Source organism: Actinomadura sp. HBU206391, assembly GCF_014323665.1.
In the GTDB taxonomy this organism is placed as follows: Bacteria; Actinomycetota; Actinomycetes; order Streptosporangiales; family Streptosporangiaceae; genus Actinomadura_C.
Genome location: NZ_JABVEB010000033.1, coordinates 1 through 51,240, shown reverse-complemented (window position 1 = coordinate 51,240; position 51,240 = coordinate 1). Strand labels below are relative to the sequence as shown.

Annotated in this window: 58 protein-coding genes, 1 pseudogene and 1 riboswitch; of the genes and pseudogenes, 29 read left to right on the top strand and 30 right to left on the bottom strand. The window is 68.5% G+C overall.

The features are described from left to right. Positions 1–2 precede the first annotated feature (2 nt). Genes HKK72_RS14070 through HKK72_RS14060 form a run of 3 tightly spaced genes read right to left on the bottom strand, consistent with a single transcriptional unit; the run spans position 3 to position 1,708 of the window. On the bottom strand, positions 3–710 hold the full coding sequence (locus tag HKK72_RS14070) for a (2Fe-2S)-binding protein (RefSeq protein WP_187234785.1): 708 nt from the start codon (positions 708–710) through the stop codon (positions 3–5). Positions 711–727: 17 nt separating this feature from the next. Beyond that, complete coding sequence (locus HKK72_RS14065) at positions 728–1,468, bottom strand: CbtA family protein (RefSeq protein WP_187234784.1); 741 nt, start codon at positions 1,466–1,468, stop codon at positions 728–730. 18 nt (positions 1,469–1,486) lie between these two features. Further along, positions 1,487–1,708, bottom strand: coding sequence for a CbtB domain-containing protein (locus tag HKK72_RS14060; protein ID WP_187234783.1), 222 nt, complete (start codon positions 1,706–1,708; stop codon positions 1,487–1,489). 32 nt (positions 1,709–1,740) lie between these two features. Beyond that, a riboswitch (cobalamin riboswitch) is annotated at positions 1,741–1,930 on the bottom strand. 148 nt (positions 1,931–2,078) lie between these two features. Between HKK72_RS14060 and HKK72_RS14055 the strand changes: the two genes are divergently transcribed. From HKK72_RS14055 to HKK72_RS14040, 4 genes and pseudogenes are all read left to right on the top strand, one after another. Further along, on the top strand, positions 2,079–2,225 hold the full coding sequence (locus HKK72_RS14055; protein ID WP_187234782.1) for a GPGG-motif small membrane protein: 147 nt from the start codon (positions 2,079–2,081) through the stop codon (positions 2,223–2,225). A gap of 129 nt (positions 2,226–2,354) precedes the next feature. Next, positions 2,355–2,681, top strand: a pseudogene (locus HKK72_RS14050) (ArsR/SmtB family transcription factor); the annotation flags it as partial. Positions 2,682–2,824: 143 nt separating this feature from the next. Next, positions 2,825–3,523 (top strand): cation transporter, encoded by a 699-nt coding sequence (locus HKK72_RS14045; protein ID WP_187234780.1) that lies wholly within the window; start codon positions 2,825–2,827, stop codon positions 3,521–3,523. A gap of 83 nt (positions 3,524–3,606) precedes the next feature. Beyond that, a complete protein-coding gene (locus HKK72_RS14040) occupies positions 3,607–4,419 on the top strand; it encodes an NAD-dependent protein deacetylase (RefSeq protein ID WP_187234792.1) in 813 nt (270 codons plus the stop codon). An 8-nt stretch (positions 4,420–4,427) separates the two neighbouring features. Here HKK72_RS14040 and HKK72_RS14035 read toward each other — a convergent pair whose 3' ends face one another. From HKK72_RS14035 to HKK72_RS14025, 3 genes are all read right to left on the bottom strand, one after another. Then, positions 4,428–4,694 carry a WhiB family transcriptional regulator gene (locus HKK72_RS14035; protein WP_315987237.1) on the bottom strand — a complete coding sequence of 89 codons (267 nt, stop codon included), beginning with the start codon at positions 4,692–4,694 and terminating at the stop codon, positions 4,428–4,430. A gap of 201 nt (positions 4,695–4,895) precedes the next feature. Next, a complete protein-coding gene (locus tag HKK72_RS14030; RefSeq protein WP_187234779.1) occupies positions 4,896–5,102 on the bottom strand; it encodes a hypothetical protein in 207 nt (68 codons plus the stop codon). 223 nt (positions 5,103–5,325) lie between these two features. After that, a complete protein-coding gene (locus HKK72_RS14025; RefSeq protein ID WP_187234778.1) occupies positions 5,326–6,285 on the bottom strand; it encodes a TIGR03557 family F420-dependent LLM class oxidoreductase in 960 nt (319 codons plus the stop codon). A 201-nt stretch (positions 6,286–6,486) separates the two neighbouring features. Between HKK72_RS14025 and HKK72_RS14020 the strand changes: the two genes are divergently transcribed. Next, a complete protein-coding gene (locus tag HKK72_RS14020; protein ID WP_187234777.1) occupies positions 6,487–6,960 on the top strand; it encodes a DUF6069 family protein in 474 nt (157 codons plus the stop codon). Positions 6,961–7,064: 104 nt separating this feature from the next. Here the strand turns inward: HKK72_RS14020 and HKK72_RS14015 are convergent, their stop codons facing one another. From HKK72_RS14015 to HKK72_RS40940, 4 genes are all read right to left on the bottom strand, one after another. Then, positions 7,065–7,979: a potassium-transporting ATPase subunit C gene (locus HKK72_RS14015; protein ID WP_222720685.1), complete on the bottom strand. Its 915-nt coding sequence runs from the start codon at positions 7,977–7,979 to the stop codon at positions 7,065–7,067. Positions 7,980–7,986: 7 nt separating this feature from the next. Continuing rightward, complete coding sequence (kdpB, locus tag HKK72_RS14010) at positions 7,987–10,164, bottom strand: potassium-transporting ATPase subunit KdpB (protein ID WP_187234775.1); 2,178 nt, start codon at positions 10,162–10,164, stop codon at positions 7,987–7,989. Beyond that, a complete protein-coding gene (gene kdpA, locus HKK72_RS14005; protein ID WP_187234774.1) occupies positions 10,164–11,825 on the bottom strand; it encodes a potassium-transporting ATPase subunit KdpA in 1,662 nt (553 codons plus the stop codon). Before kdpA ends, kdpB begins: the two co-directional genes overlap by 1 nt. A gap of 82 nt (positions 11,826–11,907) precedes the next feature. Continuing rightward, a complete protein-coding gene (locus HKK72_RS40940) occupies positions 11,908–12,042 on the bottom strand; it encodes a hypothetical protein (protein WP_261986802.1) in 135 nt (44 codons plus the stop codon). A 186-nt stretch (positions 12,043–12,228) separates the two neighbouring features. On the opposite strand from HKK72_RS40940, the gene HKK72_RS40935 reads away from it, so the two are divergent. Next, positions 12,229–12,351, top strand: coding sequence for a hypothetical protein (locus tag HKK72_RS40935; protein WP_261986801.1), 123 nt, complete (start codon positions 12,229–12,231; stop codon positions 12,349–12,351). A 161-nt stretch (positions 12,352–12,512) separates the two neighbouring features. After that, complete coding sequence (locus tag HKK72_RS14000) at positions 12,513–14,918, top strand: ATP-binding cassette domain-containing protein (protein ID WP_187234773.1); 2,406 nt, start codon at positions 12,513–12,515, stop codon at positions 14,916–14,918. Positions 14,919–14,953: 35 nt separating this feature from the next. Here HKK72_RS14000 and HKK72_RS13995 read toward each other — a convergent pair whose 3' ends face one another. After that, entirely contained in the window at positions 14,954–15,748 is a 795-nt protein-coding gene (locus HKK72_RS13995; protein ID WP_315987236.1) for an SAM-dependent methyltransferase, read from the bottom strand. 270 nt (positions 15,749–16,018) lie between these two features. Between HKK72_RS13995 and HKK72_RS13990 the strand changes: the two genes are divergently transcribed. The 3 genes from HKK72_RS13990 (at position 16,019) to HKK72_RS13980 (ending at position 18,122) form a co-directional block, all read left to right on the top strand. Beyond that, positions 16,019–16,171, top strand: coding sequence for a hypothetical protein (locus HKK72_RS13990; protein ID WP_187234771.1), 153 nt, complete (start codon positions 16,019–16,021; stop codon positions 16,169–16,171). Positions 16,172–16,275: 104 nt separating this feature from the next. Then, positions 16,276–17,157: an MBL fold metallo-hydrolase gene (locus HKK72_RS13985; protein ID WP_187234770.1), complete on the top strand. Its 882-nt coding sequence runs from the start codon at positions 16,276–16,278 to the stop codon at positions 17,155–17,157. A gap of 137 nt (positions 17,158–17,294) precedes the next feature. Next, positions 17,295–18,122, top strand: coding sequence for an SAM-dependent methyltransferase (locus HKK72_RS13980; RefSeq protein ID WP_187234769.1), 828 nt, complete (start codon positions 17,295–17,297; stop codon positions 18,120–18,122). On the opposite strand, the gene HKK72_RS39845 is transcribed toward HKK72_RS13980, so the two are convergent. Then, the gene (locus tag HKK72_RS39845; RefSeq protein WP_222720680.1) at positions 18,119–18,256 is read right to left on the bottom strand and encodes a hypothetical protein; all 138 of its coding nucleotides are present in this window, start codon (positions 18,254–18,256) and stop codon (positions 18,119–18,121) included. The genes HKK72_RS13980 and HKK72_RS39845 overlap by 4 nt on opposite strands. A 7-nt stretch (positions 18,257–18,263) precedes the next feature. Continuing rightward, positions 18,264–18,665 carry an alpha/beta fold hydrolase gene (locus HKK72_RS13975; protein WP_222720679.1) on the bottom strand — a complete coding sequence of 134 codons (402 nt, stop codon included), beginning with the start codon at positions 18,663–18,665 and terminating at the stop codon, positions 18,264–18,266. Between the two features lie 324 nt (positions 18,666–18,989). Between HKK72_RS13975 and HKK72_RS13970 the strand changes: the two genes are divergently transcribed. Continuing rightward, positions 18,990–19,928, top strand: coding sequence for an NADP-dependent oxidoreductase (locus HKK72_RS13970; protein ID WP_187234768.1), 939 nt, complete (start codon positions 18,990–18,992; stop codon positions 19,926–19,928). 77 nt (positions 19,929–20,005) lie between these two features. Here the strand turns inward: HKK72_RS13970 and HKK72_RS13965 are convergent, their stop codons facing one another. The 3 genes from HKK72_RS13965 to HKK72_RS13955 all read right to left on the bottom strand — a co-directional run bounded on the left by HKK72_RS13965 (position 20,006) and on the right by HKK72_RS13955 (position 22,416). Next, positions 20,006–21,271: an APC family permease gene (locus tag HKK72_RS13965; protein WP_187234767.1), complete on the bottom strand. Its 1,266-nt coding sequence runs from the start codon at positions 21,269–21,271 to the stop codon at positions 20,006–20,008. Positions 21,272–21,312: 41 nt separating this feature from the next. Further along, complete coding sequence (locus HKK72_RS13960) at positions 21,313–21,897, bottom strand: hypothetical protein (RefSeq protein WP_187234766.1); 585 nt, start codon at positions 21,895–21,897, stop codon at positions 21,313–21,315. A 96-nt stretch (positions 21,898–21,993) separates the two neighbouring features. Further along, positions 21,994–22,416: a helix-turn-helix domain-containing protein gene (locus HKK72_RS13955; RefSeq protein ID WP_315987235.1), complete on the bottom strand. Its 423-nt coding sequence runs from the start codon at positions 22,414–22,416 to the stop codon at positions 21,994–21,996. A gap of 118 nt (positions 22,417–22,534) precedes the next feature. Between HKK72_RS13955 and HKK72_RS13950 the strand changes: the two genes are divergently transcribed. From HKK72_RS13950 to HKK72_RS13940, 3 genes are all read left to right on the top strand, one after another. Continuing rightward, positions 22,535–23,422, top strand: coding sequence for an NAD(P)H-binding protein (locus HKK72_RS13950; protein WP_187234765.1), 888 nt, complete (start codon positions 22,535–22,537; stop codon positions 23,420–23,422). A gap of 220 nt (positions 23,423–23,642) precedes the next feature. Continuing rightward, on the top strand, positions 23,643–24,041 hold the full coding sequence (locus tag HKK72_RS13945) for a methyltransferase family protein (protein ID WP_187234764.1): 399 nt from the start codon (positions 23,643–23,645) through the stop codon (positions 24,039–24,041). 69 nt (positions 24,042–24,110) lie between these two features. Further along, positions 24,111–26,072: a Xaa-Pro dipeptidyl-peptidase gene (locus HKK72_RS13940; protein ID WP_222720678.1), complete on the top strand. Its 1,962-nt coding sequence runs from the start codon at positions 24,111–24,113 to the stop codon at positions 26,070–26,072. Here HKK72_RS13940 and HKK72_RS13935 read toward each other — a convergent pair. The 4 genes from HKK72_RS13935 to HKK72_RS13925 all read right to left on the bottom strand — a co-directional run bounded on the left by HKK72_RS13935 (position 26,058) and on the right by HKK72_RS13925 (position 28,938). Next, a complete protein-coding gene (locus HKK72_RS13935; RefSeq protein WP_187234762.1) occupies positions 26,058–27,407 on the bottom strand; it encodes a glycosyltransferase in 1,350 nt (449 codons plus the stop codon). The genes HKK72_RS13940 and HKK72_RS13935 overlap by 15 nt on opposite strands. 5 nt (positions 27,408–27,412) lie before the next feature. Then, positions 27,413–27,535: a hypothetical protein gene (locus HKK72_RS40930; RefSeq protein ID WP_261986800.1), complete on the bottom strand. Its 123-nt coding sequence runs from the start codon at positions 27,533–27,535 to the stop codon at positions 27,413–27,415. A 318-nt stretch (positions 27,536–27,853) separates the two neighbouring features. Next, the gene (locus HKK72_RS13930; protein WP_187234761.1) at positions 27,854–28,438 is read right to left on the bottom strand and encodes a hypothetical protein; all 585 of its coding nucleotides are present in this window, start codon (positions 28,436–28,438) and stop codon (positions 27,854–27,856) included. A gap of 227 nt (positions 28,439–28,665) precedes the next feature. After that, the gene (locus HKK72_RS13925; RefSeq protein WP_261986805.1) at positions 28,666–28,938 is read right to left on the bottom strand and encodes a MerR family transcriptional regulator; all 273 of its coding nucleotides are present in this window, start codon (positions 28,936–28,938) and stop codon (positions 28,666–28,668) included. Between the two features lie 386 nt (positions 28,939–29,324). Between HKK72_RS13925 and HKK72_RS13920 the strand changes: the two genes are divergently transcribed. Continuing rightward, on the top strand, positions 29,325–29,717 hold the full coding sequence (locus tag HKK72_RS13920; RefSeq protein WP_187234759.1) for an STAS domain-containing protein: 393 nt from the start codon (positions 29,325–29,327) through the stop codon (positions 29,715–29,717). A 145-nt stretch (positions 29,718–29,862) separates the two neighbouring features. Here HKK72_RS13920 and HKK72_RS13915 read toward each other — a convergent pair whose 3' ends face one another. After that, positions 29,863–30,654, bottom strand: coding sequence for a metalloregulator ArsR/SmtB family transcription factor (locus HKK72_RS13915; protein ID WP_315987234.1), 792 nt, complete (start codon positions 30,652–30,654; stop codon positions 29,863–29,865). A 130-nt stretch (positions 30,655–30,784) separates the two neighbouring features. On the opposite strand from HKK72_RS13915, the gene HKK72_RS13910 reads away from it, so the two are divergent. The 3 genes from HKK72_RS13910 to HKK72_RS13900 all read left to right on the top strand — a co-directional run bounded on the left by HKK72_RS13910 (position 30,785) and on the right by HKK72_RS13900 (position 32,773). After that, positions 30,785–31,216, top strand: coding sequence for a YciI family protein (locus HKK72_RS13910; protein ID WP_222720677.1), 432 nt, complete (start codon positions 30,785–30,787; stop codon positions 31,214–31,216). Further along, the gene (locus HKK72_RS13905) at positions 31,213–32,424 is read left to right on the top strand and encodes an RNA polymerase sigma factor (protein WP_187234758.1); all 1,212 of its coding nucleotides are present in this window, start codon (positions 31,213–31,215) and stop codon (positions 32,422–32,424) included. Before HKK72_RS13910 ends, HKK72_RS13905 begins: the two co-directional genes overlap by 4 nt. A gap of 112 nt (positions 32,425–32,536) precedes the next feature. After that, positions 32,537–32,773 (top strand): hypothetical protein, encoded by a 237-nt coding sequence (locus HKK72_RS13900; RefSeq protein ID WP_187234757.1) that lies wholly within the window; start codon positions 32,537–32,539, stop codon positions 32,771–32,773. 41 nt (positions 32,774–32,814) lie between these two features. On the opposite strand, the gene HKK72_RS13895 is transcribed toward HKK72_RS13900, so the two are convergent. Beyond that, complete coding sequence (locus tag HKK72_RS13895) at positions 32,815–33,480, bottom strand: winged helix-turn-helix transcriptional regulator (protein WP_187234756.1); 666 nt, start codon at positions 33,478–33,480, stop codon at positions 32,815–32,817. 77 nt (positions 33,481–33,557) lie between these two features. On the opposite strand from HKK72_RS13895, the gene HKK72_RS13890 reads away from it, so the two are divergent. Next, the gene (locus HKK72_RS13890; protein WP_222720676.1) at positions 33,558–34,082 is read left to right on the top strand and encodes a pyridoxamine 5'-phosphate oxidase family protein; all 525 of its coding nucleotides are present in this window, start codon (positions 33,558–33,560) and stop codon (positions 34,080–34,082) included. 29 nt (positions 34,083–34,111) lie between these two features. Further along, entirely contained in the window at positions 34,112–34,699 is a 588-nt protein-coding gene (locus tag HKK72_RS13885; RefSeq protein WP_187234755.1) for a dihydrofolate reductase family protein, read from the top strand. A gap of 46 nt (positions 34,700–34,745) precedes the next feature. Here HKK72_RS13885 and HKK72_RS13880 read toward each other — a convergent pair whose 3' ends face one another. The 4 genes from HKK72_RS13880 to HKK72_RS13865 all read right to left on the bottom strand — a co-directional run bounded on the left by HKK72_RS13880 (position 34,746) and on the right by HKK72_RS13865 (position 36,999). Next, the gene (locus tag HKK72_RS13880) at positions 34,746–35,135 is read right to left on the bottom strand and encodes a hypothetical protein (RefSeq protein WP_187234754.1); all 390 of its coding nucleotides are present in this window, start codon (positions 35,133–35,135) and stop codon (positions 34,746–34,748) included. 556 nt (positions 35,136–35,691) lie between these two features. Beyond that, positions 35,692–35,922, bottom strand: coding sequence for a helix-turn-helix domain-containing protein (locus HKK72_RS13875; protein WP_187234753.1), 231 nt, complete (start codon positions 35,920–35,922; stop codon positions 35,692–35,694). Continuing rightward, positions 35,922–36,575: a DUF2975 domain-containing protein gene (locus tag HKK72_RS13870; protein WP_187234752.1), complete on the bottom strand. Its 654-nt coding sequence runs from the start codon at positions 36,573–36,575 to the stop codon at positions 35,922–35,924. Before HKK72_RS13870 ends, HKK72_RS13875 begins: the two co-directional genes overlap by 1 nt. A gap of 163 nt (positions 36,576–36,738) precedes the next feature. Then, positions 36,739–36,999, bottom strand: coding sequence for a hypothetical protein (locus HKK72_RS13865; protein ID WP_187234751.1), 261 nt, complete (start codon positions 36,997–36,999; stop codon positions 36,739–36,741). 477 nt (positions 37,000–37,476) lie between these two features. Between HKK72_RS13865 and HKK72_RS13860 the strand changes: the two genes are divergently transcribed. Then, complete coding sequence (locus HKK72_RS13860; RefSeq protein ID WP_261986804.1) at positions 37,477–38,778, top strand: sensor histidine kinase; 1,302 nt, start codon at positions 37,477–37,479, stop codon at positions 38,776–38,778. A 109-nt stretch (positions 38,779–38,887) separates the two neighbouring features. Here the strand turns inward: HKK72_RS13860 and HKK72_RS13855 are convergent, their stop codons facing one another. Continuing rightward, positions 38,888–39,391, bottom strand: a complete 504-nt coding sequence (locus HKK72_RS13855; RefSeq protein WP_187234750.1) for a MarR family winged helix-turn-helix transcriptional regulator — start codon at positions 39,389–39,391, stop codon at positions 38,888–38,890. Positions 39,392–39,518: 127 nt separating this feature from the next. Between HKK72_RS13855 and HKK72_RS13850 the strand changes: the two genes are divergently transcribed. From HKK72_RS13850 to HKK72_RS13840, 3 genes are all read left to right on the top strand, one after another. Continuing rightward, positions 39,519–40,589, top strand: coding sequence for an alkene reductase (locus HKK72_RS13850; RefSeq protein WP_187234749.1), 1,071 nt, complete (start codon positions 39,519–39,521; stop codon positions 40,587–40,589). A 12-nt stretch (positions 40,590–40,601) separates the two neighbouring features. Continuing rightward, entirely contained in the window at positions 40,602–41,513 is a 912-nt protein-coding gene (locus HKK72_RS13845; RefSeq protein ID WP_187234748.1) for an NADP-dependent oxidoreductase, read from the top strand. A gap of 178 nt (positions 41,514–41,691) precedes the next feature. Continuing rightward, positions 41,692–43,017, top strand: coding sequence for a molybdopterin-dependent oxidoreductase (locus HKK72_RS13840; protein WP_187234747.1), 1,326 nt, complete (start codon positions 41,692–41,694; stop codon positions 43,015–43,017). Positions 43,018–43,074: 57 nt separating this feature from the next. On the opposite strand, the gene HKK72_RS13835 is transcribed toward HKK72_RS13840, so the two are convergent. Then, entirely contained in the window at positions 43,075–43,707 is a 633-nt protein-coding gene (locus HKK72_RS13835; protein ID WP_315987233.1) for a TetR/AcrR family transcriptional regulator, read from the bottom strand. 105 nt (positions 43,708–43,812) lie between these two features. On the opposite strand from HKK72_RS13835, the gene HKK72_RS13830 reads away from it, so the two are divergent. The 4 genes from HKK72_RS13830 to HKK72_RS13815 all read left to right on the top strand — a co-directional run bounded on the left by HKK72_RS13830 (position 43,813) and on the right by HKK72_RS13815 (position 48,305). Beyond that, entirely contained in the window at positions 43,813–45,201 is a 1,389-nt protein-coding gene (locus HKK72_RS13830; protein ID WP_187234745.1) for an MFS transporter, read from the top strand. A 588-nt stretch (positions 45,202–45,789) separates the two neighbouring features. After that, a complete protein-coding gene (locus tag HKK72_RS13825; protein ID WP_222720673.1) occupies positions 45,790–46,440 on the top strand; it encodes a class I SAM-dependent methyltransferase in 651 nt (216 codons plus the stop codon). Positions 46,441–46,947: 507 nt separating this feature from the next. Continuing rightward, the gene (locus HKK72_RS13820; RefSeq protein ID WP_187234743.1) at positions 46,948–47,211 is read left to right on the top strand and encodes a hypothetical protein; all 264 of its coding nucleotides are present in this window, start codon (positions 46,948–46,950) and stop codon (positions 47,209–47,211) included. Positions 47,212–47,375: 164 nt separating this feature from the next. Then, positions 47,376–48,305: an NADP-dependent oxidoreductase gene (locus tag HKK72_RS13815; protein ID WP_187234786.1), complete on the top strand. Its 930-nt coding sequence runs from the start codon at positions 47,376–47,378 to the stop codon at positions 48,303–48,305. An 89-nt stretch (positions 48,306–48,394) separates the two neighbouring features. Here the strand turns inward: HKK72_RS13815 and glgA are convergent, their stop codons facing one another. Further along, positions 48,395–49,576: a glycogen synthase gene (glgA, locus tag HKK72_RS13810; RefSeq protein ID WP_187234742.1), complete on the bottom strand. Its 1,182-nt coding sequence runs from the start codon at positions 49,574–49,576 to the stop codon at positions 48,395–48,397. Positions 49,577–49,647: 71 nt separating this feature from the next. On the opposite strand from glgA, the gene glgC reads away from it, so the two are divergent. Next, positions 49,648–50,883: a glucose-1-phosphate adenylyltransferase gene (glgC, locus tag HKK72_RS13805; protein ID WP_187234741.1), complete on the top strand. Its 1,236-nt coding sequence runs from the start codon at positions 49,648–49,650 to the stop codon at positions 50,881–50,883. Positions 50,884–50,917: 34 nt separating this feature from the next. Here the strand turns inward: glgC and HKK72_RS13800 are convergent. Then, positions 50,918–51,240 (bottom strand): EamA family transporter (locus HKK72_RS13800; RefSeq protein ID WP_187234740.1); only part of this gene is annotated, 323 nt, incomplete at its 5' end.

Below are 51,240 nucleotides of genomic sequence, written 5' to 3'. Positions count from 1 at the left end.
GTCTACGGCCTGGGTGCCAGGCAGCAGTCGCCGCACAGTTCCCCGCCGGGCGGAACCCGGTAGTACAGGCAGCAACTGCGGCGTACGAACCGCCCCGTGGTGTCGACGGTCCCCGCGGCGGCCAGCGGGTCGCGGGTGAGCAGATCGCCTACGAGCTGCGACATCGCCGCGGCCAGCGCCGGGCGCCGCCCGGCCGCCTGGAGGGTGCCGGCCAGCGCCGATGCCGCGTTCCCCCACAACAGACCATCGGCCAGCCGGGTGACCTGGAGCAGGACCGTGCGCAACGGGCGCAGCTGACCGTCCACCACGAGCGTGTGCACGTCCGAGGCGGGGTCGGCCGACCGCCGCGCCACGGGTTCAGGGAGCCACAGTGCGATCGGGGCCCCGGGGGCCCATCTCCAATGCAGATCCGACAGGTCGAGGACCATCCCGTACGCCGCGCACGCCACCGCCGGCGACCACAACCGTGACGCGAGCCCCTGGAACAGGATCGACGCCGCGACGCGCCGTTCCCGGGTTCCCAGCCTCTGCGCGTACGCCTCGACCAGGCCGAGCAGGCGCTCCGGGTCGCGTTCGGGCAATGGACGCCAGCCCGCCCCGGCATCGCCCGGACCGGCGTCGCCCGAACCGGTCGAGACCACGAAGTACGGGCCGAGCGCCGCCACCTCGCGCAGCGTCGAGGCGGCGGCGGCACGGCCGAGGAACTCCATCGGGCCGGCCCCGGCGGTCAGGCGTTCACCGACGCCCGGGCGGTGCGACCGCGGTTGAACGCACGCTCGGTGAGAGCGCCGAACAGCAGGCCGAACGTGCCCCACAGGACGAGCTGGATCCCGAGCGAGGCGATCCGGAACCGCCACAGCACCGTCGCGTCGAAGCCGTCGGGAACCTCGTTGACGACTGGGGTCACCAGGTAGACGACACCGACCACGGCGACGAAGGCGGCACCGCCGGCCAGGCTCGCGTTCCAGCCGCCCAGCCGAGGGAGGAGACGCCGGCCGACATGGACCGCCGCGACGATGGCGAGAACGCCGAACAGCATGAGCGAGAAGTACAGCGCCGTCCGGCTGCCGATGGTGTCGGGATTGCCGGTGGCGGGCGGGGTCGGCGGATACTTCAGGAACGGCACCAGATACACCGCGACGAATCCGCCGAGCGCCACGAGCACCGAGGTGGCCCGAGCCCCGAACCGGCCGATCCGGCCGTAGGCCAGGGCGAACACGATGGCGAACAGCCCACCGAACGCCACCCCGTACACGCCCAGCGCGGTGATCAGGCCGACCGTCTGCTGAACGGTACGGCTGACCACCTCGGGCTCATGCCCGCCGGCCTCGTGCGCGGCGGAATGGGCCTCCTCGAAGGCGATGGCGTGCCCCACCTGGGGTTCACCGAAGATCCAGGCGATGACGGTCGCGAGCGCGGCCGCGACCAGCCCGACGAGCATGCCGCGGACCAGGAGAGATCTCATCATGATGCGGGCGTCCCGGCGTCAGTGGCACGGGAAGCCGAGCAGATGCCGGCCGTCATGGGTGAACTCATGCACCCACGTACCGCTGAACAGCGACGTGGCGCCCTGCTCCGCACCGACGAAATAGATCAGTACGAGGCCCAGGACAGCGGCGAACACCGCCCACGGCACCACCTGCCGGACCGGGATGCGAAGCGGGGCGGGGTTGACACCCTCGGCGGGCGAAACGGCAGATTCAGCCATGACGGTCTCCTCACGGGGGTGCACACGCCCCCGATAGCGGGAAGACGACGGGTCAGTGTCCTGACTCCCGGATCTCCGCCTTCCTTCGACCTTCCAGCCGCGACACGGCCGTGGTCGTCAAGTGAGGGAAGCTCCCCGGTCACAGTGGCGGGCCCGTCCTGGAATCACACCAGGTTCCTGCACACCATCGCCTCGATGTTCACTTATCTCGCAAAGAGTCCCCTACCTACCCCCTACGCGTCAATCCGCCGAGATGTCTGGAGGATCTCACCGAGAAGGTAACCGTGTAGTGCCCGCGTCGTGATCAGACCGTGTCGTGGCTTCGGGGTCGATATTGTTTGTTCGAAGGCTCTGCGGGGACACACGCGCCATGACAACCCTTCTGTGGCTCATCGCCGTCGTACTGGTCATCTCCGGCATCTACGTACTTCTCGCACGCCGGGACATCCTGTGGGGAGCGGTCCTGATCGTGGTCGGGCTCCTGGTCGGGCCCGGTGGTGTCAGCATCTTCGGATAGCGTCCATCCGTCGCGCCGCATGACGCGGCCCGACGCGTCTTTCCACCGGCCGGCCCGTTCCGTCGTGGGATCGGACCGCCCAATTGATTCAGCTTGCGCTGAATTCAGTTACTGCTTTACCGTTGCGGTATGACCTCGACGGCGAAGAACGGGCCGGCAGTAGTGGTGGACGCCGATGCGCTCGAGCGGGTCGGCGTGGCGTTGGCCGATGGCACCCGAAGGCGGATGCTCCTGGCACTGCTGGAAGGTCCCGCCTTCCCCGCCGAACTCGCCGATCGGCTCGGCCTGACCCGCGGGAACGTGTCGAACCACCTGGCATGTCTACGCGGCTGCGGCCTGGTGACCGCCACTCCCGACGGACGCCGGGTGCGCTACCGGCTGGCCGACCCCCGGCTGGCACACGCCCTCGCCGACCTCGCCTCACTGGTGCTGGTGGTCGCCAACGAGAACACCCCCCTGTGCTCCGACGAGGCCGTGTGCTCCGATGACACCGTGTGCGCCGACGAGGCCGTGTGCGCCGATGACACCGGCCGCCGCCCGCGGACCGGGCAGCAGACCACACCGGCGGCCGAGCCGCCGCCGTCTCCCGCGGTGTCGCCGTGAACGCCGTGGCCCTCACCATCGGGCCCTCCCCGGCCCGGCGCCGGGCCCTGACCCGCCGGATCCGCCGGCTCGTCGCCGCCACCATCGCCTACAACGTGATCGAGGCGATCGTCGCGATCACCGCCGGGACGATAGCGTCCTCGGGTGCGCTCGTGGCGTTCGGGCTGGATTCCATCATCGAGGTCGCCTCCGCCACAGCCGTGGCCTGGCAGTTCTCGGCGGCCGACCCCGAGGCGCGTGAGCGCACCACCCTACGGATCATCGCGGTCTCGTTCTTCGCACTCGCCGCCTACGTCGCGGTGGAATCGGTGCGGGCGCTGGCCGGCGTAGGCGCGGCCGAGCATTCCACCCCCGGCCTGATCCTGGCCGCCCTGTCGCTGGCCGTCATGCCGGGGCTATCGCATGCCCAGCGCCGGGCCGGCCGCGAGCTCGGATCGGCCAGCGCGGTCGCCGACTCGAAACAGACCCTGCTGTGCACCTACCTGTCTGCGGTGCTGCTGATCGGGCTGGCGGTCAACACCGTGTTCGGCTGGGCGTGGACGGATCCCATCGCCGCCCTGGTCATCGCCGCCGTCGCCGTCAAGGAGGGCCGCGAGGCCTGGCGCGGGGACGTCTGCTGCGCCTGCCCGAGCCTGACGGGCGAGCCGCGGCCGTGTTCAGGGCAGACTCCGGCATCAGGCACCATGGCAGAGTGACTTCGGCCGTAGACGAGGATCCCGGCGGTGCGTTCGGCGCGTCGCGCGCCGAGCCCGATCCGATCACCGATCCGGCGCTGGCGATGCTGGTCGGTCTGATCGCTCGCGGCGGCGCGCTCATCCTCAGCGGGGCCGGCCTCTCCACAGAATCCGGTATCCCTGACTACCGGGGCGCGACCGGGCGCAAGCGGCGGGCCGAGCCCATGACCTACCAGACCTTCGTCGGCAGCACCGCGGCCCGTCGGCGGTACTGGGCCCGCAGTCATCTGGGCTGGCGGCACATCACTCGCGCGACCCCCAACGCCGGTCATCGCGCGGTCACCGAGTTGCAGCGCCGCGGGCTGATCGCCGGGATCATCACCCAGAACGTCGACGGCCTGCATCACGCCGCCGGCGCACAGAACGTGATCGAGCTGCACGGCGGCCTCGACCGCGTCGCCTGCCTGTCCTGCGGCGAACGCACCCCCCGCCGGCTGCTCGAGCAGCGACTGCACGCGGCCAACCCCGACTGGCACGCCTGCGTCGGTGCGATCAACCCCGACGGCGACGCCGTACTCGCCGACGACCAGATCGAAGCCTTCACCATCGTGGACTGCCAGAGCTGCGGCGGCCTGCTCAAGCCCGACGTCATCTTCTTCGGCGAGAACGTGCCACGACCTCGCGTCGAGGAGTGTTACGCCTTGACCGAGCGCGCCGGCACGCTACTCGTCCTCGGGTCCTCGCTGACCGTGATGTCCGGCTACCGGTTCGTCCGCCACGCCGCCCAGCACGGCATCCCCGTCGCGATCGTCAACCAGGGTCCGACCCGAGGCGACGAGCATGCCCGCTTCACCCTCGACGCCCCGCTCGGCTCGACCCTCACCGAGTTGCTCCAAGGGCTCGCGCCGAACCGGTGACCCACCGGTCACCGGGCCCGCTCGCGCCTGAGCACGGCAAGACGTTCCTGTTCGGTCAGACCGCCCCAGACTCCGTCCTGCAGACGCTCGGCGAGCGCGTAACTCAGGCACTCCCGCCGTACGGAGCAGTCATGACACACGGACACGGCCCGCCTGACCTGGTGCTCGCCGTCGCCGTACGAACTGATCGGAAAGAACAGCTCGGGGTCTTCGCTACGACAGGCGCCCCGGTCCATCCAGGTGGCGGTGTTCGCATCGGACAAGATGGCTGTCATGAATCCACCTCAGGCGAGATCGGGAGCGTGCCATCGCACACGCTCTGTGGTGTGGTGGAGTCACTCCTTGCCCGACAGCGAAAAGTATGCGTGTAAATCGCGATAAATGTCGGACCGTCTCACCCAGGCGTAAGGACGAGTCAGCGGACTGTCACATCGCCGGTTCCGAGGGAGGTGGGCAGGACCCCGGCGCGAACGGGGTCAGAACTCCGGCACGGCGTCGGCCGGATCGGTCGTGAGGTCCCCCTGCTCGGCCCGGGCCATCGCGGCGATGGCCTGCTCCCGGTCATAGCTTCCGCGCCGCCATGAGAGGACCCAACCGCTCGGCGTCGCCATCGCCACCTGAGCGCACCGGTCGCTGGTGATCCACTCGTCGTTGATGGTCAGTGCCATGTTCTCGACCCGCATGAACCCCTGCCTGTTCTATCGTGTGTCGTCTTCATTTCCGCCGGAGCCGTTCACTCACGTCATCGCCTCCTCGAACTCGGATTCGAATGTCTACCCGGATGCCATCCGGTCAACCATCCCCCAGGAGAGAGGGCCCGCCAAGCCCTCGCACCGGATCGGACAGGCGCAGGCCGGATCCGGCACCGGCCACAGCGGGCTCGGCGCCGAAGCCACCCCCCGAGTCCTAACGAAGAGCCGGGAACAGCTCCGCCTCGGCCCAGGCGATGAACTCGTTCTGCCGGTCGGCGCCGATCTGACAGAACGCGATGTGCGTGAAGCCCACGTCGGTGAACTTCCGCACCGCTTCGACGTAGACGGTGATGTCATCGCCACACGGCACGACCTCCGCGACGTCCTCCGGCCGGACGAACCTGGCGTGCGCCTCGAAGTTGACGGGGGCCGGCAGCTCCGACATCACCTTCCAACCGGCCACACCCCAGCTCCACAGCTCGTGGGCACGGCGCTTCGCCTCCTCCGCGTCGGTGCCGTAGCTCACCGGGATCTGACCGTATTTCGGCTTGCCGCGCCCGCCCACCTCGTCGAAGCCCTCCACGAGAGCCCTCTCCGGCTCGGTCGCGATCAGCGCGTCGGCCCACTTGCCGGCCAACCGCACCGACCGGTCGCCCGAGACCGCCATCGCGATCGGCACCGGCCGATCCGGCCGGTCGTACAGCTTGGCGGACTCGACGTCATAGAACTCACCGCGGTAGTTGACGTAACCGCCCTCGAACAGGTCGCGAATGATCTCGACCGCCTCGGCGAGCATGTCGTGCCGGAGGTCGGCGGACGGCCAGCCCTTGCCCACGACATGCTCGTTGAGGTTCTCGCCGGCGCCGACGCCGAGGGTGAAGCGGCCGTCCGACAGCACCCCCATCGTCGCCGCCTTCTGCGCGACGACCGCCGGGTGGTAGCGAATCGTCGGACACGTCACGAACGTCATCAACGGAATGCGCTCGGTCGCATGGGCTGCGGCACCCAGTACAGACCAGGCGTACGGAGCATGGCCCTGCCGTTCGAGCCAGGGAAAGTAGTGATCGGAGATCACTGAGAAGTCGAAACCCGCCGCCTCGGCCCGGACCAGGTCGGTGACCAGCTGCTTGGGCGGGGTCTGCTCGCACAACATCGTGTATCCGAATTCCGTCATGGAGCGCGCTTACCCGGACGCCCACGCGCTAACCGAGGAGGTGCGCATGACACCTGAGCAGGTGCGACGGCCGGCAGATCCGCCTCTCGCCGGCCACGACGCGGCGAGCGCCACCGGCCGAGGAACCGACAACCTCAAGAGTCTTGACAAAAAAGATTGTCGGTGTGAGAGTTGGGGCACCCGAACAGAAGGAGTTCCGAGATGACCGCCACCGCCATGACCACCGCCCCGACCACCGCCCCGACCACCGCCATGATCGACCAGACCACGCGACCCGTCGTCTCCAGTGCCCGGCGCGCCCGGAGCCTCGCGGTCGGCGCTGCGGTGCTCGCGAACAGCCTGATCTACCTCGTCGCCCACGCGCTGGGCACCGACTTCAAGCTCACCGACCCCGGTAAGGCCGAGGCCCACGCCCTCATCCTCCCGGAGATCATCGTTTTCACCCTGGTCCCCTGCCTGCTCGGCTGGGGCGCCCTCGCGCTGCTGGAGCGCTACACCCGGCACGCAAAGGCGATCTGGACCGTGCTCGCGACCGTCGTGCTCGCGCTGTCCTTCGTGCCGCTGGCCATCGAGCACGCCACCACCGACACCAAGATCGTGCTGTCGGTCATCCACCTGGTCGTGGCGGCCGTGCTGGTCCCGGTGCTGCGCCGGAGCTCCGCGCAGACCCGGTGAGCGGCGGCAGAGATCAGTCCTCGCCGGGCACGCTCTTCTCCGACCCGCTTCGACGGCCGCATACAGATCGATCTGTATGCGGCCGTTCGGCGTTGCGGACGTCATCACTCGCGGAACGGGTACCTCGCGTCCAGTTCGATGTTCAGCAGCAGGACGTTGACCCGGGGTGCGCCGAGAAAGCCCAGCGCCCGGCCCTCCTCGCTGTCGTCGATCAGCTGCCGCACCTTCCGCTCCGGCACTCCGCGGGTCCGGGCGATCCGCGACGCCTGGAGCCGCGCGAATTCCGGGGAGATGTGCGGATCGAGGCCGCTGCCGCTCGCGGTCACCGCGTCCGCGGGCACCATGGGCCTGGCCGGAGCGCCACCACGGACCGCAACGATCACACCCGGCGAATAGTTTTCACCGCGCCTCGCGCACTCGACGGTCACGCCTTCGTAGGTGGCGAGGAACGGCCGGGCCACGACGCCGCACTGCTCGTTGCGGCTGACCACCCGGACCGGGTCGGTCACCTTGCCGAACCGGTCACGAGGCCCGATCACGGACAGTACCGCCCCGACCCCGCCGGGGGTGCAGAACGGGCGGGCCCCGCTCACGCCCTCCAGTGCGCCGACCGCCCTGCTGCGGGAGCAGACCTGCGTGAGCAGGCTGTCCCTGGCCGTCCGCGCGCGGATCTCCGCGGCCTTGTCCGCCGGATTCCTCGGCAGTGTGTCGACGATGTCCTCCGGCCCGAGGTTGCTGCCGCCGCTCGCCATCGGGTCATATCCGGACCCCGCTGCGGAGGGCCGGCTCTGGAAGTACTGCCGCAGAGCGCCGCCGCCGGCGGCGGTGAACGGCTGGCCGATGAGCCGGCTGCCGATGGTGTGGCCGCCGGCCTCGACCATCGACCCTTCGGCCCGGCCGTGCAGACCGGGGAGGAACGTCACCGCCCACACCGCGAGCGGATAGCCGATACCGACGATCACAGTGAGGACCAGCAGGAGACGGAGCGCGGCCAGGTGCCTGCGGACCCAGATCGGCATGCGCATGTCACGACATCCCAGGAAGGTGCTGGACGAGCAGATCGATGAGTTTGATCCCGATGAACGGTGCGATGATCCCGCCCCCGCCGTACAGCATCAGGTTGTGACCGAGCAGCTCGGCGGCGCTGCTCGGGCGGTACTTCACCCCGCGCAGGGCCAGCGGGATGAGGACGACGATGATGACCGCGTTGAAGATGACCGCGGACAGGATCGCCGACTCTGGGCTGTGCAGTCGCATGACGTTGAGCTTGTGCAGGCCCGGATAGACCGCCGCGAACAGCGCCGGGATGATCGCGAAGTACTTGGCGATGTCGTTGGCGATCGAGAAGGTCGTCAGGGCGCCCCGGGTGATCAACAGTTGCTTGCCGATCTCGACGATCTCGATGAGCTTGGTCGGGTTGGAGTCGAGGTCGACCATGTTCCCGGCCTCCTTGGCGGCGGATGTCCCGGTGTTCATCGCGACGCCGACGTCGGCCTGGGCGAGCGCGGGGGCGTCGTTGGTGCCGTCACCGGTCATCGCGACGAGCTTGCCGCCGCCCTGCTCCCGCTTGATCAGGGCCATCTTGTCCTCGGGCTTGGCCTCGGACAGGAAGTCGTCCACCCCCGCCTCGTCGGCGATCGCCTTGGCGGTCAGCGCGTTGTCGCCGGTGATCATGACCGTGCGGATGCCCATCGCGCGCATGTGGTCGAAGCGCTCCCGCATGCCGGCCTTGACGACGTCCTTGAGGTGGATGACGCCGAGCACGTGGGCGCTGGATCGGCCGGCCCCCTGCCGGACCTCGCCGACGACGAGCGGTGTGCCCCCGCTCGCCGAGATGCCGTCCACGATGTGGCCGACATCGTCGGTGGGGTGACCGCCGTTGTCGCGGATCCACTTCATGACCGCGGTGGCCGCGCCCTTGCGCAGCAGGCGTCGCTCCTCCTGGCCGGCGTCGCCGACGAGGTCGACACCGGACATTCGGGTCTGCGCGGTGAACTCGATCCAGGCGGCGTGGGCCAGCTCGCCGGGGGTGCGCTCACGCAGCCCGTGCCTGGTCTTGGCGAAGACCACGATGGAGCGTCCCTCGGGCGTCTCGTCGGCGAGGCTGGACAGCTGTGCCGCATCGGCCAACTCCCTCTCGGTCACGCCGTCGACAGGGTGGAACTCCGACGCCTGCCGGTTGCCGAGTGTGATCGTGCCGGTCTTGTCCAGGAGCAGGGTGTTGACGTCGCCGGCCGCCTCGACGGCCCGGCCGCTCATGGCAAGCACGTTCCGCTGCACGAGCCGGTCCATCCCCGCGATGCCGATGGCGCTGAGCAGCGCGCTGATCGTGGTGGGGATGAGGCAGACCAGCAGCGAGACCATCACAATGCCGGTGATGCCGTGTTCGTTGAGGGCGAGCGAGTCCGCCACGCCCGGCTGGTCGGCCTTGGCGTAGATCGCCAGCGGCTGCAACGTGGCAACGGCGAGCAGGAAGATGATGGTCAGCGCGGCGAGCAGGATGTTGAGCGCGATCTCGTTCGGGGTCTTCTGCCGGTCCGCGCCCTCGACCAGCGCGATCATCTTGTCGATGAAGCTCTCGCCCGGCTTCTGGGTGATCTTCACGATGATCTGGTCCGACAGCACCCTGGTGCCACCCGTCACGCCCGAATGGTCGCCGCCGGACTCCCGGATGACCGGAGCCGACTCACCGGTGATCGCCGACTCGTCGACGCTCGCGATGCCCTCCACCACGTCGCCGTCACCGGGGATGAACTGGCCGGCGGCCACGATCACGTGATCTCCCTGCTGAAGCGCCGGTGCGGGCACCGCCTCCTCCTGTACGGGGCCGCCAGGGGCCCAGTCGATCAGGCGGCGGGCCACCATGTCGCTCTTCGCCTTGCGCAGGGTGTCGGCCTGGGCCCGGCCGCGACCCTCCGCCACCGCCTCGGCCAGATTCGCGAAGATCACGGTCAGCCAGAGCCACGCCACGATCAGCCAGGCGAACCAACTCGGCCGGGCGATGGCCAGGATGGTGCTCCACACCGCCCCGATCTCCACGATGAACATGACCGGGTTGCGCCACATGGTCCGCGGGTCGAGCTTGCGGACCGCGTCGGGCAGCGACCTGATCAGCTGCCTCGGGTCGAGCAGCCCGCCCTGGACGCGGGCCGGCGCGGCGGGCCCGGGGCCTGGGCCCGGCACCTCCGCCGCAGGCGCCGGCATCAGCGGATCCCCTCGGCCAGCGGCCCGAGCGCCAGCGCCGGCAGGAACGTGAGCGCGACCAGGATCACGGTGACACCGGCGACCATGCCCACGAACTGGGGGCGATGCGTGGGCAGCGTGCCACCCGAGGTCGGGACCCGGCCCTGCCCGGCGAGCGAGCCGGCCAGTGCCAGTACAAAGATCATCGGGAGGAACCGGCCGAACGCCATCGCCAGGCCGAGTGCGGTGTCGTACCAGGCGGTGTTCGCCCCGAGCCCCGCGAAGGCCGATCCGTTGTTGTTCGACGCCGAGGTGAAGGCGTAGAGGACCTCGGACAGGCCGTGCGGTCCTCGGTTCAGCATCGCGGCGCGCTCGCCGGGCAGGGCCATCGCGACGGCGGTGCCCACGAGCACGCACGCCGGGGTGATCAGGAAGTACATCGACGCGAACTTGATCTCGCGACTACCGATCTTCTTGCCCAGGTACTCGGGCGTGCGGCCCACCATGAGTCCGGCCACGAACACCGTGATCACCGCGAGGATCAGGATCCCGTACAGGCCCGAGCCGGTGCCGCCGGGCGCGATCTCGCCGAGCATCATGTTGGCCATCGTCATCATGCCGCCGAGGCTCGTGTAGGAGTCGTGGGCCGAGTTCACGGCTCCGGTGGAGGTCAGCGTGGTCGCGTCGGCGAACGTCGCCGAGTTCGGCACCCCGAAGCGCGTCTCGACGCCCTCCGTCGCCGACCCGACGGCGGTGGGAACGGTGCCGTGGTGGGCGATCTGGAAGTAGGAGATCAGCGTGACGCTGATGAGGGCCAGGATCGCCATCACCGCGACGATCGCGTAGCCCTGCTTGTCGCTGCCGATCATCGCGCCGAACGTTCGCGGCATGCTGACGGCGATGACCAGCAGGAGAAAGATCTCGAGCCAGTTCGTCCACGTCGCCGGGTTCTCGAACGGGTGGGCCGAGTTGGCGTTGTAGAAGCCGCCGCCATTCGTGCCGAGCTCCTTGATCGCCTCCTGTCCTGCGACCGGCCCTCCGGTGAGGGTCTGCCGGCCACCTGTGAGGGTGTGGACCGTGAAGGGCTCGTGGAAGTTCTGCACGGTGCCGCCGATGACCAGCACGATCGCGGCCACGAAGGCGATCGGGAGCAGGATCCGCAGCACGCAACGCACCAGGTCGACCCAGAAGTTGCCGAGATGGCCGGTCTTCGTGCGAACGAAGCCGCGTACGAGGGCGATGGCCACGCAGATGCCGACCGCGGCAGACAGGAAGTTCTGCACGGCGAGCCCGGCCATCTGCACGAGATGACCCATGGTGGACTCGCCGGAGTAGGACTGCCAGTCGGTGTTGGTGACGTAACTGATCGCCGTGTTCCACGCCTGGTGCGCCACGACCGGTTCGAAGCCCAGGCTCAGCATCAGCCGGTTCTGCAACCGCTGAAGGCCGTACAGCAGAAGAACCGAGACCATCGAGAAGGCCAGGATGCTCCGTACGTAGCCGCCCCATGTCTGTTCGATGTCCGGTCTGGCACCGATCAGGCGGTAGATCCCCCGCTCCACCCGGGAATGCCGCATACCGGTGAAGACCCGGTACATGTGGTCGCCCAGCGGCCGGTAGGCCAGGGCACAGGCGAGCACGATCGACGCCGTGAACAGCAGGCCCGCGAGTGACGCACTCACCTGGACCGCTCCACGGGCGACGGGGCGGTCGGCAGGTCGCACGACACGACGGCCGGTACGAGCCGGGCGACGTTCCCGGCGCTCACAACCGTTCGACCGCCTTCACGATCAGGCCGAACAGTACGAAGATCGCCACCGTCAGCAGGATGTAGGTCAGGTCAGCCACTTCTCCGGTCCCCCTGTCGGATGTACGGGAGCGCCGCTCGATCTGCACCACGCCACAGGCGACCGGCGAGGACGAGCACCGCACTGGGCGGGCGAGATCCTCACTCCCCGTGATCTTTATCTCCCCAAGCGGGCGGACGCCGAAGCGTGCGACTCCCCGGCCCACGAGGTCTCCGGCACGAGTGGATTGGAACGCCGCCGGCACTGGGCGATTCCTGCACGACGTACGATCTGGCATGTGACCAGCAGACCCCCCGCGGCGCAGCACCTGCGCGCCTACGGCGAGTCGCCGTACGGCTACCTGGTGACCAGACCGATCAGGAATCGAGAAGCACCGGTCACCGGGCCGCAGCTAGCGTGACCGCCATGGGATCGGTCCGCCGACCGGCCCTGCTCGTCGATTTCGGCCTTCCCGTTCGTCTTCGGGCTCGACGCGACACACCGGGTCGATGTGACCCACGACTCAGGAGTGACCATGACCGGATCCTCGGGCTGCTTCAGGACCGATGAGTTGGAGACACGATGAGCATGCCCACGAGGACGGACACGCAGTCGCCTGCGCCGCACGCCGCCGACAGCCACGACCTGATCCGCGTGCACGGCGCGCGCGTGAACAATCTCAAGGACGTCAGCATCGAGATCCCGAAGCGCCGGCTTACGGTGTTCACCGGCATCTCCGGCTCGGGCAAGAGCTCGCTGGTGTTCGGCACGATCGCCGCGGAGTCGCAGCGGCTGATCAACGAGACCTACAGCGCCTTCGTGCAGGGCTTCATGCCGACGCTGGCGCGGCCCGAGGTCGACCTACTCGACGGGCTGACGACCGCGATCATCGTCGACCAGGAGCGGATGGGCGCCAACCCCCGCTCCACCGTCGGCACCGCCACCGACGCCAACGCGATGCTGCGCATTCTCTTCAGCCGGCTCGGGAAGCCGCACATCGGCTCGCCCAACGCGTACTCGTTCAACGTTCCGTCGGTGAAGGCCAGCGGTGCGATCACGATCGAGCGCGGCGGCAAGACGAAGGCCGAGAAGGCGACGTTCACCCGCCTCGGCGGCATGTGCCCGCGCTGTGAGGGCATGGGCTCGGTCACCGACTTCGACCTCTCCGCGCTGTACGACGACGGCAAGTCGCTCAACGAGGGCGCGCTCACGATCCCCGGCTACAGCATGGACGGCTGGTACGGCCGCATCTACCGCGGCTGTGGCTACTTCGACCCGGACAAGCCGATCCGCAAGTACACCAAGAAGGAACTGCACGATCTGCTCTACAGGGAGCCGACCAAGATCAAGGTCGAGGGCATCAATCTGACGTACACAGGACTGATCCCGCAGATCCAGAAGTCGTTCCTGTCCAAGGAAGTCGACGCGATGCAGCCGCACATCCGGGCGTTCGTGGAGCGGGCGGTGACGTTCACCGCCTGCCCCGAGTGCGGCGGCACCCGGCTCAGCGAGGCGGCCAGGTCGTCGAAGATCAAGGGGATCAACATCGCCGACGCCTGCGCGATGCAGATCAGCGACCTCGCCGAGTGGGTGCGGGGTCTGAATGAACCGTCCGTCGCGCCGCTGCTGGCCGCCCTGGGAGAGACCCTCGACTCGTTCGTGGAGATCGGGCTGGGCTACCTCTCGCTCGACCGGCCGTCGGGCACGCTGTCGGGCGGCGAGGCGCAGCGCACCAAGATGATCCGTCACCTCGGCTCGTCGCTAACCGACGTCACCTACGTCTTCGACGAGCCCACCATCGGCCTGCACCCCCATGACATCCAGCGGATGAACGACCTGCTGCTGCGGCTGCGTGACAAGGGCAACACGGTGCTCGTCGTCGAGCACAAGCCGGAGGCGATCGCGATCGCCGATCACGTCGTCGACCTCGGCCCCGGCGCCGGTACGGCGGGCGGCACCGTCTGCTACGAAGGCACCCTCGAGGGGCTGCGGGCCGGCGACACCATCACCGGCCGCCACCTCGATGACCGGGCGTCGCTCAAGCCGGCAGTACGCACTCCCACCGGCGCCCTGGAGATCCGCGGCGCCACCTCGAACAACCTGCAGGACGTCGACGTCGACATCCCGCTCGGGGTGCTCGCCGTCATCACCGGCGTCGCCGGCTCGGGCAAGAGCTCGCTCGTGCACGGGTCGCTGGGTCAATCTCCTTCGGCCGCCGACGTGGGTGTGGTCTCGATCGACCAGGGCGCGATCCGCGGCTCGCGGCGCAGCAACCCGGCGACGTACACCGGGCTGCTCGACCCGATCCGCAAGGCGTTCGCGAAGGCCAACGGCGTGAAGCCGGCGCTGTTCAGCGCCAACTCCGAGGGCGCCTGCCCGGCCTGCAACGGCGCCGGCGTCATCTACACCGACCTGGCGATGATGGCCGGCGTCGCCAGCACCTGCGAGGAGTGCGAAGGGAAGCGGTTCCAGGCGGCGGTGCTCGACTACCACCTCGGCGGCCGCGACATCAGCGAGGTGCTCGCGATGTCGGTGGCCGAGGCCGAGGAGTTCTTCGGCGCCGGCGAGGCGCGCATACCGGCCGCGCACGCCATCCTCGACCGGCTCGCCGACGTCGGGCTCGGCTACCTCAGCCTCGGCCAGCCGCTCACCACGCTGTCCGGCGGCGAGCGGCAGCGGCTCAAGCTGGCCACCCATATGGCCGAGAAGGGCGGCGTCTACATCCTCGACGAGCCGACCACCGGCCTCCACCTCGCCGACGTCGAGCAGCTGCTCGGCCTGCTCGACCGGCTCGTCGACTCCGGCAAGTCGGTCATCGTCATCGAGCACCACCAGGCGGTCATGGCGCACGCCGACTGGCTCATCGACCTCGGCCCCGGCGCCGGCCACGACGGCGGCCGGATCGTCTTCGAGGGCACACCCGCCGACCTCGTCGCCGCCCGCTCCACCATCACCGGCGAGCACCTCGCGGCCTACGTCGGCACCTGACCGAGGCCCCCGCGGACACGGTGAGACGAGTTCGCTCAGATTCGGGCGACGCCTCCGTACCAGTTGACCTGGCCCGCCGGTGGGCGGGAGTGGCCGGGATCGGGTCGCCACTCCGAGACGAGGGTCACACCCGGGTCGACGACGTCCAGCCCGGCGAAGGCGAGTTCGGTGAAGGTGGCGGAGTCACGGGCCTGGGCGGGGATGCCGCCCGCGCGGTAGGTGCTCTCGAGCCCCCGTACACCGTCCGGGTCGTGTTCGGGCGTGACGTGCGAGGCGGTGAAGTAGCTGCCCGCCGGCAGCGCCTCGAGCAGGGTGCTGACGATGTGACGGGGGTCGTCGTCGTCGGTGAGGAAGTGCAGGATCGCCACCAGCATGAGGGCGATCGGCTCGTCGAAGTCGAGCGTGCCGCTCACGGCCGGATCATCGAGGATGCCGCGCGGGTCACGCAGGTCGGCGTCGATATAGGAGGTCTTGCCCTCAGGCCGGCTGGTGAGCAGCGCGTTGGCGTGCACCAGCACGATCGGGTCGTTGTCGACGTACACCACGCGGCTGGTCGGCTCCAGCGATTGGGCGATCTGGTGCACGTTGTTCCCGCTGGGAAGACCGGTGCCGATGTCCAGGAACTGGCGGATGCCGGCCTCCTGCACCAGGAAACGGACCGCTCGGCCCAGGAAGGCGCGGTTCTCGCGTACCGCGGTGCGCACCGCCGGCCAGCTCTTCGCCGCCCGTTCGCCGGTCGCCCGGTCGATCTCGTAGTTGTCCTTGCCGCCCAGGTAATAGTCGTACACGCGAGCCGAGTGCGGCTTGCTGACATCGAGCAGCGCGGGCACGCCGCCCGAATCCTGCGTTCCGGAATCAAACGCATCCCCCGGCGACCGAGCCCCGCTCGACATGACGCCCTCCAGTGCTCACCGTGCCCGCCTTAACCAAGATCCCATCTTATGAGGCGGTGACCACATTTCATGTGAGAAAGCACAGTGTTGCACCCGTGCTGCACTACGGGCCCTCGGTCGTCGCCCTGCTCGGCGCCGGGCTGCTGGTGACCGCCACCCGCGTCACCACAGAGCAGGCGCTGGAGGAGGTCGAAATGGTCCACCCTGGTGTTCTTCGCCGGCCTGTTCGTCATGGTCGGCGGGCTGGTCGAGACCGGTGTCATGGGCGGCATCCCCAGGGCCGCCGCCGATCTGACCGAGGGCCGCCTCGGGTTCGCCGCGATGCTGCTGCTGTGGACCTCGGCGGGCCGCTACCTGTAGAGGAGGCCGGGTCGGACGACGTGGCCGCGCTCGATGTGCACGTTAGGGTACATATGGCGACATTCGGCCGGATTCGGGAGATGCGGCCGGGGTCTGGAGATGACATGGCCGCGGGCGCACAGTTGATCGACTTCACGGCCGAGCCGCCTGAGCGTCGCGGCATTGACGTCGACTGGATCCACGGGTCGGCTTCGGCGAAGCGCAACACCGACCCCGACATCCAGGTGTACGCCTACGACGAGCACACGCTCATCCTGCGGCAGAACATGGCGGTGGACTACGAGGCGCCGTTCATGTACCTCATGTTCGGCAACACGCGAGCCGTCCTCATCGACACCGGCGCCACCGCCTCGGCCGAGTTCTTTCCGCTGCGCCGGGTCGTCGACGAAGCCGTCGAACGCTGGCTCCGAACACATCCGAGGGACGGCTATCCCCTGCTCGTCCTGCACACGCATGCCCACGGCGACCACATCGCGGGCGACGCCCAGTTCGCCGACCGCCCCGACACCGTCGTCGTGAACGCGGACCTGAGCAGTGCCTGGACGTTCTTCGGCTTCGCGCGCGACCCCGGCCGGGTGGCTCGTGTCGACCTCGGCGGCCGGGTGCTGGAGTGCCTGGCCAGTCCGGGACACCACGAGACGGCCGTCACGTTCTATGACCCCGGCACCGGGTTCCTGCTCACGGGCGACACGGTCTATCCCGGCCGGTTGTACGTGGACGACTGGGCGGCCTTCAGCGGCACGATCGACCGCCTGATCGCGTTCGCCGCCACCCGGCCGGTCACCCATGTCCTCGGCTGCCACATCGAGATGACCGATCGGCCGGGTGTCGACTACCCCGTCCGCACCACCCATCAGCCGGACGAACCGCCCCTGCAGATGACGGTGGACCAGCTACGCGACATTCGCCGGGCGATCGACGACATCGGCGATCGGCCCGGCCGGCATGCCTTCCCCGACTTCGTCATCTGCCGCCGGACCGGCTGAGCGGCAGGCGCCCTCACCGTCCCGGCGTCCAGAGGTGCGGCCGGCTCGGCCGGTCGGCCGAGATTCGCCGGTAGCGTCAGGTCCCGCGGTTACGATCTCCCCTACAACCCCCGGCAAGGCTAGCCATAAGGGACGACATGACCGACGAGCTTCCCCCTACCGCACCCACCGGCCAGGAGCCTCACTCCAAGATCAACACCGAGATTCCGCACGCGGCCCGGATCTGGAACTACTGGATGGGCGGCCGGGACAACTACAAGTCCGATCGCGCCGCCGGGGACGCCGTCTCCGAGGTGTATCCGGACATCATCACGATGGCCAGGGAGTCCCGTCACTTCCTCAACCGGGTCGTCCGGTACCTCGCCGCCGAGGCGGGCGTCCGCCAGTTCCTGGACATCGGTACGGGCCTGCCGACGATGCAGAACACCCACGAGATCGCTCAGCAGGTCGCGCCCGACTCCAAGATCGTGTACGTCGACAACGACCCGCTGGTGCTGGTGCACGCCCGCGCTCTGCTGGTCAACACCACCCCCGAGGGGGTGACCACCTATGTGGACGCCGACTTCCACGACCCCGACCAGATCATCTCCGACGCGGCGAACGTCCTGAACCTGAACCTGCCGGTCGCGGTCATGTTCATGGGCGTGCTCGGCTACGAGCCCGATCTCGGTGAGGTGCGCTCCATCCTGTCGAAGATCATGGGCGCTGTTCCGTCCGGCAGCTTCCTGGTGCTGTGGGACAGCACCAACACCGGCCAGGCCGTGGTCGACAGCGTCGCCAAGCTCGAGGAGAACGGAGCCGTTCCCTACGTGCTGCGCAGCCCCGAGGCACTCGGCCAGTGCTTCGAGGGTCTGGAGCTGATCGACCCGGGCGTGGTGCCGATCACGAAGTGGCGGGCGGAGTTCGCCGATCTCGAGGAGGGCCCGCCGTTGGACGCCTACGGCGCCGTGGGCCGTAAGCCCTAGGCCGGGGGTTCGCCGCCCCAGAGGGCGCGCAGGGCGGCGTTGACGAGGTCGGGCCGCTGGACATGCGGGTAGTAACCGGGGACCCGCAGCAGCCGGGCGCCGATCCGTTCGGCCGTGACACGCGCGCAGGTCATCAACGGCTCACCGGCCAACTCCCGGTACGGGCGTGGTGCGTCCTCCCACGTCCCGCAGATGACCGGCTTGGGCCAGGGTGCGGCGGCCAGCGCCGCGATCGGGATCTTCCCCTCCCAGCAGGGACGTTCGCGCATGGTGGTGGCCGCGGCCCTTAGGCGTTCCGGTGTCGCCGGCGGCGGGGCCGAGCACGTCATCGGCGTCCACGCGGTAGTCGCTGTGATCGATGTCGGGGCTGCCGCCGTACCCCCGGCGGTCCATCGCCAGCAACCGGTACCGGTCGGCCAGCGGCCGCTGCCCGGCGAAGCCATAGGCCGGATCCGCGCCCCAGGTGAGTATGCCGTGGACCAGTACCGCCGCCGGCGCCCCGACGCCGCTCTCATCCCACACGGTCACGTTGACGTCCGCCATCCGGCCTCCCTCGGCCATCGCCGCCATCATCCTCTGACTCCGATGACTTACACGACAGGCTCTAACCCGCGTTGGCGCGGCGGGCCGTGCTGAACCGGCGTTGGTAGGCGGCGGGGCTGATCGACAGCTGCCTGGCGAAAACCCGTCGCAGGCTTTCGTAACTGAGGAACCGGCGAGGGTCGCGGCCTGCGTCGCGAGCGCACCGCCGACGGGCGATCCGCGACCTCTGCGGCCGGCAGCCGGCACCGCGGGCGCGACGAGCGGACCCTGTGCTCAGCCCCGACAACCACCCATACCGACGAACGTTCTTGAAAGGATTCGAGCATGCGAGCGATCACCGTGCGAGACCGTGACGCGGGTGTCGGCGGCCTCACCCTGACCGACATGCCTTACCCCCACGCTGCGGAAAACGACGTCATCGTGCGCGTGCACGCCGCGGGCTTCACCCCCGGAGAGCTCGACTGGCCGGGAACGTGGTCCGATCGCGCCGGCCGCGACCGGACACCCAGCATCCCCGGGCACGAGCTGTCCGGAGCCGTGGTCGAGCTCGGCTACGGCACCACCGGCCTCACGGTGGGCCAGCGGGTGTTCGGACTGACCGACTGGACCCGCAACGGATCCCTGGCCGAGTACACCGCGGTGGAGGCTCGCAACCTCGCCCCCCTCGCGGCCGACATCGACCACACCGTGGCCGCCGCGCTGCCCATTTCCGGACTGACCGCATGGCAGGGACTGTTCGACCACGCCCACCTCACGACCGGCCAGACCGTCCTCATTCACGGCGCCGCGGGCGGCGTCGGCTCGATCGCCGTCCAACTCGCGCGAGAGGTGGGCGCCCGCGTGATCGGCACCGGACGAGCCGACGACCGTGATGTCGCGCTCGGCCTCGGCGCGCAGACCTTCCTCGACCTGGACGCCGACGATTTGCAGCACGTCGGCGAGGTGGACGTGGTGTTCGACGTGATCGGCGGCGACATCCTCGAGCGATCGACCGAACTGGTACGCCCGGGCGGCACCCTCGTCACCATCGCCTTGCCACCTACCGTGCAGCCCAAGGACGGGCGAGCCATCTTCTTCGTCGTCGAACCCGACCGCGCCCGGCTGACCGACCTCGCCCAGCGCCTCCGGGCCGGACGGCTCAACCCCATCGTCGGCGCTGTGCGACCGCTTTCCGAAACGGCTTCCGCGTTCGCCCGCCACCGCCGCACGCCCGGCAAGACGATCATTCAGGTCGCGGACGAGCAAGGAGCGCAGCACTCGTGATCAGTGTGCGAATCGCCAGCGGCGTGCTACCTCCGACGTCAATATGGCCGGTCGTCTCAACCGATGCCAGACCCCGGTCATCGGCCGTTCAGCGTGCGGCGGGCCGCGTACAGGACCGCGCCGGCGGCCAGCACCGCACCGCCGGACAGGACCGAGATCGGCGGCAGACTGACGGCGAGCGCCACGCAGCCGGTCAGTCCCAGGACGGGGACGATCCTCGGCGGTCGGCCTTCACCGGCGGTCAGGGTCCAGGCGGAGGCGTTGGCGATGGCGTAGTACGCCAGTACGCCGAAGGAGGAGAAACCGATCGCGCCGCGCAGGTCGGTGGCCAAGACCAGGACGGCGACGACGGCGCCGACGGTCAGTTCGGCGCGGTACGGCACCTTGGTGCGCGGGTGCACGGCCGCCAGGGCAGGCGGCAGGTGCCGGTCTCTGGCCATCGCCAGCATGGTGCGGGAGACGCCGAGGATCAGCGCGAGCAGTGACCCGAGGGCGGCGATCGCGGCCCCGGCGCCCGCGATGGGGGCGAGTGCGGGGGCGCCTGCGGCGCGGACCGTCTCGGCCAGCGGGGCGGCCGCCCCGGCCAGTCGCTCGGGGCCGAGGACGGCCAGGGCCGAAGCGGCCACGGCCGCGTAGACGACCAGCGTGATGCCCAGCGCGATGGGCACGGCCCGCGGGATGGTGCGGCCGGGATCGCGTACCTCCTCGCCCAGGGTGGCTATGCGCGCATAGCCGGCGAAGGCGAAGAACAGCAGGCCGGCGCCCTGCAGGACACCGTGCACGCCGGCGTCGGCGCCGATGTCCAGCCGTGCGGCCTGCGCCTGGCCGCTCGTCAGGCTCGCCACGACCACGGCGGCCAGCACCAGCAGCACCACCGCGACGATCGTGCGGGTCAGCCACGCGGCCTTCTGGACGCCGGTGCAGCTCAGTGCGGTCAGCGCCGCCACCGCGGCCACCGCCACCTCCCGCTCGTGAGCCGGCCACACGTAGGCCCCCACGGTCAGGGCCATCGCCGCGCACGAGGCGGTCTTACCGACCACGAAGCTCCAGCCGGCCAGGTGGCCCCAGAAGTCGCCCAGACGTTCGCGGCCGTAGACGTACGTGCCGCCCGAGGCCGGGTAGCGTGCCGCGAGCCGCGCCGAGGAGGTGGCGTTGCAGTAGGCCACCACCGCCGCGAGACCGAGGCCCAGCAACAGTCCGGATCCCGCGGCCGCCGCGGCCGGAGCCGGCGCGGAGAAGACCCCGGCCCCGATCATCGAACCAAGGCCGATCACAACTGCGTCCCGCAGGCCCAGGCGACGCTCCAGTCGCGACTGCCCGGCTCCGGTCGGTGCCACGGCCATGCCACATCCCATCGCCGAACAAAACGAAACCCGATATCGGGTTACGATACCGGGTCGCTATTCCATGTGGCCCCAAAGTGTGCGGCCCAGAGTATGAAAGGGCCCACGGCGTCTCGCCGGGCGTCCCTGACCGCCTCCCCGAACGTCCAGTGTTCCCATCCGGTCCTGTGGTCGGCAAGGATCAGTGTGCTCCAGCCGCCGCCCATGCAGTAGGGGCCGCCGTGCAGGTCGGAGACCAGCTCCTGCCATCTGTCGCAGTCCTCGTAGGCCAGCAGCCGGCACGCGTCCGAGACGATGACGCATTGCCGCACCGAGACGGGCCGGTCGCCGAGTCGTTCGAGGAAGTCCGTCCAGCCTCGGCTCGCCTGGTAGGGCAACTGCAGAGCCGAGGTGAACTGTTCGATCGCCTTCGCCGCGGTCGTGCATGCCGCGCCGAGCACCATCCGCACCTCTGCGCCGCCGCGGGCGTCGTCAAGGGCGATGTCGAGCCGCGTCACCAGCTCGGACGCGTCCTCGCCGGAAAGCTCCACGGCCAGCACCCGGCCGCGCCGGCCGACGATCTGTTCCACCAGCACGTCCAGACGGTCCTTGCCGGTGCCGCCGGCCGGTTCTTCCGGCATGTTCACCTGGTGAACCTCTCACTCGTCACCCGCGACCCCCTCAGGTCGCGCAGCCGCTCAGGGGTCGTCCCGCGTACGTTCGGGCGGGCACGGCGGGCACCGCTAGTGAGACTCCCGCGCCCCGTCGTAGACCTCGCGCGCCGTGAAGACGTCGTCCAGCCTGTTCTCGACCCAGCGGGTCAGTGCCCACACCTGCTCGGCGGCCTCGCGCCCGATCGGCGTCAGCGAGTAGTCGACGCGCGGTGGGATGACGGGCTTGGCGTCGCGGTGGACGAAGCCGTCGCGTTCCAGGGTCTGGAGGGTCTGCGCGAGCATCTTCTCGCTCACCCCACCGACCTGGCGGCGCAGTTCACTGAAGCGGTACGAGCGCTCCAGCAGCGCGGCCAAGACCAGTACGCCCCAGCGGCTGGTGACATGTTCCAGCACCAGCCGTGAGGGGCATTCCGCGCGATTGACGTTCGGCGGCGGTCCGAGCCTCTCGGGCACCACGGAGTGTCCGGCCACCGACTTCTCACTTACGCTCACATCAGTACCTTACTTCAAGGTGGGTACTTTCGCTGAGTTAGTACCCCCCGTAGGGTAAGCCACCGGTGCAGGACCTGCACTTATGCCGTCCACTGAACAACACGGGGGAAGCACTTCCATGAGCATCGTCATCACCGGGGCGACCGGGCAGCTCGGGGGCATGATCATCGCGGACCTGCTCGCGGCCGGGGTACCGGCGGACGGGATCACGGCCATCGCTCGCAGCAGGGAGAAGGCCGCCGATCTGGTGGCGAAGGGCGTTCGGGCGCACATCGCCGACTACGACCGGCCCGAGACGTTCACGGGTGCGTTCCAGTCGGGCGACCGCGTGCTGCTGATCTCCGGCACCGACGTCGGCAGGCGCGCCCCGCAGCACGCAGCGGTGATCGACGCGGCCAAGGCGGCGGGCGTGGCGCAGCTGGGATACGTCGGCGTGTTCGGCGGGCCCAAGGCCGACTTCCTGCTCGCGGCCGATCACCGCGAGACCGAGCAGTTGATCCTCGACTCCGGTCTGCCGTACACCTTCCTGCGCAGCAACTGGTACTCGGAGGCGTACGCCGGCGACATCGGGGACCTCCCCGGTGCGGTCGAGCGCGGCGCCATCGTCACCAATGTCGCCGCGGGCAGCCGCATCGCCACCGCCCCGCGCGCCGACTACGCCGCTGCGGCCGCGGTCGTCATGAACGAGGACGGGCATCTGAACAAGGCGTACGAACTGGGCGGCGACACCGCCTGGTCCTTCGAGGAGTTCGCCGAGGAGGTCTCGCGGCAGACCGGAAAGAAGGTCGTCCACACCTCCGTCACGGGCGCCGAGCGCAGGGCGATCCTCATCGGTGCGGGGCTCCCCGCCGCCTTCGCCGAGGTCCTGGTGGACGTGGACGACGCCATCAGCCGCGGCCTGCTGTCGGCCACCCCGGGCGACCTGTCGCGGCTCATCGGACGCCCGACCACCCCGATCGCCGACTCGATCGCGGCGGCACTGGCGTCCCCGGCGCCGAGGTCGTGATCACCGGAGGGCGATCACGGTGAGCGAAGCCAGGGCCCGTGTGCCACAGGTCGGCCACGGCGCAAGTGCGTGCGGCGGACGCACAGAAACAACTGGACGAAGCCCGCCCTGCGCTGGACATCGAGAACAACCATGGCCACGACGGCCCGTTGAGCCCGGAGCGCGCGCGACAACTCGCCCCCGCCATTGCCTGGGAGCTCGAACGCGCACGTGAGGAGAGGTGGCCGCCCCTGTGGCCGATCTCGGCGGGCTCGAGCCCCTGGCGATTCTCGACCAGGTCGTATTCGCGGTCGCCGGCGTCGTGATCGCCGTCGCCGGCGTCACCACGACGCTGCTCGCCCAGTGGGCAATGGGAGATTCCTGGCGCATCGGAGTGGCCGAGGGCGAACGCACCGACCTGGTCACCTCCGGAGCGTTCCAGATCGTACGCAACCCCATCTTCACCGCGATGTCCATCACCAGTGTCGGACTCACCCTGATGGTCCCCAACGCCGTCGCCATCACCGGGCTCGGCGCGCTGCTCATCGCGTTGCAACTGCAGGTGCGCGTGGTCGAGGTGCCGAGCCGATGCGCTCGAAAGGTACGCCGTATCTCTTGTGTCTCCCGCTCTCCTGGGTGAGATTTGATCAACCTTGCCTTTCCACGAGCTCCCGGAGCCCCCATGCAATGGCGCACCAGAGGCATACGCATGCTGGGCGCGTCGGCCGTGACCGCCGCGGTGTTCACCGCGGTCGCCGTCCCGACCGGCGCCTCCCATGCCGGCACCACTCCCACGATCAAAGTGCAGGGAGGTGAGACCCAGCCGGTCTTCTCCCGGGCCGACGCGGTCTATCAGACCGTCGACGTCCAGACCACGGTCGACAGTGACGACGACGGCAAGCGCGACACGGTACGGGTGCGGGTCCTGCGGCCCAAGGAGACCGACCAGGGCCTCAAGGTCCCGATCATCATGGAGCCGAGCCCGTACTGGGCCGGCACTCTGGACATCCCCAACCACGGGGTCGACGTCGACGGTGACGGCCTGGACGACACCACGGGCAGGAGGCTCTCCGCGCCGCCCGGCGACCCGAGCTCCCGCAGCAAGCTGACCTCGGAGCTGCTCGGCGGGGCTCCCGGAGCCCGCGCCGCCGCCCAGGTCTGGTCCGGCTACTACGACAACTACTTCCTCCCTCGTGGTTACGCCGTGGCTCAGGTGGACAGCATCGGCAGCGGCGGCTCGACCGGTTGCCCGACCATCGGCGACCGCGACGAGACGCTCGGAGTCAAGGCGGCCGTGGACTGGCTGACCGGCGACGCCAAGGGCTGGGACGAGAGCGGCAACAGGGTCAGGGCCGACTGGAGCACCGGCAAGGTGGCGCTCCAGGGCATCTCCTACAACGGCACACTGCCCAACCAGGTGGCGACCACCGGCGCCCGGGGACTCAAGACGATCGTCCCGATCGCCGCGATCTCCTCCTGGTACGACTACTACCGGGCGAACGGCGGCGTCCTCGCTCCCGGTGGGTTCCAGGGCGAGGACACCGACGTCATGTCCAAGCTCATCTACACGCGGGCCGACAAGGAGATCTGCAAGCCCGTCATCGCCGACCTGGCCGCACGGCAGGACCGCGAGACCGGCGACTACTCCAAGTTCTGGGCGGCGCGCGATTTCCTGGTCAACGCCAAGAAGGTCCGGGTCCCGGTGTTCCTCGTGCACGGCCTGAACGACTGGAACGTCAAGACCAAGCAGTTCGCGCAGTGGTGGGAGGCGCTTCAGGGGCAGGTCCCGACCAAGCTCTGGCTGCACCAGGCCGGTCACTCCAACCCGTTCAACCTGCGCATCGAGGAGTGGCTGCGGCAGCTGCACCACTGGTACGACCACTGGCTGTACGGCATCGACAACGGGATCACGCGCGAGCCCCGGGTCGACGTCGAGCAGGCGGACTTCAGCTGGAAGACGCAGGACGCCTGGCCGGCGCGCGGCACCAAGGACGTCACGCTGCACCTCAACTCGGGCGCCGGCGGGAACGCGCAGCCCGGCAGGCTGTCCACGGTCCGCGCTTCCCGGGACGTCCAGTCCTTGACCGATCAGGGTCGTACGGTGAACGCGAACACGCTCGTGGACAACGAGACCGAGGCGAACGAGAACCGGCTGGCCTACCTGACGCCCGGGCTCGTCAAGGACGTACACCTGAACGGCACGCCGACGATCTCGGTCGACGCCTCGCTCAAGGGCACGTCGCCCTATCTCACCGCGATGCTGGTCGACTACGGAACCGACACCCGTGCCACGAGCGGGACCTCCAGCGACACCTCGCAGCAGATCTGCTACGGCTCGGGCATCCCCGGTGACACCGGCTGCGCCTTCAGGACCAGGCACGTGACCGAGACCGCGGACTTCAAGATCGTGACTCGTGGGTGGCTGGACGCCCGTAACCGCCATGACGCGGCTCGCACCGAGCCGATCAAGGAGGGCAGGATGTACTCCTTCCGCTGGGACATGCAGCCGGAGGACTACGTCTTCAAGAAGGGGCACCGGATCGGCGTCGTACTGATCTCGACCGACTACGACTACACCCTGCGTTACCCGGCCGGCACCGTCATGAAGGTCCAGACCGGGATCAGCTCGGTGCGGCTCCCCGTCGAAGGCGGCGGATCAGCGATCGGCTGACCCGCCTGCGTGCTCGTCGCCGCTCACCGAAGGAGCGGCGACGAGCACGTCCCGCCGCGGTACGAGCGGCACGGTCATCGCGCAACCGTTCCCTTGCGAGGCGACCTCGACGTACGCCCGCGTGCCCCACCTCGAGTCGCGCATCGTCGCCAGCGCGTACAGCCGAAGCGGGATCAGCAACGTGAGGTTCATCAGCGCGTAGAGGGGTGCCGCGAGGAACGTCAGCACCCGGTCGAGCGGCGGCACCGCGGCGGCACCGCGCAGATAGTGCAACGACCGCACCCAGCTGGCGGCGCACACGTACACGATGTAGCCGACCCCCGCCGCCCACCAGTGCGGCTGGATGGTGACCGTCGCGACCCCCACGATCAGGGCGCTGGTGAACGCCACCCAGGTGACCAGCTCGACCAGGTTCAGCCACCAGCACACCCGCCCGGGCGATGTACGTGTCATCAGCAGACCCTCGCGGATGAACGACTTGGTCCACCTGGCCTGCTGCCGCAGATAGTGGGAGATCCGTTCCGGGACGGCCGTCCATGCCACCGCCTGAGGCTGGATGACGGTGCGTCCCTCGAGCAGGCAGTAGAAGGTGAGGCGACGATCGTCACCGGCGGTGGCCGGGGCGCCGAGCCAGGTCTGGGTCAAGAAGTCGTCGAGGTACCGGCGGACCACCCAGCCCCGGTAAAGCGCCATCGACCCACATGCGCACAGCACCGATCCGAGCCGCGAGTAGGCGACCCGGTCGCCGAGGAAGGCGTTGACGTAACGCATGTCGATGAGCCGGGTCAGCAGGTTCACCGACCGGTTGAGCGCCAGCACGAGCCCGGTGACGCACATCACCTTGCCGGAGGCGAACGGCTGCAGGGCGCGCTCGGTGGCCTCCCGCTCGAGGACGGTGTCGGAGTCGACGCACAGGTACACGTCAGCGTCCCAGTTGGCGGCGAACCCGGCGGCCAGGCCCTCCCGCTTGCCGCGGTTCTCGGTGAACCGGATGACCTCGAAGCGCACGCCGAGGTCCCGGAAGTACGGGGCCATGCTCTCGGCGAGCTCTGCGGCGTCCGGGGAGTCGGACCCGTCGTCGACGACAGTGATCGAGTCAGGGCGGCGGGTCTGGCCGATGAACGAGTCGAGGCACGAACGCAGCACGCTCGGGTCCTCGTTGTAGGCGGTGACGACCGCGGCGACTTCGAGCGTCGGGGTCGCGGGACCCCACGACGGCGGCTTCCGCCGGCCGAACGGGATGGACATCACCAGTTTGGCGAGCACGATGCTGCCCACCGCGAGGCCGTACCAGCCGACGTGATGGGAGAGCACGTTCGCCGTCCCGACCGCCATGGCGCTCACCGGGCGGCCCAGGGCCGAGAACCGGGATCGGTCGTGTGGCGCGGGTCGATCGCCTCGTGCGCGATGCGCGCAGTGGTGAGGATCGGATATCGGGGGTCGGTCGTACGGTCGGTCGCCATGGGGCCCAGCTCTTCCGGGGGGTTCGAGTGGGGTGAGACCCCGTCCGCCTTGAAAAATCGCCGCGGTTGGGGCCGCCTCTGTCTGCGGGGCGAACAGTGGGACAGGTGGGGTCCACGGGCACCCGGTTCCGCCAGTCAAGTTCCGCCAGTTCCGCCCGCTGGAACGTGGAATGGGACGAGAATACACAAAGTCGTCAAACAGCAAAATAGTAGGACAGAAGGTAATTGTTAGGTCTAGTCACAGACGCATCGAAGGCAACAAAGCGTCGCATTGCTCTCATGAAAGCCACCCGCATCAGCCGTGATGGACGGGCTGCGCTACCGCTCCGCCTGACGCTCCTGCGGCGGTACGTCCTCGACGGTCTGGAGCAGGCCCCAGACGAAGTGGGCGACGCGGGAAGGCGCGCCGTCGGCCGGGGAGAAGACGACATGCCACCGGCTGGGCACCGTGTCGGCGTGGTGCTGGACCGGCGCGAACCGCATGGCCACATCGCCGACGACGCACGACCACGGGGCCAGATCCGCGACGCCGTCGAGCCGGGGCGCCTGCGACGTCTCGGGCCGCACCAGCCACTCCAGCAGGATCGATCCGTCAGGCCCGATGAGCGCCTCGAACCTCAGGTCCGGCCACAACGGCAGTTCCCACCAGGCAGCCTGGCAGATCACATCGCCCAGACGGCGGTCGGCGTGGGCGGCCGGCGGGCCGAGCACGCCCCGCAGCCGGCGCTCCCCACCGGGAAACCTCATCGAGCGCAGCATGCGCTGCCACCGGGCGTTCACCTGTCGCATCTCGGTACGCGTGGCGTCGAGCGAGCGGGCCGCGGCCATGACGAGATCGGGCTGGTAGTCGGCCATGCGTCGGAGCAGGACCAACTGGAACTCACGTCGCGCGAACCCGTCCATGACCGAATCGCGGGCCGACCCCGTCGTCGGGACCGGCCCCGCCTCCCACCCGCTCGCTCGAACCCCCGCCCGGCCGGCCGCGCCGCCTGACGGGCCGCGATGACCACGCGGCGAGAAGCCTACGTCGGCGGCGTCGCGCGTCGTAGTGCGACGCCCGCCCGGCGCCGACCACGTACGGAGCAACACGAACGGTCCGAACGCGTGCTGAGCGGCTCACGCCGCCTGGATCAGCCGGTCTGCCGGCCGTCCATGTCCTGCTGGAGTCGGGCGTTGAGGTTCTGGGCCTGAGCGAGTTCGTTCTCCAGAACGACAATGCGGCAGGCGGCCTCGAGGGCGGTGCCCTGGTCGATCAGTTCCCGGACCCGCTGGGCGAGACGCAACTGGTCACGGGAGTAGCGGCGGTGCCCGCCATCTGAGCGTTGCGGGGCGATCAGCTTGGCGGTGTCGAGGCTGCGCAGGAAGGCGGGCGTGACACCGAGGATCTCGGCGGCGCGGCCCATGCTGTACGCGGGGTAGTCGTCATCGTCGAACTTGGCGTCGGGATTCGCGCCGGGCGCGCCATCCGTGGACAGGTCGCCGCCGGGTGAATCACCGGCCGAAGCGCTGTTCATTCGATCCATACAGCCTCCACACGTGCTCGGGTCCGGCGCCAGGACACGCCGGGTGGCGCAAACTCACGACCGCATCCGCGCTCCGCGCCGACCGGGCGTAGGTTCCCTGTCGCCCTATGTGATCCTAAGCGGTTTCGTCCGCGGTCACATCCGATTTTATGCCATGTGGACGAGAAGGACCCTATACTCATGGCGTCCTAATATCTAACTTGACCACTAGAGCTTTTTGAGTCTGTTCGCGGGAGTTCTGCGGCGAGGGTCGAGGGAGGCACGAGATGGAACTGCTGACTGTGACCGGCCGGGCCGACGGCCCGCGCACCGTGATCACACTGACCGGGGAACTGCAGTTCAGTACCGTGGAGCTGGCCGAGCAGAGCATCCTCCAGGTCCGCGAAGAGCACGGCGAGCACTTGGTGTTCGATCTGGAACGGCTGAGGTTCCTGGACTCGATGGGCCTGCGCACGGTGCTGAGGTTCTACCTGGCCGCCGAAGGCCGCGGCGGGAGCGCCGCCCTCGCCGGCCCCCTGGTCCCCCGCGTGGCCCGGGTCCTACAGGTAACCGGCCTCCTCCAGCGTCTCACCTTGCATCCCACCCTCGCCGACGCCCTGGCGGTCCCGTTGCCGGACGGGACCGCCATCCATGAATCCTCCAGCGACCCGATCACCTGAACACCTGAACACCGACCGCTGATCTGAGGGCCTCCGTGACGATCGTTGGCCCGGCAGTACCCTGACGGGCCTGCCGGGCCAACGATCGGGCGCCCACAGGACCCGCACTCCCGGTCAGGGCTCACCCGTTAGGCATGCACGGTGGTCACCGGGGGTCGCTGCGTGCCATCTGGGCGTCCCGGAGCTCCGCGTGCATCTCCCAGGGCGCCTGCGGGAGGACATGTCCGGTCTCGAGGAGGGACTTGAGGTTGGCCAGCACGGCCGGCCATCCGGCGGAGATCGCGTCGTAGTCGGCTTGGTCGGCCAGCTTCTCATGGGTGACGGTGAGCCGGACGATCTCGCCGTAGGGCTCGATCTCGAACGTGACCTGCGCCGGCTCGGCGAAGGTCATCACCAGCCGCTTGGGCGGCACGGTCTCCAGTACCGTACCGACGACGTCGGCGATGCCCGAACCGTCCGTGCGTCGGTGCTCCCAGGTCGAACCGACCTGCCAGTCCGAGATGTTGCTGTGCCCCCAGTACTCGGCGGTGAGTTCGGCGTCGGTCAACGCGTGCCAGACCTTCTCCGGCGTGCTCTCGATGTAGGTGACGTACACAAAAGTCGGCTTGTCGGCCATGTCATGCTCCTCTGCTCGTCGCCTCAGGTCGCTCAGGGCCCGAAGACGCGGACGCTCGAACTTGTCGATCCACCGTTCCTGGATCTCGTGAAGAGGAACGGGGTTGAGGTAGTGCAACTTCTCCCGCCCCCGCCGGACCGTGCTGATCAGGTTGGCGGCCTCCAGGACGGCCACGTGCTGCGTGACCGACTGACGCGCCATGTCGAGGTGCGCGCACAGCTCGCCCAACGTCTGCCCGTTGTGCTCGTGCAGCCTGTCCAGCAGGTACCGCCGCGTCTGGTCGGCCAGCGCCTTGAACACCTTGTCCATCTCTGCGGTCACGCGCAGCATTATGCAGGTAAATACCTGCATAATGTCAAGCCGCTGTCGGCGGCACCCTCGTCGCCCCCGGCACCGAGGTCGTCCGGCGTACGCGGTCGCGCGCCCGGGTCGCTGAATTAGTCTCGGTGCGTTGTCGAATTCCGGCGTACGGCGGCGTCATCACTTCGACCGCGCCGTACCGACGGCGCCCGGAGAAGGGGACGATGTCATGGAGTACGCACTGCTGATCTACGGCGACGAGAAGGCTTGGGCGTCGCGTGACGAGGATCAGATCCGCGAGAACAACGCGAGGCACGAACGTTTCGCGACGATGCTGGCGGAGCGGGACGCGATGCGCGGCGGCAAGGAGCTGGCACTCGCCGGCTCGGCGACCACCCTGCGGCACCAGGGCGACGACGTGAGCATCACGGACGGCCCGTTCGCCGAGACCACCGAGGTGCTCGGCGGCTTCTACCTGATCGAGGCGCCCGACCTCGACGCGGCGATGGCGCTGGCCAAGGCGCTGCCCGAGCTGGTGGTCGAGATCCGGCCGATCGTGCCGATGCGCGAGAGCGGTAGTTGAACTCGCAGGACGCGGTCGAGCAGGCGTACCGGGAGCACTGGTCGCGCCTGCTCGCCCTGCTCGTGACGCGGCTGCGCCGATTCGACCTCGCCGAGGACGGCCTGCAGGACGCATTCGTCGCCGCGGCCCGGACTTGGCCGGGACAGGGCGTGCCGGACCGCCCGGCGGCCTGGCTGCTGACCGCCGCGCATCGCCGCGCACTCGACAGGTTGCGCCGGGAGGAGAACGACCGACGGCGGCTGCCGCTGCTCGTGACCGGCACGGTGCATGAGGATCCCGACCCGGATGCCATCGCGGACGAGCGGCTGCGGCTGCTCTTCGCCTGCTGCCACCCCGCCTTGTCCGCCGACGCACGCGCGGCGCTGACGCTGCGCTTCGGAGCCGGCCTGAAGACGGCCGAGATCGCGCGTCTGTTCCTGGTGCCCGAGCCCACGATGGCCGCCAGGCTGACAAGGGCCAAGGCCAAGATGGCGCAGGCCGGCATCCCGCTGCGCCGGCCGACGGCCGACGACTTGCCCGCGCGGCTCGGCGTCATGCTGAAGGTCGTCTACCTGCTGTTCACGGAGGGATATCGTGCGACCGCCGGCCCTGAGCTGCAGCGACCGCGACTGGCCGCCGAGGCGATCCGGCTCGGCTACCTTCTCGGCGAGCTGCTGCCGGGCGAGGACGAGATCCTCGCCCTGCTCGCGCTGATGATCCTGCAGCACGCCCGCCGCGACGCCCGCCTCGACGACAACGGCCGGTTGGTCCTGTTGCCCGACCAGGACCGGGCGAAGTGGCACCACGACGAGATCGACCGCGGCCTGGATCTGCTGCGCAGGCTGGGACCGCCGTCCGGCGACTACCACCTCCAGGCACTGATCGCCGCCGAGCACAGCACGGCCGGGGCCACGGACTGGCCGCGCGTCGCCCAGCTGTACGCCGAGCTGGAGCGCCGCACCGGCTCGCCGGTCGTCCGCCTGAACCGGGCGGTCGCGGCCGCGGAGGCCGGGTCGCCGGAGGCGGCGCTGAGCCTCCTCGATGGACTGGACGAGGCCCTGCCCGTGAACCACCTGGTCCCCTCAGTGCGGGCGGAGCTGCTGTGCAAGCTGGGCAGGCACGCCGAGGCGGGTGCCGCGTTCGACGCCGCACTGCGGCTGGTGCGCACCGATGCCGAAGGCACCCACCTGCAACGGCGCCGCGCCGAGTCCCTGCCGAGGGCCCGATAGCCCGGCTCGAACAGGCCGCCGCATCGACACCGTTCGGCCGGCCGAGACACGCGTAACGTCGACCGACACCGGGTCTCGCATTCGATAACATGTTCGAGTAGTGTTCTGTGCCGTGCAGCTGTATAACGAGCCGATCGAGATCACCGAGACGACGCCCGCCGGAACGCCGAGGACTGTGCAATGGCGGGGCGGCCGCCTGCACGTCCGTGGAGTCCGTGAGGTCTGGCAGGTACCCGGCGAGGGCCGACTGTACCGGGTCGGCGTCACCGTCGACGGGCAACTCGGCATCGCCGAGATCGCTCAGCAGGGCAGCACCGGCACCTGGAGACTCCGCCACCTATGGGTATGAAACCAGGCGCCTTTCTTACCCGGACCAGAGTGCGGGCCTGATCACGCTTCCGGCGCGTGCGCGAGGGGAGCCAGGACCAGGTCGGTCACGCTCTGGACCGCTCGCCGGTCGCCGTCGAGGCGTAGATCGCCGCATTGCACGGCCTCTGCCACGCTGGTCCGGCCGGCACAAATGGCTCGGAGGGTGGCGACGTCGGCGGTGAGCGTGGCGTCGGGTTGGTCAACGGTGCCGCGCCTGATCTGCAGAAGACCATCGGCGACTTCCGCGACATAGGTGGCGCCGTCGATGAGGAACTCGTAGATGCCCTGCAGCTCGCCTGCCCTCGCCTGGTCGAAACCGGCCATGAGGCTGAGCATGAGTGAGTCAATGCCGAGTTCACCGTCGGGCGGCAGCGGGGCCTGACTTCCCCAACCGCCGAGTTGGAGCAGGATGGGTTCCAGTTTGCGGCCCCACGGGGTGAGCTCGTAGAGGCGGACCCGTGTCGGCGCGCCCAAGTCTCGCCGGTGGACGACACCGCGCTCGATCAGCTCGACAAGGCGCTGGCTCAGCACATTCGGACTGACACCGGGCAGGCCGCCGAGCAGGTCGTTGAACCGCTTGGGGCCGAGCAGGAGGTCACGCACCACCAGCAGCGCCCACCGTTCACCAATGACATCCAGACCCCGGGCCACGCCGCACGGATCTCCATAGCTACGCCTACCGCTCATGGCTCCATCCTATCGAAGGACTCCTTATTTAGGAGCATAACTTGCCTTTTAGGAGTTACTCCTCTAGCTTGGCCGCCATGACCTTCTCGAACAGCGAGACGATGGATCTGCCGCAAGGCGACGTGAGATTGCTGAACACCCCCACGGCGCAACGCCTGCTCACCGCCCCACTGGTGGCGCACCTGGCCTACACCGGGAAGGACCGGATGCCGCGACTGATTCCGGTCAACTTCCTGTGGACCGGCGACGAACTGGTCATCGGCGCGTTCGACGGCACGTACAAGATCCGGGACCTGCGGAATCACCCCGAGGTGGCGGTCTGCATCGACACCGCCGACGGCCCCCCGCAGGTACTCATGCTGCGCGGAAGGGTAGTGATGAGCGAGGTCGATGGCGTGCTCCCGGAGTACGCGACCATCCAGCGCGCAGGAATGGGCGAGGAGGCGGCGAACGCCTACCTGCGAGCGATCGACCAGCCTGGCCTGCGGATGGTCCGGATCGGCCTGCGCCCGAACTGGGTCGCGGTCCTCGACTTCCAGCAGCAGCGGTTGCCGGGGCGCACACCCGAACCCGTCCGGGCCGCCCTCGGCGCCGACCGATGAACGAATGCACACCCGAAAGAGGACCGCGAATGGGCAAGATCATTGTCACGATGTGGATCACTCTCGACGGGTACGTCGCCGGGCCGCAGGACGAGATGGACTGGCTGCTGGTCGACGAGCGGCTACGGAGGTACGAGCAGGAACTCGTGGAAGGCTCCGCCTGCCTGTTGCTGGGCCGGACCACGCACGCCGACTTCGCCGGCTACTGGCCGGAGGCCGCTCAGAACCCGGATGAATCAGATGAGCTGCGCAGATATGCCCGCCGGGTCGACGCCATGAACAAGATCGTCGTCTCCACCTCGGGAAACACGGCAGCGTGGAAGAACACCCGACGCCTGGAACGCATCGATCCCGAGGAGATCAACGAGCTCAAGCGCAGCTCCGACGGGAACATTGTGGTTTATGGCAGCCTCAGCGTGATCCGGTCACTCACCGAACACGGCCTCGTCGACGAGTTCCATCTCCTGGTACACCCCGTGTTCCTCCGCCAAGGCAAGGCGCTGCTCGATGGCGACCGATCGCCTGAGAGGCTGAGTCTGGTGTCGGCCGAGCCCTTCCCCTCCGGAGTCATCCTGATGAGATACCGGCCGATCGACGAAAATCCGGCCGCCTTCTGAGTCCGCCCGACCTGTGCGATGACCAAGAGGCTTGAGGCGAGGCGATTCAACTCGCCAGTTTCACGCCTTCCTCACATGCCTCCATGAAGGCGGCCTTGCCCGCAGGGAACTTGCCGCCCTTGTCAACACCCTCCTTGTAGGACATGGCGCAGAAACCGGCAGGAGGGCCCTTTTCCCCGAAGGACGCGGACATCCCCGCGGCCATCTGGGCCATTTCCTTGCGGGTGTACTTCTTCCCATTGGGATCGATCATGATCACTTGGGAGCCGCTCGCCTTGGGACGTGAAGCCGGGCTCGCGCCGGGTGATGAGACGCCCTCGGAGGGCGAGGCCTGTGCCGGAACGGAGAAATCCCCGTTCGCGATCGGTGATGTGCCGGCCGAAGCCGACGACTTGTCCCCCGCGCCGTCGCCGCAGGCTGCCGCTCCCAGCGACACGATGCCCAGTGACGCGGCGGCCAGCAGAGTTGCGATGTTCTTGATGACTATCCCCTTTGCACCCCGGCCAATAACCTGGCAGACAGACCCTAACAGAACAATCCCACTAAACCCTCTAATACGACCAACTGCGACCACACGGCCTCAGCTCAAACGCTCGGCATCCCGCCCATAGAGTCTCCGGGCGACCGGGTGATGGTTCAACCGCAATGCCAGAGCTTGAGGCAACGCCGGCCTCGCTGGGGCTTCGGTTGGCTATAATCCCACTTACTACCGAAATGCTCGATTAGTTCCGGTTCTATCTGCTTGAGGATCGCAGCGCGTCCCCCACCTTCGCCTATCCGCACCTTCTCGGCATCGGTGAGCACCCGGCCCTTCTCGGCAGCGGCCGCCTCTGCCTGCTAGACGGCCTTCGCATAGCCCGTGTCGTCACTGCGGTACCGCCATCCTGCCCGGTCTGCCCCGGCCCGCGCTGGTCCGTGGCCGCCGACTGCCCCCAGGCCGACACCATGGCGATGGTCACATTCCGCTGCCCGGCTGTTCGCCCTCTCAGGGGCTAGTCGCCGGTGTGGTGGCTCAGCAGGTCTCCGGGCTGGCAGTCCAGCGCTTGGCACAGAGCGCTGAGAGTGGAGAACCTGATCGCCTTCGCGTGGCCGTTCTTCAGGATCGACAGGTTCACGATGGTGATCCCCACCTGGCGCGACAGTTCGGTGAGCGTCATGCCGCGCTCCTCCAGCACGGCATCGAGATGAACCTCGATGCCGTGCTGGTCGTTGCCGGCGGGCATCAGATGGTGCCCGCGAGGTCTTCCCGCATGATGGCGCCACGGCGTACGACCTCGGCAACCACGATCAACCCCATCCCGCCTAGCAGTGCCTCGAACGGAAGCCGGAACTGGAACAGAAAACTGCCGTCGCTGGTGACCGCCGCCAAGGTCAGCCCCTGGATCGCCGACTCGGTCACCGACGCGGCCAGAACGCCGATGACCAGGAACCAGCCGAGGAACCGGAGCCGGCGAGCGGTCGCCGCAGTGAACGGATCACTGTGCCGCACTTCTCGGACGAGTCTCAGCAGCAGTACGAAGAACGTGGCGTACACCAGTCGACGGGGCAACCCGGACAGCACGGCGAGCGTGAACTGCCACGGCGTCGGCCGATCAAGGATCACCGGCAGCGTCCCGTGCTGCGAGAGGTAGGTGTCGGTGACGAGCGCGGGCGGCCTGCGGTCGAATCCGTCAAGGGAGTCGACCGGTATCGGTGCCGAAGCGTGGATGTCGCGCGTGTCGTTCACGCTCTGAACCATATAGAGCATGGAGAAGCCCAGCCGGATGAGGTAGAACGCGATCGCGATGGCCAATGAGATGACGAGCAGGGTCTGCAACCAGCGCAGCGAGTCCCAGCGCGATGTCGACATGGCCGTGGGCGAAGCGGGTTCGGTCATGTCCGTCCTCCAAGTTCAGCGGTCGATTGGCACGGCCAAGAATGGCGTAATACTGGTGATGTCCGCTCGGCGGAACGCGCCCGGTCCGCAGCCACGTCGGACCAGGGGTCACGCGCCGGTGGATGACGGCGCGTGACCCTCGCGCGATCGGTCCACCGGCCTCCTAACGAAAACTGATCAGGTCATTGCCGCGGATGATGTAGAAGTAGACCACTCCCACGATCGTGCCGATCACCGCCACCGCCATTGCCCATATGCCGACTTTCCGATCACCCTCGATACCGCGTGAGGCGAGGATGATGGCCAGCAGCCCGGTCACAATGGGCGCGAGTACTGTCGCGAGGAGACCGAGCACGATGGCCGCCACATTACGCAGGCGGGCGGGCATGCTGTAGTTCCTGGTCGGCTCCTGAGATACGGTCATGACTACTGCCTCCCTTTCCTCAATATGGACGGCGTACCCCTCAGATTTATCGACAAACGATAAGTCGAGAAGGTTCTGAATTCTGCAGACCTGGGTGCGGTGAGGGCAGCGCCCGGCGGGAGGCCCGGCCTGGGCTCGCCGACCGCCGCCCAAGGCCGGGTCATCACCGGCGTCCCCTTCGCCGTAACCGCGGGTCCGTGCCGACGGGAGAAGCTCATGGCCCTTGACCGCCGTCGGTCACATGGCCGCCGGACAGCGGTTTCGTCAGGCTCGGTCGGTGCCGGCCTGGCGATGGTCGCGGGCGTCACCTTGCCGGCGGGTCAGTGCGGGAGCCGCCGGATTTTTGCCACATTGTGGGATTCCTATGGTCTGGTTTCGCTCCATGCTTTGTAAGAGATGATCACTTCACCCTTTGGGGGTCTGGTTTCCATCTCGAATCGGCAGTCTCTGCGGGGTCGGATCACGCTGGTGGCCGGCATGCTCGCCGCCCTGGTCTGCGCAATCGTCGGGATGCTCGTGATCGTCGACGTGCACAACAGGGAAGTCCATGACAGGCAGGCACAGATCACCGAGTCCATCGACCGGATGCAGAACCACATCAAACAACGCGCGTTTCCCAGCACGCTGGCCCCGAGCGGGGACGAAGCGGTCCAGGTCCTGAACCCGCAGGGACAGATCGTCACCGCGACCCGGCAGGTCGCCGGCAAACCGCCGATGGCCGCCTTCAAGCCGGTCGGCGACCGCCTCCGCACCAAACGGACGCTGTGTCCTCCCGCCGGTCTGGAAGGTTGCATGACCGTAGTGGCCTACAAGATCTCCCAGCCCGACGGTGAATGGATGGTCTACGCCGCGCTTCCCGTCGTCCCCTGGTACGCCGACTCCACCCTCGTGATCTTCTTGGCCGTCATGACCCTGCTGATCACCGCGATGATGACCATGGGCGTCTACCGGGCGGTCGGCAGGACGCTGGCGCCGATAGAGGCCATCCGGGCCGAGATGGACGAGATCACGGCCACCGACATCCACCGGCGGGTCCCCGTGCCCACGAGCCAGGACGAGATCGGGATCCTCGCCACCAGCGTGAACACCACGCTCAACCGGCTCGATACTGCTTACTCGCAACTACGACGCTTCACCGCCGACGCCTCACACGAGGTCCGCAGCCCGCTCACCGCGATCCGCGCCCAGGTGGAAGAAGCGCTGATGTACCCCAACGACACCGACTGGCCGCAGATGGGGCAGGCCGTGCTGGCCGCGACCGAGCGGCTACAAGAGCTGGTGAACGACCTGCTGCTCCTCGCCCGCCTGGACGCGGGCGCCGCCCTCCCACTCGTTCCGACCGACCTGACATCGATAGTGGAGCCCGAGCTCGATCGCCGCACCTCCGCGGTGACCGTCATCAGGGATCTGCAGCAGGGCGTGCTCGCACGGTGCGACCCGGAACGGATCACCCGTCTGCTGTCCAACCTGCTGGACAACGCCGAACGCCATGCCACCTCGCAGATCAAGGTCAGCGTGCGAGGCGATGAGGACTCAGTGGTGGTGGAGGTGACCGACGACGGCGCCGGAATCCACGCCGAGGCGCGCGAGATGGTCTTCAAGCGCTTCACCCGGCTGGACACCGCCCGCGACAGAGACGCCGGCGGCAGCGGGCTGGGATTGGCGATAGCCCGCCAGATCGCCGAGGTGCACGGCGGCACCCTGACCATCGAGGACAGCGAACAAGGGACCCGATTCGTACTGCGACTGCCCCGTGGGGGTCCTACGGGGGCCGGATGATGCCCGGCGATGGCGGTGGGTACAGGTGACCCGACTCTCGCGGCCAGGAGCACATTGTCATCGAGAGCGGGCCCGGCATCGACCGCGGTCAGCTGACGGCGGTCCTCGGCTAACGGCCGGCGCCATGCTCGGGTGCATGGTCGGACTGCAGCGCCAGCAGGTTGTCCTCCAGTCGTTGCACCACCCTGAGGGCGGCCTGCTGTTCCTCGGTGCTCATCTGGCCGACGGTGAGCCGTTCGAGATGATCCCAGATGCGTTCGACCTGTCCGCGCAGGACGAGGCTGGCCGGGGTGGGCTCGACCCGGGTGGCCCGGCCGTCGTCCGGATCAGGGATGCGGCGGACGTAGCCGGTGCGCTCGAGGCGCTGGACGGTCCGGGTCATGCTGGCCGAGTCGGTGCCGAACTCGGTGGCGAGGTCGGCCTGCCGCTGCGAGCCGGACTCCCATAGGCGCATCATCAGCAGTTCCTGGCCGGGGTGCAGGCCGACCTCTCGGAGCAGTTGGCCGGCGAGCATGCGGTGGGTCTTGGCGAGCCGGAAGATGGCGTGGCTGATCGGGCCTCCGGCGGCGGCACCCGGCCTCCTGCGGTCGCTTGAAGGATCGTCTGCACCCATGGCCGCCAGATTACCTGTCCCGGTCTATGTGACCTGAATCACTCTATCGCCAGGCAATATTTCGAGCCGCTCGAGTATTTACCTGTGCAGAACAGCTAATTTGGCGACATGGGCAGGAGCCGAGACAGTGACCACCGCATTCGAGCCCGTCACAGTGGGCCGGTACACGACCCGCAATCGACTGGTGATGGCGCCGATGACGCGCAACCGCGCGTACGGGCCGGGGGCCGGCCCGACCGAGCTGATGGCGACCTACTACGGCCAGCGCGCCTCCGCCGGGCTGATCATCACCGAGGGAACGCAGCCTTCGCCGGTCGGCCAGGGCTACCCGAACACGCCGGGGCTGCACACGGCAGAGCAGGTCGAGGCGTGGAGGCGGGTGACCGCCGCGGTGCACCGGCAGGGCGGGTTGATCTTCGCGCAGCTGATGCACACCGGCCGGATCGGCCACCCCAGCCTGTACGAGGAGGAGCTGACGCCGGTCGGTGCGTCACCGGTGAAGGCCGCCGGGACGGTGTTCACCATGAAGGGCCCGAAGGAGTTCGTCACCCCGTTGCCGCTGGACAGTGCGGGGATCACCGAAACCGTCGACGACTTCGTGTCGTCGGCGCGCAACGCGATCGAGGCGGGGTTCGACGGGGTGGAGCTGCACGGAGCCAACGGCTACCTGCTGCACCAGTTCCTGTCCACGAACGCCAACCGGCGTGACGACGAGTGGGGCGGCAGCATCGAGGGACGGATCCGCCTCACCGTCGAGGTCACGAGGGCCGTTGCGGACGCGGTCGGCGCCGACCGGGTCGGGCTTCGGATCTCGCCGGCCAACCCGTTCAACGACATCGTCGAGGACGACCACCGTGACACCTACCTCGCGCTGGTCGACGTACTCAACCGGCTGGGCCCGGCCTACCTGCACATCGCCGAGGGACCCGACACGGAGTTCACCGGCCTGCTGCGGGAGCGGTGGGGCGGGACGTTGATCCTCAACCCGTTCACACCCGGCGGGTACACAGGACCGGAGGCGCTGAAGCTCATCGAGACGGGCGAGGCGGACCTGGTGTCCTTCGGCGCCCTGTTCATGGCCAACCCGGACCTGCCCCGACGGCTGCGGGCCGGCGGGCCCTTCAACACCCCCGACTACACCAAGGCCTATGGCGGCGAGCACGACGGCTACACCGACTACCCGACCCTGAACGCCTAGAAGGAGCCACTCATGAAGGCCATCACATTCGACACGTTCGGCGGACCTGAGGTGCTGCACGTGGCCGAGGTGCCGCTGCCCGTGCCCGGTCCGGGCCAGATCCGCATCCAGGTCCGCGCGGCCGGGGTGAACCCGCTCGACGGAAAGATCCGCAGCGGCGCCATGAAAGCGGTGTTCCCCACCCCGTTGCCCGCAGTGCTCGGCATCGACGTCGCCGGTGTCGTGGACGCCCTCGGCGACGGGATCACCGATGTCGCCGTCGGCGACCGCGTCGTCGGATGGGCCGACGCACCGGCCGGCTCGTACGGTGAGTACGCCCTCGCCGGCGCGTACACCCCGCTGCCCGACGGGCTGGACTTCCCGGCCGCGGTCACGCTGCCGGTGGCCGGGGAGACCGCGGCCCGCAGCCTGAACCTGCTGAAGGTCGGCGACGGGGACACCCTGCTCGTCCACGGCGCGAGCGGCGCGGTCGGTCAGGTCACCGTCCAGCTCGCGGTCGAACGCGGCGCGACCGTCATCGGCACCGCCGGCGCGGCCAACCAGGAACGTGTTCGCGCGCTCGGCGCCTCCCCGACCGTGTACGGCCCGGGACTGGTCGAACGGGTACACGCCCTCGCCCCGAACGGCGTCGACGCAGTGCTCGACATCGCCGGCAAGGGTGCTCTGCCGGACTCGATCGAGCTGCGGGGCGGTATCGACCGCATCGTCACCCTGGCCGACTTCGCCGCGCAGCGCCTCGGTGTCGTCTTCTCCGCCGGCCCGCCGGAGAATTCGGCCGACGACCTCGGCACGCTCGCCGACCGGCTCGTCCGCGGCCGGCTGATCACCACCGTCGCCGGGATTTACCCGTTCGCGGAGGCCGAGCAGGCCCACCGGGTCAGCGACGGCGGACACGCCGGCGGCAAGGTGGTCCTGATCCCCTGAATCGACTCCCGCAACGACGACCGGCCCGGGACCGGGACACCCCGGGCCGGAACGGTCGCTTCTGCGATCCGAAGACCTTGGTTTGAGCCGAGCCCTGATCTGAGTTTTGGTCATGACATCGACGGATACATCCCAGTTGAGCCCCCTTATTCGGTCCGCCACGACGAAGGGGAAACCGATGGCACCGCATCGCCGACCGGACCGGATGGTGGCCGCTCCCGACCGGGTCCAGGAACTCCTGATCGAGGCGGCCTGCTCACGCCGCCGATTCCTCGTCGCCTCGGCGGCGGGCACCGCGGGGACGTTCGTCCTCGCAGGAACGCCGGCCGGCGCCGTCATGACCGTAGGACAACCGTCCACCAAGACGAACCTCGTCGTCCAGCCGACACCGTCCATGTATTTCATCAGTCGCGGCAGTGGCTCGATTGAAATGAAATGGGGCCCGGTCCGGGAGTATGGAGACACCGTTCCGAGCGACCGGTTCTATATCCACAACCGGGCGCGTTCACCGCGCATCGACCGCCGGACATGGCGGCTAAAGCTCACCGGCGACGCGATCACGCGCCCCCGCTCGTTCACCTACGAGGACTTACTCGCGCTTCCGCAGGTGACGTTGCGCCGCACACTCGACTGCGGCGCCAACTGCGCCGCGTTCTTCCCCAGGCTCCCGCCGTCCGGCAGCGATGGCCAGTGGCTGCCGGTCGGCTGGACACAGTGGCATTTCGGCGCGGTGGGCGCCGCCGAATGGACGGGGGTACGGGCCAGGGACGTGCTCGCCGCCGCCGGAGCCGACCGCCCCGTCGACGTGAAGTTCACCGGCCTGGACGACATCCCCTATCCCAGTGGGAACGTCCACTATTCGCAGGTCATCCCCGCTGACAAGGTCCTCAAGGACGACACGCTGCTGGTGTATCGCATGAACGGGTCGGACCTGCCCGCCGACCACGGTTATCCGCTGCGTCTCCTGACCTCCGGCTGGGGCGCCAACACCGCCGTCAAGTGGCTCGGTGAGATCGAGGCGTCGACGAGCCGCATTCCCGCGTCGGGTCCGCAGGCGAACCAGTTGCTCATCGGACCCGACTATCCCCAGCCCATCCGTCCGACCGTCGGCCGCGTCCGCAGCGCCTTCGAGATCGACGAGGACGCCCAGGGAATCGAGCCCGGCGACATCACACTGCACGGGCGCGCCTGGTCCGGCGCAGGGGCCATCGATCGTGTCGACGTCGCCGTGGAGAAGCTCGTCGCGCCCGGCCGATGGGTCTCGGAGGTCCCATGGCGTGCGGCGAAGCTGCTGAGCACGCCGGAACCCCTCATGTGGGTGCGCTTCGAGATGCCATGGCCGGGAGTGAAGGCAGGGCAGTACCGGGTGATGTCCCGCGCCAGAGACGAGGCCGGAAACATCCAGCCTCGCCCCGAGGACGTCAAGTGGAATCAACACTCACTTGGTTATAACGGGCATGCTCCCCTCAACGTGGTCGTGCTGCCGGGCAGCGACATGCCGTAGACGGCTGTCGCATCACCCGGCGGACCGGCGGCTCAGTCGAGGGGACGGCACATGTCGTCAGCCCCGTGCACGGCCGTCGGCTCTGGAGGCTGACCGGCGGCTCGTCGAACTCTGCTCCCCGCCGACAGGCGTGTAGGCGGCCAGGACCGTCTCGGAGATGAAGCGCGGGGCATCTGCCCGGTCCAGCCGCCCGGCGGCCAGGTCCGCTGCCGCTCCCTTGATGATGTGGTGCAGGACGCCGGCCAACCAGCTCGCCGGGAGGTCTTCGCGGAAGACTCCTTCGGCTTGACCTCGGCCGATCAGGTCGCCGACGCGCTGCTCAGGTTTGGCGTGAAGATCATGCACCCGTCCGGCGGGCAGGATCTTCTGCGCGGCCTCGAGGACGGCACTCGACTGGGCGGTCAGTAGCCAGCTCGACTCGATCAGGGCACGCAGCGACTCACGAGGGTCGCCCGTGAGGTCCAGCCCCTCCAGAACTTCGTCTCCTCTGTCGAGGAGTCGCGTCAGTGCGGCCTCGACCAGGGCGTCCCTGGACGGGAAGTGCCCGTACAGAGTCACTCGGCCGACCCCTGCCGCCTGCGCGATCTCGATCACGCTGGCGTCGGAGTTCCGGCTCAGGCAGGCGACCGCCGCCTCGAGGATCTTCTCCACGTTGTGCTGGGCGTCCGCCCTCCGGGCCGGCTTGCTCACTGAGCGAGACATACAACCCCTCAAGCCGAACAGCCATGTATGAGTTACAGTATCGGACGTAACTCGAACATGCCTGTACGACTTAAGCCGAAGGGGCCGAAAGTCATGACCGAACCCATGGCCTCCATCAATCCGACCCGCAGTCCCGACCCACGACGCTGGAAGATCCTCGGACTTGTCGGCATCGCACAGCTGATGCTGATCCTGGATGTCACCGTCGTCGCGATCGCCCTGCCCCACATGGGTGCAGAGCTCGGGCTGGAGCGCGAGACGCTCACGTGGGTGGTGAGCGGTTACACCCTTGCCTTCGGCGGCCTGCTCCTTCTCGGGGGCCGCGCCGCTGATCTGTTCGGCGCCCGTCGCCTCGTGCTCGCGGGGTTGCTGCTGTTCGCCACGTCATCGCTGGTCGCGGGCCTGGCGGCCTCCGGGCCGATGCTCTTGGGAGGACGTGTCGCACAGGGGTTTGCCGCAGCCATTCTTTCCCCGGCCGCACTGTCGCTGATCGTCACCATCTTCGAGGGCGAGGAGCGGAACAAGGCCCTCGGAATCTGGTCTGCGTTGGGCGGCAGCGGAGCCGCTCTGGGGGTTCTCCTCGGCGGACTCCTCACGGCCGGCCCGGGTTGGCCCTGGGTCTTCTACATCAACGTCCCGGTGGGGCTCGTGCTGCTTCTCACCCTCCGGATGCAGCTCAGGCCGCAGCCGCGCACGACAGCGAGGAGCCGGCTCGACGTATCGGGCGCGGTATTGGTGACCGCAGCCACCGGAACCCTGACCTACACTCTGATCAGGGCCGGAGACCAAGGGTGGGCCACCCTGACGACCGCGCTTCTCTTCACGGCTGCGGTGATCCTCTATGTGGCCTTCGTGGCCCGTCAGCGCTTGGCCGCGAGCCCGCTCATGGATGTGAGACTGCTGATCCGCCGCCCGGTCGCGACCGGGACGTTGTTGATCCTCGTGGCCACGGCGTTGATGATCATGGTCTTCTTCCTCGGCACGTTCTACCTGCAGGACCATCGCGGATACGATCCGCTCGTCACCGGCCTGCTCTTCCTCCCCGTAGCGCTGGCGACCATGGTCGGGGCGAACGCGGCAGGTCGCGTCATCGGTCGCACGGGACCTCGATCTCTCGGAGTGCTCGGGCTTCTCCTCGCTGCCGCCGGCATGGCGATCCCCGCGCTGTGGGGCGGGACCACGGCCATGGTGCTCGGCGTTGGACTCGCCGCCGCCGGCACCGGAGTCGTATTCGTGGTCGCTTCCGCCACGGCACTAGGGCAGATCGAACCGCACGAAGCCGGCCTGGCATCGGGAATCGTCAGCACCTTCCACGAGTTCGGCGCCTCGCTCGGCGCGGCTGTCGTGTCGAGCATGGCCGCAGCGAGCATCGCCGGAACCGATGCCGCAGGCTTCTCGCGTGGCTTCGCCACAGGTGCGATCGTCGCCGTCGCGGCCGCTCTCCTGGCGTTCATCATCACGCCGAACCCACGCTCCGAGTAATTCGTCTGAGCATCGGCCCAGCGGGGGGTGATGTACTAAGAGCAGCTGGGGATCACGGTCAAATATCGGTCGGGCGACGGCAACGCCTACGACGAAGATGACAGAGTCATCCCGCTCGACCGGACGATGGATCCCGCCGCGAGGGACGAGTATGTCGCTCGCATCCTTGGAGACTTCACCAAGCAATCCAGCAAGGGCGGACCTAATGTAGACGATCTCTCGCGCGACGAATACATCAACCAAAGGCTTGAACGCGTGACGAACTTTTATGCTGCACAGGCAGAATATAATCTCTTGCGACAAAACGCCGATGACGCATACGCCGAAATCCTTGCGGCCCGCGAGGCCGCGGGCCGGCAGGCGGTCCAAAACGCGGTGACCACGAGTCTCGGGCAAGAATGGGACGCCGCTCAGAGCGCTGATCGCCGTACGCCGCTACGGTGGGGTGATGACCGAGAAGCCCGCAGAGCAGCAGGCTGGGCACCGGGAATCGGCGTACTTGGGGATTGCGGCCTCCCAGGATCGGGCGATGAGGTCAGCTGATACCCGTCTGGGAGGGTGATGCCGATGGCTCGCGGAGGTCATCCGTTGTTCGCGCGCGTTTGGGCGCGCGCGAGCGTGACGCTCGAACGCGGGGTCGCCCGCCATCGCCACGAGTTGCTCGCCGGTCTGTCCGGGCGGGTCATCGAGATCGGAGCGGGCAACGGCCTGGGCTTCGCCCACTACCCGGAGGGGGTCACCGGCATCGTCGCGGTAGAACCCGAGGGCCACCTGCGGCGACTCGCCGAGCGGGCCGCCGAGCGGGCATCGGTTCCGATCGAGGTCGTCGACGGGGTGGCCGAACGACTCCCGGCCGATGACCGCTCCTGTGACGCCGCGGTCACCTCGCTGGTGCTCTGCTCGGTCCCCGACCAGGGCGCGGCGCTCGCCGAGATCGTGCGAGTCCTGCGTCCTGGCGGGCAACTGCGGTTCTTCGAACATGTCCGCGCCACATCCGCGCTGGCCTACCGCGTGCAACGATCGCTGGACGCCACCGTGTGGCCAGTGCTGGCAGGCGGATGTCACACCGCCCGTGACACGACGGCCGCGATCGAGCACGCGGGATTCGTCACCGAACGCCTGACGCGGCTCCGCTACGCCGACACAGGAATCTCCTTCCCGGCATCCCCGCAGATCCTCGGCACCGCCACCCGCCCGCCTACGACAGCCAACCCGGAAGCGGCCACGTCATCGCCATGAATGTGTGGCCGCTCAGAAGTAACGGCTGAACAGGTAGCCCGCCGGCCAGGTCGTCACGGCATTCGAGCATTCCACCATTATGTTCTCGAGGAGGCCTGGAACATCCGCGGCACGGTCGAGCTGATTCACCGCAGGCATACGCCACAGCGACCGAACGTGACGACCCATTCGAATCTGGAGGAGCGCCCATGCAGCGCTTCAATACCTGAAGTCGGCCTTGCGCCAATATGGCGGGAGGCTGTCTTTCTCGTGCCTGCTGCGCCCAAAGGGGCAGTCGCGACACTCTGGCAGCAACGTCAAGTATGGACATATCGTGTTTTGGGCGATTTTGTCCAGGGGATGGCGTAAGCGGACGACGCGGTATGTGGCTATTTGGGCATTAGGTTCAATGATGTACCTATTGTCCGTGCGGTGTGACGGTCGATGTCGCCCGATGACCGCCGGGCCCGTGCTGCGCACGCACGAATTCCAGCCTTCATGGCTCGAATTCTCCAAGGAGGTAGTCCTGTGGGAATTCTGAAGGGCACGCCGCTCGCCCTCTCCGGCCTGCTCCTCGCCGGAGTGTCGGCCCTAACGTGGGGTGCGGCCGCACCTGCGGCCGCGGCGTCCACCACCACGGTCAGCGCACAAAGCGTCAACCTGCCCTCGTGGGGTGGCCGGGGCCACTGCGGCCACCGTGGCCACCACCGCTGCTTCGTGCGCTTCAACAGCTGCTGCGACGACTGCTGCGACGACTTCGATGACTTCGACGACTGCGACGACGACTTCTGACAGTGGGGCGACAGGAATGGCGCTGGTGACGGCGCCGAACACGAGGGGGTGATCCGGCGCCTGACCGCATGGCACGTCATTACGGACGGGGGTCCCGCGCCGGGAGATGCGGGATCCCCGGACCGTTGGGAATGCGGCGAAATGGGCTGGTGGTTGTGTCGACCATAAAAGCAGTTGCACTGGAGAAGTACGGCTCACCCGACGACCTCCGCCTCGTCGACCTCCCCGAGCCCAAGGTGGCACCGGGCGAAGTGCTGATCCGGGTGAAGGCCGCAGGCGTGAATCCCGTCGACTGGAAGCTGGCCGCCGGGTATCTCGATGCGATCATGGAGGTCCGCTTCCCGTTGATATCGGGTTGGGATGTGGCGGGGGTCGTCGAACGTGTCGGCCCCGACGCCGGAGAGTTCGCCGTCGGCGATGAGGTCTACGGCTACGTACGCAAGGACTGGGCACAGAACGGCGCCTACGCCGAGTTCGTCTCCGCGGGCGTGCGGATGCTGGCGAAGAAGCCGGCCTCCCTGAGCTGGGAACAGGCCGCTGGGGTGCCACTGGCCGGACTCACCGCGTACCAGTCGATCAAGCGCGTGGGCATCACGGCGGGTGACACCGTGCTGATCCACGCCGCGGCCGGCGGTGTCGGGTCGTTCGGTGTGCAGATCGCCGTGGCGCTCGGCGCCCGCGTGATCGGCACGGCGAGCGAGCGCAACCACGACTTCCTGCGCTACCTGGGCGCCGAACCCGTCGCCTACGGGGACGGATTGACGGAGCGGGTACGCCACTTGGCGCCGGAAGGCGTCGATGCCGCCCTCGACTTCATCGGCGGTGATGCGCTGGAGGTGTCCCTGCCGTTGGTCCGGCAGTCCGACCGGGTGGCATCGATCACCACGGACGAGGTCGTAGAGCACGGCGGCCACTACGTGTGGGTGCGCCCGGACTCGGCGGATCTGACGGCGCTCGCGGAACTCGCGGAACTCGCGGACGCGGGCAAGCTCACGACGCATGTGGACCGGACACTGCCGCTCGCTGAGGCGGCCGAAGCGTGGCGCCTGAGCGCGTCGGGGAAGACTCGCGGAAAGATCGTCCTGACCATCTGACCGCCGCCCCCACCAGCGCATCCAGGGCGGCCGTACGGTCTGTGGCTCGGGGGCGGCCACACGGCCCACCCCGCGCGCGCTCCGGATCGTCAGGTGAGGCTGTCGTACAGCGCATGGGTGCGATGGGCGATCCGGGACCACGAGAAATGGTCGATGGTTCGCCTGCGACCCGCCTTTCCCATGACGGCGGCCCGCTCCGGTTCGGCGATCAGGGTGTTGACGCGGTCGGCCAGATCGGCGACGAAGCGGCCGGGGTCGCCCGGCGTCCCGGTGCCGTCGGCGGCCTGCTCGATCGGCACGAGCAGACCCGTCTCGCCATCGGCGACGACCTCGGGAATGCCTCCGGTCGCCGTGGCCACGACGGGCGCTTCGCAGGCCATGGCCTCCAGGTTGACGATCCCCATGGGCTCGTAGATCGACGGGCAGACGAAGACACTGGCGTGGGTGAGGAGTTGCACGACATCGGGCCGGGGCAGCATCCGCGTGATCCAGATGACGCCGTCGCGGTCCTCTCGCAGGCCGCCGACCAGAGTCTCGACCTCGGCGGCGATCTCGGGGGTGTCGGGCGCTCCGGCGCACAGCACGAGTTGGACGGCGGGGTCGAAGGACCGGGCCGCCCGCAGCAGATAGGGCAGCCCCTTCTGCCGGGTGATGCGCCCGACGAACACGACCGACGGGCGGCCGGGGTCCACGCCGAGCCGGGTGAGCACGTCGGTGCCGTGGTCGGGGGCGTACTCCGCCGTGTCGATTCCGTTGTGCAGGACCGTTACCCGATCCGGGTCGACGTCCGGATAGCAATCGAGCACGTCACGGCGCATGCCCTCGGACACGGCCACGATCGCGTCGGCCCCCAGGATCGCCGTGCGTTCCGCCCATGACGAGATCGCGTAGCCCCCGCCGAGCTGCTCGGCCTTCCAGGGTCTCAGCGGCTCGAGGCTGTGGGTGGTGATGATGTGCGGAATCCCGTGCAACAGCTTCGCGACATGACCCGCCAGGTTGGCGTACCAGGTGTGGCTGTGGACCAGGTCCGCGCCTTCGGTGGCGGCCGCCATCTCCAGGTCGACGCCCAGGACCTGTAGGGCGGCGTTCGCCGTTTCCAGGCCACCGGGGACCCGATATCCGGTGACGCCCGGCTCCTGCCGGTCCGCGCCGAAACAGTGGACCCTGACGTCGCAGATGACGCGCAGCTCGCGGGCCAGATATTCGACGTGCACGCCCGCTCCTCCGTACACCTCCGGCGGATATTCACGGCTGAGCAGGTCTGCGCGCATGTTCGTCAGCGTAGTGCGAAATAGGTATTTTCGTCTGTTCTCGGGATGGACAAGGCGGCTATGGTCACGTCATGGCGAGACCTGAGGTGCTGTCGATGGTGCTGGCCGGCGGCGAGGGAAAGCGGCTGTTGCCGCTGACGGCCGACCGGGCCAAGCCGGCCGTGCCGTTCGGGGGAATGTACCGGCTGATCGACTTCGTCCTGTCCAACCTGGCGAACGCCGGCTACCTCAAGATCGTCGTACTCACGCAGTACAAGAGCCACAGCCTGGACCGGCACGTGTCCTGGACCTGGCGGATGTCGACGCTGCTCGGCAACTACGTCACGCCGGTCCCGGCCCAGCAACGCCTCGGCCCGCGCTGGTTCGCCGGTTCGGCCGACGCGATCCTGCAGAACCTCAACCTCATCGAGGACGAGCGCCCCGACCACGTCGTCGTGTTCGGCGCCGACCACATCTACCGCATGGATCCGCGCCAGATGGTGGACCAGCACCTCGACTCGGGTGCCGGCGTCACCATCGCCGCGATCCGTCAGCCGCTGGCGCTCGCCGACCAGTTCGGCGTCATCGAGACCGGTCCGGACGGCGTCAGCGTCTCCGCGTTCCGCGAGAAGCCCACGGACGCCACTGGCCTGTCCGACGCCCCCGACCAGATCTACGCCTCGATGGGCAACTACGTGTTCGACACCAAGGTGCTCATCGACATCGTGAAACAGGACTCGCTCGACCCGTCGAGCAAGCACGACGTGGGCGGAGATCTCATCCCCAAGCTGGTCAGGGCCGGATGCGCACAGGTCTATGACTTCGCCGACAACCGGGTACCCGGTTCAACGGACCGCGACCGCGGGTACTGGCGTGACGTCGGCACCCTCGACGCCTTCTACGAGGCGCACATGGATCTCATCTCGGTGCATCCGATCTTCAATCTCTACAACCGGGAATGGCCCATCTACACGGGTCATGCCCCTCTGCCGCCGGCCAAGTTCGTCTTCAACGAGGAGGGCCGGCGCGGCTATGCGACCGACTCGATGATCTCTCCCGGCGTCATCCTCTCCGGCGGAACGGCCGAGAGATCGGTCCTGTCCCCGGCCGTCCACCTGGACGTGGGCGCGGCGGTGTGCGACTCCGTGCTCATGGACGGTGTACGGGTGGGGCGCGGCGCCGTCGTACGACACGCCATCATCGACAAGAACGTCATCGTCCCCGACGGGGCCGAGATCGGTGTCGACATGGCCCGTGACAAGGAACGCTTCACCGTCACCCCGAGCGGAGTCCGGGTCATCGAGAAGAACCAGATCATTCCGGGCTGAGCCGACCATCGCGGCCCGCGGATGACGCCTGGGTCTAGACGTCTAGGCGGGCGCCGCGTGTGGCGCCCGCCGATGCGGCCACCACGCACAGCACCGCGATCCACTGCGACCAGTGCAGCGACTCCTGGAGCACGATGAGGCCGATGAGGGCCGCCATCGCCGGTTCGAGGCTCATCAGGATGCCGAACACGCGCGGTGGGATCTTGCGTAGTGCTTCCAGATCCAGCGAGTACGGGATCACCGACGACAACAGTGCCACGCCGAGCCCCGCAACCAGCACCCACGGCTGAATCAGCGCCGTTCCGCTGTCGGCCACGCCGAATGGCACAGCCACCAGTGCCGCGACGGTCATTCCCA

Coding starts and splice junctions, on each gene's coding strand:
- HKK72_RS14070 (WP_187234785.1), bottom strand. CDS start 710: ATGGAGTTCCTCGGCCGTGCCGCCGCCGCCTCGACGCTGCGCGAGGTG.
- HKK72_RS14065 (WP_187234784.1), bottom strand. CDS start 1,468: ATGATGAGATCTCTCCTGGTCCGCGGCATGCTCGTCGGGCTGGTCGCG.
- HKK72_RS14060 (WP_187234783.1), bottom strand. CDS start 1,708: ATGGCTGAATCTGCCGTTTCGCCCGCCGAGGGTGTCAACCCCGCCCCG.
- HKK72_RS14055 (WP_187234782.1), top strand. CDS start 2,079: ATGACAACCCTTCTGTGGCTCATCGCCGTCGTACTGGTCATCTCCGGC.
- HKK72_RS14040 (WP_187234792.1), top strand. CDS start 3,607: ATGCTGGTCGGTCTGATCGCTCGCGGCGGCGCGCTCATCCTCAGCGGG.
- HKK72_RS14035 (WP_315987237.1), bottom strand. CDS start 4,694: ATGACAGCCATCTTGTCCGATGCGAACACCGCCACCTGGATGGACCGG.
- HKK72_RS14030 (WP_187234779.1), bottom strand. CDS start 5,102: ATGCGGGTCGAGAACATGGCACTGACCATCAACGACGAGTGGATCACC.
- HKK72_RS14025 (WP_187234778.1), bottom strand. CDS start 6,285: ATGACGGAATTCGGATACACGATGTTGTGCGAGCAGACCCCGCCCAAG.
- HKK72_RS14020 (WP_187234777.1), top strand. CDS start 6,487: ATGACCGCCACCGCCATGACCACCGCCCCGACCACCGCCCCGACCACC.
- HKK72_RS14015 (WP_222720685.1), bottom strand. CDS start 7,979: ATGCCGATCTGGGTCCGCAGGCACCTGGCCGCGCTCCGTCTCCTGCTG.
- kdpB (WP_187234775.1), bottom strand. CDS start 10,164: ATGCCGGCGCCTGCGGCGGAGGTGCCGGGCCCAGGCCCCGGGCCCGCC.
- HKK72_RS14000 (WP_187234773.1), top strand. CDS start 12,513: ATGAGCATGCCCACGAGGACGGACACGCAGTCGCCTGCGCCGCACGCC.
- HKK72_RS13985 (WP_187234770.1), top strand. CDS start 16,276: ATGGCCGCGGGCGCACAGTTGATCGACTTCACGGCCGAGCCGCCTGAG.
- HKK72_RS13980 (WP_187234769.1), top strand. CDS start 17,295: ATGACCGACGAGCTTCCCCCTACCGCACCCACCGGCCAGGAGCCTCAC.
- HKK72_RS39845 (WP_222720680.1), bottom strand. CDS start 18,256: ATGACCTGCGCGCGTGTCACGGCCGAACGGATCGGCGCCCGGCTGCTG.
- HKK72_RS13975 (WP_222720679.1), bottom strand. CDS start 18,665: ATGGCGGACGTCAACGTGACCGTGTGGGATGAGAGCGGCGTCGGGGCG.
- HKK72_RS13970 (WP_187234768.1), top strand. CDS start 18,990: ATGCGAGCGATCACCGTGCGAGACCGTGACGCGGGTGTCGGCGGCCTC.
- HKK72_RS13965 (WP_187234767.1), bottom strand. CDS start 21,271: ATGGCCGTGGCACCGACCGGAGCCGGGCAGTCGCGACTGGAGCGTCGC.
- HKK72_RS13950 (WP_187234765.1), top strand. CDS start 22,535: ATGAGCATCGTCATCACCGGGGCGACCGGGCAGCTCGGGGGCATGATC.
- HKK72_RS13940 (WP_222720678.1), top strand. CDS start 24,111: ATGCTGGGCGCGTCGGCCGTGACCGCCGCGGTGTTCACCGCGGTCGCC.
- HKK72_RS13935 (WP_187234762.1), bottom strand. CDS start 27,407: ATGGCGGTCGGGACGGCGAACGTGCTCTCCCATCACGTCGGCTGGTAC.
- HKK72_RS40930 (WP_261986800.1), bottom strand. CDS start 27,535: ATGGCGACCGACCGTACGACCGACCCCCGATATCCGATCCTCACCACT.
- HKK72_RS13930 (WP_187234761.1), bottom strand. CDS start 28,438: ATGGACGGGTTCGCGCGACGTGAGTTCCAGTTGGTCCTGCTCCGACGC.
- HKK72_RS13925 (WP_261986805.1), bottom strand. CDS start 28,938: ATGGGCCGCGCCGCCGAGATCCTCGGTGTCACGCCCGCCTTCCTGCGC.
- HKK72_RS13920 (WP_187234759.1), top strand. CDS start 29,325: ATGGAACTGCTGACTGTGACCGGCCGGGCCGACGGCCCGCGCACCGTG.
- HKK72_RS13895 (WP_187234756.1), bottom strand. CDS start 33,480: ATGAGCGGTAGGCGTAGCTATGGAGATCCGTGCGGCGTGGCCCGGGGT.
- HKK72_RS13890 (WP_222720676.1), top strand. CDS start 33,558: ATGACCTTCTCGAACAGCGAGACGATGGATCTGCCGCAAGGCGACGTG.
- HKK72_RS13885 (WP_187234755.1), top strand. CDS start 34,112: ATGGGCAAGATCATTGTCACGATGTGGATCACTCTCGACGGGTACGTC.
- HKK72_RS13875 (WP_187234753.1), bottom strand. CDS start 35,922: ATGCCCGCCGGCAACGACCAGCACGGCATCGAGGTTCATCTCGATGCC.
- HKK72_RS13870 (WP_187234752.1), bottom strand. CDS start 36,575: ATGACCGAACCCGCTTCGCCCACGGCCATGTCGACATCGCGCTGGGAC.
- HKK72_RS13865 (WP_187234751.1), bottom strand. CDS start 36,999: ATGACCGTATCTCAGGAGCCGACCAGGAACTACAGCATGCCCGCCCGC.
- HKK72_RS13860 (WP_261986804.1), top strand. CDS start 37,477: ATGCTCGCCGCCCTGGTCTGCGCAATCGTCGGGATGCTCGTGATCGTC.
- HKK72_RS13855 (WP_187234750.1), bottom strand. CDS start 39,391: ATGGGTGCAGACGATCCTTCAAGCGACCGCAGGAGGCCGGGTGCCGCC.
- HKK72_RS13845 (WP_187234748.1), top strand. CDS start 40,602: ATGAAGGCCATCACATTCGACACGTTCGGCGGACCTGAGGTGCTGCAC.
- HKK72_RS13840 (WP_187234747.1), top strand. CDS start 41,692: ATGGCACCGCATCGCCGACCGGACCGGATGGTGGCCGCTCCCGACCGG.
- HKK72_RS13830 (WP_187234745.1), top strand. CDS start 43,813: ATGACCGAACCCATGGCCTCCATCAATCCGACCCGCAGTCCCGACCCA.
- glgA (WP_187234742.1), bottom strand. CDS start 49,576: ATGCGCGCAGACCTGCTCAGCCGTGAATATCCGCCGGAGGTGTACGGA.
- glgC (WP_187234741.1), top strand. CDS start 49,648: ATGGCGAGACCTGAGGTGCTGTCGATGGTGCTGGCCGGCGGCGAGGGA.